At 70.3% G+C, this 57131-nt stretch carries 49 protein-coding genes (1 of these 49 running past the window's edge); 19 read left to right on the top strand and 30 right to left on the bottom strand.

The window, feature by feature from the left end:
- The 5 genes from SSP08S_RS56635 to SSP08S_RS37305 form a co-directional block, all read left to right on the top strand.
- On the top strand, positions 1-1186 hold the 3' portion of the coding sequence (locus SSP08S_RS56635) for an AI-2E family transporter (protein WP_019072756.1). 128 nt of this gene lie to the left of the window's left edge; only the last 1186 of its 1314 coding nucleotides appear in the window; the start codon falls outside the window, past its left edge; it ends in the stop codon at positions 1184-1186.
- A 252-nt stretch (positions 1187-1438) separates the two neighbouring features.
- Positions 1439-2395, top strand: a complete 957-nt coding sequence (locus SSP08S_RS37320) for a LysR substrate-binding domain-containing protein (protein WP_026179162.1) — start codon at positions 1439-1441, stop codon at positions 2393-2395.
- 177 nt (positions 2396-2572) lie between these two features.
- Entirely contained in the window at positions 2573-3478 is a 906-nt protein-coding gene (locus tag SSP08S_RS37315; RefSeq protein WP_019072754.1) for a hypothetical protein, read from the top strand.
- A 69-nt stretch (positions 3479-3547) separates the two neighbouring features.
- Entirely contained in the window at positions 3548-3907 is a 360-nt protein-coding gene (locus SSP08S_RS37310) for a roadblock/LC7 domain-containing protein (RefSeq protein WP_019072753.1), read from the top strand.
- A 4-nt stretch (positions 3908-3911) separates the two neighbouring features.
- The gene (locus SSP08S_RS37305; RefSeq protein ID WP_019072752.1) at positions 3912-4340 is read left to right on the top strand and encodes a hypothetical protein; all 429 of its coding nucleotides are present in this window, start codon (positions 3912-3914) and stop codon (positions 4338-4340) included.
- 27 nt (positions 4341-4367) lie between these two features.
- On the opposite strand, the gene SSP08S_RS37300 is transcribed toward SSP08S_RS37305, so the two are convergent.
- The 5 genes from SSP08S_RS37300 to SSP08S_RS37280 all read right to left on the bottom strand — a co-directional run bounded on the left by SSP08S_RS37300 (position 4368) and on the right by SSP08S_RS37280 (position 9194).
- Positions 4368-6707, bottom strand: a complete 2340-nt coding sequence (locus tag SSP08S_RS37300; RefSeq protein WP_019072751.1) for an ABC transporter permease — start codon at positions 6705-6707, stop codon at positions 4368-4370.
- A complete protein-coding gene (locus SSP08S_RS37295; protein ID WP_019072750.1) occupies positions 6704-7396 on the bottom strand; it encodes an ABC transporter ATP-binding protein in 693 nt (230 codons plus the stop codon). The genes SSP08S_RS37300 and SSP08S_RS37295 overlap by 4 nt, the downstream gene beginning before the upstream one ends.
- Positions 7393-7917 (bottom strand): PadR family transcriptional regulator, encoded by a 525-nt coding sequence (locus tag SSP08S_RS37290; RefSeq protein WP_019072749.1) that lies wholly within the window; start codon positions 7915-7917, stop codon positions 7393-7395. Before SSP08S_RS37290 ends, SSP08S_RS37295 begins: the two co-directional genes overlap by 4 nt.
- 105 nt (positions 7918-8022) lie before the next feature.
- Positions 8023-8265, bottom strand: coding sequence for a type II toxin-antitoxin system antitoxin (locus SSP08S_RS37285; protein WP_019072748.1), 243 nt, complete (start codon positions 8263-8265; stop codon positions 8023-8025).
- Complete coding sequence (locus tag SSP08S_RS37280) at positions 8262-9194, bottom strand: SPFH domain-containing protein (protein WP_019072747.1); 933 nt, start codon at positions 9192-9194, stop codon at positions 8262-8264. The genes SSP08S_RS37285 and SSP08S_RS37280 overlap by 4 nt, the downstream gene beginning before the upstream one ends.
- A 210-nt stretch (positions 9195-9404) precedes the next feature.
- Here SSP08S_RS37280 and SSP08S_RS37275 point away from each other — a divergent pair, with 210 nt between their 5' ends.
- Positions 9405-11768 carry a transglycosylase domain-containing protein gene (locus tag SSP08S_RS37275; RefSeq protein WP_019072746.1) on the top strand — a complete coding sequence of 788 codons (2364 nt, stop codon included), beginning with the start codon at positions 9405-9407 and terminating at the stop codon, positions 11766-11768.
- Between the two features lie 60 nt (positions 11769-11828).
- On the opposite strand, the gene SSP08S_RS37270 is transcribed toward SSP08S_RS37275, so the two are convergent.
- From SSP08S_RS37270 to SSP08S_RS37240, 7 genes are all read right to left on the bottom strand, one after another.
- On the bottom strand, positions 11829-13286 hold the full coding sequence (locus tag SSP08S_RS37270) for a catalase (RefSeq protein ID WP_019072745.1): 1458 nt from the start codon (positions 13284-13286) through the stop codon (positions 11829-11831).
- 97 nt (positions 13287-13383) lie between these two features.
- Positions 13384-15480, bottom strand: coding sequence for a SpoIIE family protein phosphatase (locus tag SSP08S_RS37265; RefSeq protein WP_026179160.1), 2097 nt, complete (start codon positions 15478-15480; stop codon positions 13384-13386).
- Between the two features lie 302 nt (positions 15481-15782).
- Positions 15783-16475, bottom strand: coding sequence for a cytidylyl-2-hydroxypropylphosphonate hydrolase (gene fomD, locus SSP08S_RS37260; RefSeq protein ID WP_235029430.1), 693 nt, complete (start codon positions 16473-16475; stop codon positions 15783-15785).
- A 72-nt stretch (positions 16476-16547) separates the two neighbouring features.
- Complete coding sequence (locus tag SSP08S_RS37255) at positions 16548-17933, bottom strand: class II fumarate hydratase (RefSeq protein WP_019072742.1); 1386 nt, start codon at positions 17931-17933, stop codon at positions 16548-16550.
- A 37-nt stretch (positions 17934-17970) separates the two neighbouring features.
- The gene (locus SSP08S_RS62040) at positions 17971-18690 is read right to left on the bottom strand and encodes a helix-turn-helix domain-containing protein (RefSeq protein WP_019072741.1); all 720 of its coding nucleotides are present in this window, start codon (positions 18688-18690) and stop codon (positions 17971-17973) included.
- A 143-nt stretch (positions 18691-18833) separates the two neighbouring features.
- Entirely contained in the window at positions 18834-19196 is a 363-nt protein-coding gene (locus SSP08S_RS37245; protein WP_043259973.1) for an SH3 domain-containing protein, read from the bottom strand.
- A gap of 264 nt (positions 19197-19460) precedes the next feature.
- Complete coding sequence (locus tag SSP08S_RS37240) at positions 19461-21128, bottom strand: fumarate hydratase (protein WP_019072739.1); 1668 nt, start codon at positions 21126-21128, stop codon at positions 19461-19463.
- Positions 21129-21295: 167 nt separating this feature from the next.
- Between SSP08S_RS37240 and SSP08S_RS37235 the strand changes: the two genes are divergently transcribed.
- Positions 21296-22012 carry a DUF1707 SHOCT-like domain-containing protein gene (locus tag SSP08S_RS37235; RefSeq protein WP_019072738.1) on the top strand — a complete coding sequence of 239 codons (717 nt, stop codon included), beginning with the start codon at positions 21296-21298 and terminating at the stop codon, positions 22010-22012.
- Positions 22013-22185: 173 nt separating this feature from the next.
- Entirely contained in the window at positions 22186-22560 is a 375-nt protein-coding gene (locus tag SSP08S_RS56625) for a WhiB family transcriptional regulator (protein ID WP_026150672.1), read from the top strand.
- 84 nt (positions 22561-22644) lie between these two features.
- Here SSP08S_RS56625 and glpX read toward each other — a convergent pair whose 3' ends face one another.
- Entirely contained in the window at positions 22645-23679 is a 1035-nt protein-coding gene (glpX, locus tag SSP08S_RS37225; RefSeq protein ID WP_019072737.1) for a class II fructose-bisphosphatase, read from the bottom strand.
- A gap of 126 nt (positions 23680-23805) precedes the next feature.
- Here glpX and SSP08S_RS37220 point away from each other — a divergent pair, with 126 nt between their 5' ends.
- Positions 23806-24327, top strand: a complete 522-nt coding sequence (locus tag SSP08S_RS37220; RefSeq protein ID WP_019072736.1) for a DUF4245 domain-containing protein — start codon at positions 23806-23808, stop codon at positions 24325-24327.
- Between the two features lie 19 nt (positions 24328-24346).
- On the opposite strand, the gene SSP08S_RS37215 is transcribed toward SSP08S_RS37220, so the two are convergent.
- From SSP08S_RS37215 to SSP08S_RS37195, 5 genes are all read right to left on the bottom strand, one after another.
- Complete coding sequence (locus tag SSP08S_RS37215) at positions 24347-24742, bottom strand: VOC family protein (RefSeq protein WP_019072735.1); 396 nt, start codon at positions 24740-24742, stop codon at positions 24347-24349.
- A 265-nt stretch (positions 24743-25007) separates the two neighbouring features.
- Positions 25008-25598, bottom strand: coding sequence for a malonic semialdehyde reductase (locus SSP08S_RS37210; protein ID WP_019072734.1), 591 nt, complete (start codon positions 25596-25598; stop codon positions 25008-25010).
- Between the two features lie 184 nt (positions 25599-25782).
- Positions 25783-26028, bottom strand: a complete 246-nt coding sequence (locus SSP08S_RS37205) for an exodeoxyribonuclease VII small subunit (RefSeq protein ID WP_019072733.1) — start codon at positions 26026-26028, stop codon at positions 25783-25785.
- Positions 26029-26037: 9 nt separating this feature from the next.
- Positions 26038-27255, bottom strand: a complete 1218-nt coding sequence (gene xseA, locus SSP08S_RS37200) for an exodeoxyribonuclease VII large subunit (RefSeq protein ID WP_019072732.1) — start codon at positions 27253-27255, stop codon at positions 26038-26040.
- Positions 27256-27313: 58 nt separating this feature from the next.
- The gene (locus SSP08S_RS37195) at positions 27314-28696 is read right to left on the bottom strand and encodes an APC family permease (RefSeq protein ID WP_019072731.1); all 1383 of its coding nucleotides are present in this window, start codon (positions 28694-28696) and stop codon (positions 27314-27316) included.
- Between the two features lie 98 nt (positions 28697-28794).
- On the opposite strand from SSP08S_RS37195, the gene SSP08S_RS37190 reads away from it, so the two are divergent.
- Together SSP08S_RS37190 and ppgK are read left to right on the top strand one after the other, a co-directional pair.
- Positions 28795-29820 carry a 4-hydroxy-3-methylbut-2-enyl diphosphate reductase gene (locus SSP08S_RS37190; protein ID WP_019072730.1) on the top strand — a complete coding sequence of 342 codons (1026 nt, stop codon included), beginning with the start codon at positions 28795-28797 and terminating at the stop codon, positions 29818-29820.
- A 29-nt stretch (positions 29821-29849) separates the two neighbouring features.
- The gene (gene ppgK / locus SSP08S_RS37185) at positions 29850-30596 is read left to right on the top strand and encodes a polyphosphate--glucose phosphotransferase (RefSeq protein ID WP_019072729.1); all 747 of its coding nucleotides are present in this window, start codon (positions 29850-29852) and stop codon (positions 30594-30596) included.
- Positions 30597-30631: 35 nt separating this feature from the next.
- On the opposite strand, the gene SSP08S_RS37180 is transcribed toward ppgK, so the two are convergent.
- Entirely contained in the window at positions 30632-31207 is a 576-nt protein-coding gene (locus SSP08S_RS37180) for a DUF6542 domain-containing protein (protein WP_078532639.1), read from the bottom strand.
- A 189-nt stretch (positions 31208-31396) separates the two neighbouring features.
- Here SSP08S_RS37180 and ychF point away from each other — a divergent pair, with 189 nt between their 5' ends.
- Complete coding sequence (gene ychF / locus SSP08S_RS37175; RefSeq protein ID WP_019072727.1) at positions 31397-32485, top strand: redox-regulated ATPase YchF; 1089 nt, start codon at positions 31397-31399, stop codon at positions 32483-32485.
- Positions 32486-32604: 119 nt separating this feature from the next.
- Positions 32605-34023: an ATP-binding protein gene (locus SSP08S_RS37170; RefSeq protein WP_019072726.1), complete on the top strand. Its 1419-nt coding sequence runs from the start codon at positions 32605-32607 to the stop codon at positions 34021-34023.
- A gap of 81 nt (positions 34024-34104) precedes the next feature.
- Here SSP08S_RS37170 and SSP08S_RS37165 read toward each other — a convergent pair whose 3' ends face one another.
- Both SSP08S_RS37165 and SSP08S_RS37160 read right to left on the bottom strand, forming a co-directional pair.
- Positions 34105-34860 carry an SDR family oxidoreductase gene (locus SSP08S_RS37165; RefSeq protein ID WP_019072725.1) on the bottom strand — a complete coding sequence of 252 codons (756 nt, stop codon included), beginning with the start codon at positions 34858-34860 and terminating at the stop codon, positions 34105-34107.
- Positions 34845-36362: an FAD-dependent monooxygenase gene (locus SSP08S_RS37160; RefSeq protein ID WP_019072724.1), complete on the bottom strand. Its 1518-nt coding sequence runs from the start codon at positions 36360-36362 to the stop codon at positions 34845-34847. Before SSP08S_RS37160 ends, SSP08S_RS37165 begins: the two co-directional genes overlap by 16 nt.
- Positions 36363-36419: 57 nt before the next feature.
- Between SSP08S_RS37160 and SSP08S_RS37155 the strand changes: the two genes are divergently transcribed.
- Complete coding sequence (locus tag SSP08S_RS37155; RefSeq protein ID WP_026179158.1) at positions 36420-37031, top strand: TetR/AcrR family transcriptional regulator C-terminal domain-containing protein; 612 nt, start codon at positions 36420-36422, stop codon at positions 37029-37031.
- A gap of 27 nt (positions 37032-37058) precedes the next feature.
- Here SSP08S_RS37155 and SSP08S_RS37150 read toward each other — a convergent pair whose 3' ends face one another.
- Positions 37059-38348, bottom strand: a complete 1290-nt coding sequence (locus SSP08S_RS37150) for a M14 family zinc carboxypeptidase (protein WP_026179157.1) — start codon at positions 38346-38348, stop codon at positions 37059-37061.
- A 312-nt stretch (positions 38349-38660) separates the two neighbouring features.
- Here SSP08S_RS37150 and xynA point away from each other — a divergent pair, with 312 nt between their 5' ends.
- Both xynA and SSP08S_RS37140 read left to right on the top strand, forming a co-directional pair.
- Complete coding sequence (gene xynA, locus SSP08S_RS37145) at positions 38661-39347, top strand: endo-1,4-beta-xylanase XynA (RefSeq protein WP_019072721.1); 687 nt, start codon at positions 38661-38663, stop codon at positions 39345-39347.
- A 23-nt stretch (positions 39348-39370) separates the two neighbouring features.
- A complete protein-coding gene (locus tag SSP08S_RS37140; protein WP_019072720.1) occupies positions 39371-40075 on the top strand; it encodes a polysaccharide deacetylase family protein in 705 nt (234 codons plus the stop codon).
- Between the two features lie 106 nt (positions 40076-40181).
- Here SSP08S_RS37140 and SSP08S_RS37135 read toward each other — a convergent pair whose 3' ends face one another.
- The 5 genes from SSP08S_RS37135 to SSP08S_RS37115 form a co-directional block, all read right to left on the bottom strand.
- Positions 40182-42062 carry a DUF2075 domain-containing protein gene (locus SSP08S_RS37135; RefSeq protein WP_019072719.1) on the bottom strand — a complete coding sequence of 627 codons (1881 nt, stop codon included), beginning with the start codon at positions 42060-42062 and terminating at the stop codon, positions 40182-40184.
- Positions 42063-42172: 110 nt separating this feature from the next.
- Complete coding sequence (locus tag SSP08S_RS37130) at positions 42173-44227, bottom strand: DUF2075 domain-containing protein (protein ID WP_019072718.1); 2055 nt, start codon at positions 44225-44227, stop codon at positions 42173-42175.
- 162 nt (positions 44228-44389) lie between these two features.
- On the bottom strand, positions 44390-44518 hold the full coding sequence (locus SSP08S_RS63790) for a DUF6408 family protein (protein ID WP_019072717.1): 129 nt from the start codon (positions 44516-44518) through the stop codon (positions 44390-44392).
- A 259-nt stretch (positions 44519-44777) separates the two neighbouring features.
- Positions 44778-46223 (bottom strand): NAD(P)/FAD-dependent oxidoreductase, encoded by a 1446-nt coding sequence (locus tag SSP08S_RS37120; RefSeq protein WP_051106059.1) that lies wholly within the window; start codon positions 46221-46223, stop codon positions 44778-44780.
- 69 nt (positions 46224-46292) lie between these two features.
- A complete protein-coding gene (locus SSP08S_RS37115) occupies positions 46293-46709 on the bottom strand; it encodes an SsgA family sporulation/cell division regulator (RefSeq protein WP_019072715.1) in 417 nt (138 codons plus the stop codon).
- A 208-nt stretch (positions 46710-46917) separates the two neighbouring features.
- On the opposite strand from SSP08S_RS37115, the gene SSP08S_RS37110 reads away from it, so the two are divergent.
- The gene (locus tag SSP08S_RS37110; RefSeq protein WP_019072714.1) at positions 46918-48405 is read left to right on the top strand and encodes a sigma-70 family RNA polymerase sigma factor; all 1488 of its coding nucleotides are present in this window, start codon (positions 46918-46920) and stop codon (positions 48403-48405) included.
- Here the strand turns inward: SSP08S_RS37110 and SSP08S_RS37105 are convergent.
- Positions 48390-49979, bottom strand: coding sequence for a hypothetical protein (locus SSP08S_RS37105; RefSeq protein ID WP_158697267.1), 1590 nt, complete (start codon positions 49977-49979; stop codon positions 48390-48392). The genes SSP08S_RS37110 and SSP08S_RS37105 overlap by 16 nt on opposite strands.
- A gap of 54 nt (positions 49980-50033) precedes the next feature.
- Entirely contained in the window at positions 50034-50945 is a 912-nt protein-coding gene (locus SSP08S_RS37100) for a LysR family transcriptional regulator (RefSeq protein ID WP_078532638.1), read from the bottom strand.
- 88 nt (positions 50946-51033) lie between these two features.
- Here SSP08S_RS37100 and SSP08S_RS37095 point away from each other — a divergent pair, with 88 nt between their 5' ends.
- The gene (locus tag SSP08S_RS37095; RefSeq protein ID WP_019072711.1) at positions 51034-51864 is read left to right on the top strand and encodes an oxidoreductase; all 831 of its coding nucleotides are present in this window, start codon (positions 51034-51036) and stop codon (positions 51862-51864) included.
- A gap of 146 nt (positions 51865-52010) precedes the next feature.
- Positions 52011-54230 carry a DEAD/DEAH box helicase gene (locus SSP08S_RS37090; RefSeq protein WP_019072710.1) on the top strand — a complete coding sequence of 740 codons (2220 nt, stop codon included), beginning with the start codon at positions 52011-52013 and terminating at the stop codon, positions 54228-54230.
- Between the two features lie 42 nt (positions 54231-54272).
- Here the strand turns inward: SSP08S_RS37090 and SSP08S_RS37085 are convergent, their stop codons facing one another.
- Complete coding sequence (locus SSP08S_RS37085; RefSeq protein ID WP_019072709.1) at positions 54273-56876, bottom strand: discoidin domain-containing protein; 2604 nt, start codon at positions 56874-56876, stop codon at positions 54273-54275.
- Between the last annotated feature and the right edge of the window lie 255 nt (positions 56877-57131).

Genomic DNA, 57131 nt, shown 5'->3' with positions numbered 1-57131 from the left:
CGACCCCGAACCCCCGGAGCGCGTACCGGTACCCGTCCCGATCGACCGTGACCGCCCCGAGCCGGCGCTCGCCGTGCCGTGGGGTGTGCGGGTGGCCGCCGAGGCGGGCTGGCGGCTGCTGATCCTGGCCGGCACGGTCTGGGTGCTGATGCGCGTCATCAGCGCCGTCCAACTGGTGGTCCTGGCCTTCGCCGCGGCCCTCCTCATCACGGCACTGCTCCAGCCGACGGTGGCCGCCCTGATCCGCTACGGCTTTCCGCGCGGGGTCGCCACGGCCCTCACCGCGATCCTCGGCTTCGTCGTGATGGGCCTGATCGGCTGGTTCGTGACCTGGCAGGTCATGGCCAACATCGACAACCTCTCCGACCAGGTCCAGAACGGCGTCGACGATCTGCGCAACTGGCTGCTCAAGGGCCCGTTCCACGTCACCGAGAAGCAGATCAACCAGATCGCCAAGAACCTCCGCGAGGCCATCGGCGCCAACACCGACCAGATCACCTCGGCCGGCCTGGAGGGCGTCCAGGTCATCGTGGAAGCCCTGACCGGCATCCTGCTGACGGTCTTCTCGACCCTCTTCCTTCTCTACGACGGCCCGCGGATCTGGCAGTGGACCCTGAAGCTGGTGCCCGCGGCGGCCCGGCCGGCGATGGCGGGCGCGGGCCCTCGCGCCTGGCGCACCCTCACCGCCTACGTCCGGGGCACGGTGATAGTCGCCCTGATCGACGCCATCTGCATCGGCATCGGCATCTACTTCCTCGGCGTGCCGATGGCCGTGCCGCTCGCCGTCTTCATCTTCCTGTTCTCGTTCATCCCGCTGGTCGGCGCGGTCGCCTCCGGCGCGCTGGCGGTCGTCGTCGCACTGGTCACCCAGGGCGTCGTCGTGGCCCTCTTCACCCTGGGCGTCGTTCTCGCCGTCCAGCAGATCGAGGGCCACATCCTCCAGCCCTTCATCCTGGGCCGCGCGGTCCGGGTCCACCCCCTCGCGGTGGTCCTCTCGGTCGCCGCGGGCGGCATGATCGCGGGCATCGGCGGAGCGGTGGTGGCAGTCCCACTGGTCGCGGTCACCAACACGGTGGTGAGCTACCTGAAGGCCTACGCCCAGGGCACGGAGCCGGCCCCTCGGCTTTCGCCCAAGCCGAGGGGGGCTACGGCGGTCGAACACCCACCGTCGGACCAGGCCCCGTAAACGACATTTCCCACCCACCCACCGGTTCACCGTCAGTCGAGAGGTTCCAGTAACCCCTCCACCACCGCCGCGATCTTGAACGCCTCGGCGACGAGAACCTGTCACCGACGGTGAGCACATGCACTCCTCGCAGCGGAAAAAACCCAAGCGGAATGAGTGCTTCTCGTGGGCTGGTCGGCCCCGATCCCGTCCCAACGTGCATTGATTGTGGGAATAGCTACACTGGGGTGCGTTGATCGGAGGCGGCTATCAGTGACTGTTGGTAATACAAGTAAGAGACGCCAGCCCAGCCTGGCCCAGTTGCGCGCCTTCTCCGCGGTCGCCGAACACCTCCACTTCCGGGACGCGGCCGCCGCGATCGGCATGAGCCAGCCCGCCCTCTCCGGTGCCGTCGCCGCCCTTGAGGACACCCTCGGCGTGACCCTCCTGGAGCGCACCACCCGCAAGGTGCTGCTCTCGCCCGCCGGCGAGCGGCTCGCCGTACGGGCGAAGGCGGTGCTGGAGGAGGTCGGGGCGCTGCTGGCGGAGGCGGAGGCCGTGCGGGCGCCGTTCACCGGGGCGCTGCGCCTCGGGGTCATCCCGACCGTCGCGCCGTATCTGCTGCCGACCGTGCTGCGGCTGGTGCACGACCGGTACCCGGACCTCGACCTCCAGGTGCACGAGGAGCAGACCGCGAACCTGTTGGAAGGGCTGACCACCGGACGCCTCGACCTGCTGCTGCTCGCCGTGCCCCTCGGGATGCCCGGAGTGGTCGAACTCCCGCTGTTCGACGAGGACTTCGTGCTCGTCACACCGCTCGGCCATCCGCTCGGCGGGCGCAGCGGCATCCCGCGCGAGGCGCTGCGGGAGCTGAACCTGCTGCTCCTGGACGAGGGGCACTGCCTGCGCGACCAGGCCCTCGACATCTGCCGCGAGGCGGGCCGCGTGGACGCCCCGGTCACCACGACGGCCGCCGGACTCTCCACGCTCGTGCAGCTCGTCGCCGGCGGGCTCGGGGTCACGCTGCTGCCGCGTACCGCCGTACGGGTCGAGACCACCCGCAGCGACCAACTCCTCACCGGCTACTTCACCGAGCCCGCCCCGACCCGCCGGATCGCCCTCGCGATGCGCACCGGAGCCGCCCGCCGCGCCGAGTACCAGGAGCTGGCCGCCGCCCTCCGCGAGGCCCTGCGACCGCTGCCCGTACGGGTGTTGGGCACCGGCAACTGAGCCGTCCTCGTTCGGTCAAATGAGCGTCGGACAAAGGAAATCGAACGGCGGGAATTCTCAACTTCCGTCACCCGCAGGCAGGTAGGAAGAACCCCGCCGGAATATGCGCTCGGACTGATACACCTTCACCCCTCAGCGCTACACGTCAGGTGCGTGTACGAAAAGCCTAGGGGAGTGATGTCGGGCATTCGGGATTCCCTCGGCCGGGTCGGTCACGACCTGCTCGCGGCGGCTCTTTCGGCCTGTGGGCGCGAGGAGTTCACCGGGGGACTGCGGGTGTCCGGCAGACCCGGCGGGATCTTCCATCTGCGCGGCGGGCTCGTCATCGCGGTGGAGAGCCCCGGCGCGCCCGGCCCCGAGGCACTGCTGCTGCGCTCCGGCCGGGTCACCGGCGAGCAATGGGCCGAGCTGGTAAGGGAGTCGGGCGGTTCGCGCTGGCCGGTGGCCGGACTGATCGCCCACGGGTACGCGGGCGCCGCCCAGTTGCGGATCGTGTGTGTGCTGGCCCTGCACGACGCGGCCTTCGCGGTCGTCGCCGGAGACGTCGACCACTGCGAACGCGCCCCGGACGTACGGCCGTTGGCCCCCGTCGGCATCGGCGAACCCCCGATCCGGCTGCTCCAGGACGGGGCCCGCAGACTCGCCGCGATCGCCGCGCTGCCGTATCCGGTACGGCCCGACCGGGAACGCCCCCGGGCCCCGGCCGGCGGTCTCGACGAGGCCGGACTCGGCATGCTGCAACGGGAGTTGCTCAGTCACGTCGACGGCCGCCGTACCGCCCGCGATCTCGCCTTCCGCACCGGGCGCGGGGTCTACCCGGTCACCGCCGAGGTCGCGCGGATGCTCGCCGAGGGGCTGCTGGAGTGCTCCGACACCCCGGTGTCGATCCCGGTCCGGGTGCCGCCCGAGGGGCCCGTCGTACGCCGTCGTGAACCGGCGCCCGCGCCGCCGCAGTTCACCGCGCCCACCGCGTTGCCCCGCCGGAATCCGGGGGCCAGCGGCATCACCGAATCTCTCGTCCCCGAAAAGAGCGGGGCGGGCTGGAAAGGGTTCTTCCGCCTGCGGAACGGAACCTCGAAATGACCCTGACGACCACATGCGATCAGTTTTAGGGGAGTTGAGTAAGTGGATCACAAAGCCCTGACATTGGAAATGCGCACACTGCGGGAACAGGTGACCGGAATCACCGACACCGCGGTCACGGCGGCCGACGGACTGCTCATCGCGGCCGACACCGCCGACTCGATCGACCCGGAGGTCCTCGCCGCGCTCGCCGCGGCCGGCCTCGGCCTCGCCCGGCGCACCGCCGCGGCCACCGACCGCGGCACGCTGCGCCAGACGGTGACGTACGGCAGTCACGGCTGCGCCGCGACCTACGCCGTCGGCGACACCGCGCTGATGGTGGTGCTCGGCGACGAGGGGATGGACGTGGACCGGCTGCATCTGGCGGCCCGGCCGACGCTCGACCGGATCGAGTCGATCCTCACCGAGAAGGCATCAGAAGGAGTGTGAAGGGATGGCGACGAAGCGTATGACCCCAGGATTCTCCGACCAGGTGATGGGCCTGGTCAAAACCCTCCGGACCGATGCCCCCGACTGTGTGGCCTCGGGCGTGGTCGACATGTCCACCGGCATGCTGCTGTCGTACGAGACCATCGACAACCACCCGCCAGAGGTCCTCGACCTGCTGGCGGGTGCGACCCTCGACCTGTTCCAGGGCCGGACGGTCGTGATGATCGAGGACGTCTTCAAGGAGCGTCGCGGGATCACCAGTGACCATCACTTCTTCCAGGAGATCCTCGTCAACAGCGAGAACCTCACCCATCTGTTCGTGCGGATGACCGAGCAACAGGACGTCGTCGCCGTGGTGGTCTGCCGCAAGTCGGTGAACGTGGGCATGCTCTTCGCCCAAGTCCGGCGCGTGGTGCGGGAGTACGGACTCTGAGGGAAGCGGGCGGGCGGCTGCGGGCGGCTACTCCGTGCGCAGGCCGTCCGGCCGCATCATCCGCAGCAGCGGCGGCAGGCTGAGCAGCGTCACCGCCAGGACGACCGCGCCACCGATGCCGGTCATCATCAGCACGCTCGCCCAGTCGATGGCCACCGGCGTGGCCGTCATCTTCAGCAGTACCGCGCCCAGGGTCAGCCCCACGGTCGAGGCCAGCGCCAGGCCCAGGCCGATCGGGATCGCCGTCTGCCACAGCACCGACAGGCTCAGCGTGCGCCGCCGGGTGCCGAAGGCGACCAGCGCCGACAGCAGCTTCCTGCGCTCGCGCAACTGCTCCAGCTGCGACACCAGCAGGCTGGCCCCGATCAGGACGAGCACACAGGTCGCGCCGACCAGCAGTCCGGTGCGGATGGACGTGAACTGCGCCGACTGCCGGGTGGCCGCCAGGGTGAACACGTCCGCCAGCGGGTCGAGCTTCGCGGCGGTGTTGCGCACGTAGTCGGTCGCGTCCGGCACCGAGGTGTCGAGCGTGACGAACACATGCTGGTCCAGGCTCTGCGCCGCGTTCGCGGGCAGCGCTCCCGAGGTGATCAGCAGTCCGTCGCGGGCGTAACCGGTCGGGTCCTCGCGGTGGGTCGCCTTCTTCAGACCCGCGGGCACCTTCCAGGCCACGGTGTGGCCCGGTGACGAGTCGTACGACGGGTCGAAGTACACCGTCCTGCCCGCCTTGGCCGTCTGAGCCGTCTGCTGGTCGAGGTCGGCGCCGCCGCCGGTGATCCGATAGATGTCACCGTCGCGGCAGCCCGTCAGCCGGGCCACCTCCTGCAGTTCGGCGCAGCTGCCGACGGCGACCTCCACCGAGCCGTCCGGGTTCTTGGCCCGGTCGGCGACCGAGGTGAGCGAGATGGGCGACGTGTGCCGCACGCCCTTGGTCCGGGCGAGCTGCCCGTTCGCCTGGGCCAGCGAGCTGCCGCCGTCGACGGAGACCTCGATCTGGGCCCGGTTCACGTCGTTGCCGGTCTCCTTGGTGTAGTCGCCCTCGACGCCGGCGAACAGCATCTGCAGCGCGATCGCACCGGCCACCGCGACCGCGATGCCGTTGACCATCCGGGCCGCCGTACCGCTGCTCAACTGGAGCCTGCGGACGGCGAGTTGCCAGGACACCGAGCCGGAGTTCAGCCGGGCCACGGTGGCCTCGACGATCCACGGCAGCAGGGCGGTGATGCCGACGAGCAGCAGGACCGTGCCGCCGATGACCAGCCACTGGTTGAAGTTCCCGTTGGTGTTGCCCTGGCCGATCATGGGGTAGAGCATCGCGAGGCCGACCAGCGGCATCAGCAGCCGCCACCACAGCCGCCGCCGCGGCGGCTTCGCCTTGCGGACCACACCGAGCGGTTCGATGACGACCCCGCGCAGCGCGAACAGCGTCACCAGCACGGCCGCGGCCGGTACGGCGACGGCGACGGCCAGGGCGAGCAGCGGCGAGGGGTTGAGGTCGCTGGGGAACATGCTGATGTCCCGCACCTCGATCAGCGACGCCAACTGCCGCCCCGCCAGGAAGAATCCGGTGCCGAGGACGAGCCCGAGGAGCGCCCCCGCGAGCGCCTCGCCGCCCGCGATCCGGCGCGCCATCCGCCCGTCCGCGCCGACCAGGCGCAGCGCCGCGAGCCGCTGGTCCCGGCGGTCGCCGCCGAAGCGTACGGCCGCCGCGATGAACACGCCGACCGGCAGCAGCAGGACGACGAAGACGATCAGGATCAGCAGCAGCAGGATCGGGTCGAGATTGTCCGGCGTGCTGTTGGGGGAGGGCCCGAAGTAGTTGATGCGCTCGACATTGCCGCCGGACCGGTGCTGCAAGAGGTCCTTGCCGCCCGCGTAGTAGGCGAGTTCGGCGGGTCCGATGAGCCCGGTCTGCGCGATGGTGCCGGTGATCTTGTACGGCAGCCGCTCGCGCAGCAGCTTCCCGGAGCCGGACTTGAGGAGCTTGTCCAGCGCGGGGGAGACGACCATCTCGCCCGTCGCCGGGAACTTCGTGAGGCCCGGCGGCAGCGGTGCCTTGGCGCCGTCCGGCTCCAGCATCCTGCCGCGTACGTCCTTGCTGCGGAACGTGGTGTCGGAGTTGGCGACGACGAGGGTGTTGTCCGCCTTCGGCAGCTGCTTGCCGCTGTAGGTGAAGTCCTGCCGCGCGTTGCCGCGGTCGTCGCGCTGGGAGAGCGCGTTCGGCAGCGCGGTGGTGAGCAGCAGCAGCGCCACCCCGAGCCCGACGCCGACCGCCGTCAGTACGGCCCGCACCCAGCCCTCACGCCCGCCGGCGAAGGCGAACCGCACCCCCATGGCCAGATCGGCCGCCCACTGACGCACGTTCATACGATGCGCTCCATGTCCTTCGACTTGCCGTCCCGTACGACGATCTCCCGGTCCGAGTACGCGGCCACCCGGGCCTCGTGCGTGACCAGCACGACGGCCGCGTTGGTGGACCGGGCGGCCTCGGTCAGCAGCTCCATCACGCGCTCGCCGTTGAGCGAGTCCAGCGCGCCGGTCGGCTCGTCGGCGAACAGCACGCGCGGGTTGGTGACCAGCGAGCGGGCGACGGCGACGCGCTGCCCCTGACCGCCCGAGACCTCACCGGGCCGCTTCTTCGCGAGGTCGTCGACCTCGAGGCGCTCCATCCAGTGGAGCGCGGCCCGCTCGGCCTCCTTGCGGTGCGTGCCGTTCAGCCGCAGCGGCAGCGCCACGTTCTCGACACAGGTCAGCTCGGGCACCAACTGGCCGAACTGGAACACGAACCCGAACTCCGAGCGGCGCAGCGCGCTGCGCTGGGCGTCGCTCATCGTCGCCATCTCCTGCCCGTTGTACGTGATCGAGCCCGAGTCGGGCGGCACGATCCCGGCGAGACAGTGCAGCAGCGTCGACTTCCCGGACCCGGAGGGCCCCATCACGGCGACCACCTCACCGGGATGGATGGAGAACTCGGCGCCGTCGAGCGCGGTCGTCGGCCCGTAGGCCTTGCGCAGCTCCTCGGCCGCGAGCAGGGAACCGGCGGGATGTGTCGTCACTTGGCCACCACCTCGGCGAGCTTTTCGAGACGCGCCGCGGTGAGCTCCAGCCACCGCAGGTCGGCCTCCAGATGGAAGAGGGCGTGGTCGCAGATCAGCTGGTCCGCGAGATCGCCCTTGCGCTTGCGGTCGGTCAGGATCCGCATGCCGCGCAGATGTTCGGAGCGCTGCACATCGAGGATCTCCGCCGCGTCGCGGTGCGTGAGCAGCGCGAGAACGACCTTGGTGTAGAGGGTCGACTGCAGATACGGCTCGGGCTTCTCGGGCGTCGCGAGCCATTTCTGTACGTCGGTGATCCCGGCGTCGGTGATCGCGTACCGCTTGCGCTCGGGACCGCCGCCCGCCTCGATGCCGTCGACCTCGACGAGGCCGTTCTTCAGCAGGCGGGACATCGTCGAATAGACCTGGCCGTAGTGCAGAGGCCGGTCGTGACCGAACTTCTCGTCGAAGGCCCGCTTCAGGTCGTAACCATGGCGCGGGCCGGACTCAAGGAGCCCCAGAAGGGTGTGACCGATGGACATGCGGAGCACTCTACACACGGCGTATACCCGGTGTGTATACGCACGGTGTGTAGATCATGGCGGGGGGTACGGCCCCGCAGGTGGGGGCCGATTGTCACGGTTCTGTCACTGGGGCGGCCGGGGCGGCCGACCGCGACGCGGCAGCGGGCCGGCCTCCCCGGGAAGCCGCCCCGCCTCCGCCAGAGCGCGGCGCAGCAGGAACTCGATCTGCGCGTTGGCGGACCGCAGTTCGTCCCCGGCCCACCGGGCGATCGCCTCGTACACCGCGGGGTCCAGCCGCAGCAGCACCTGCTTGCGCTCCTGCTGCGGCCGGCGCTTCGCCCCGGAGGGCTCGGAAGGGTCCGTCACTGGTACAGGGTCCCCGTGTTCAGTACGGGCTGCGGCGACCGGTCCCCGCAGAGCACCACCAGCAGGTTGGACACCATCGCCGCCTTGCGCTCGGAGTCCAGCTCCACGATGTCCCGCTCGGTGATCCGGGCCAGCGCGGCCTCGACCATGCCCACCGCGCCGTCCACGATCTGCCGCCGGGCCGCGACGACCGCCCCGGCCTGCTGCCGCTGGAGCATCGCCGAGGCGATCTCGGGTGCGTAGGCGAGATGCGTGAAGCGGGACTCGATGATCTGGACGCCGGCCGCCTCGACGCGCGCGCTCAGTTCGAGGACGAGCTTCTCGGTGATCTCCTCGGCGTTGCCGCGCAGCGAGAGCCCGCCTTCGTCGTGGGAGTCGTAGGGGTACTCGATGGCGATGTGCCGTACGGCCGCCTCGGTCTGGATGGCGACGAAGTCGCTGTAGTCGTCCACCTCGAAGGTGGCCTGCGCGGTGTCGCGGACCTTCCACACCATGACCGCGGCCAGCTCGATCGGGTTGCCGTAGGCGTCGTTGACCTTGAGGACCGCGGTCTCGTGGTTGCGCACGCGGGTCGAGATCTTCGTGCGCGAGGTGAAGGGGTTCACCCAGCGCAGCCCGTCCTGCCGGATGGTCCCCCGGTAGCGCCCGAAGAGCTGCACGACCCGCGCCTCGCCCGGCGCCACCGTGTTCAGTCCGCGCATCGCGATGACCGCGGCCAGGAAGACGAGGAGGCCGCCGACGATCAGCGCGGCCTTGCCGCCGGGCGCGCTGACCGCGGTGGCGGTGGCGAGCAGTCCGGCGGCGAGCAGCAGCCCGGCCAGTCCGAGGACCAGCGCCAGCGCGCCGCCGATGCTGTGCGCGGCGAACTCGCGCACACGCGGGGCGGGCATCTCGGGTACGTCCGCCGTGGGTGAGTCCGTGGCCATCATGTCCCCCATATCTCGGTTGAAGCAAAGTGATATCACTTTACCCCCGCGCGGCAACCCTCAACCCCGTTCGTACGTCGGTTCCGTTGGAACAGGTGCTGATTCTCACGTCCGTAAAAGACAGGATCGGCAGACCTTTGTCACAACTGGCGGTGTTAGCTTTCTGAGCTGACTTGCAGGCACGGACGAGACGGAAGCGGAGCAGACGGACTCATGGGACGAGCGGAAGAGAGACGAGCGCGCCAACGCGGTGGCCACCGCGCTGCGCCCAAGACCCGCCGCTCGTCGGGGGCCACAGCAACGGCCACCGCCACAGCCACCGCGCCGGCCGGCAGCGCCTCGGCCGGTACGGACGCCAAGAGTGGCAAGGGCGCCAAGGGCGGTAAGAGTTTCATACGCAGACTCTTCACCTGGAAGAAGATCCTCGGCACGTTCCTCGGCCTCTGCCTGCTCGGCATCGGCGCGTTCATCGTGCTCTACATGATGATCAGCATCCCCGCGGGCAACGCGACCGCGAAGCTCCAGAGCAACGTCTACAAGTACAGCGACGGCTCGATCCTGACCCGCAGGGGCCAGGTCAACCGGGAGAACGTGGACCTCTCGCAGGTCCCGAAGGCCGTCCAGGAGACCTTCGTCGCCGCCGAGAACAAGACCTTCTACAAGGACGCCGGCGTCGACCTCAAGGGCACCGCGCGCGGTCTGCTCAACACGCTGTCCGGCAAGGGCGCGCAGGGCGGTTCGACGATCACCCAGCAGTACGTCAAGAACTACTACCTGACGCAGGACCAGACCGTCACGCGCAAGCTGAAGGAACTGGTCATCTCGCTGAAGCTGGACCGCGAGAAGTCCAAGGACTACATCCTCGCCGGATACATCAACACCAGTTACTACGGCCGCGGCGCCTACGGCATCCAGGCCGCCGCGCAGGCCTACTACCAGGTCGACGCGAGGAAGCTCTCGGTCGAGCAGGGCGCCTATCTCGCCGCGCTGCTCCAGGCTCCGAACCAGTACGACTGGGCGATAGCCACCGACACCGGCAAGCGGCTGGTGAAGGCGCGCTGGAACTACGTACTGGACAACATGGTCGAGCAGAACTGGCTGAGCTCCGCCGATCGCCAGAAGATGACGTTCCCGACCCCCAAGGCGCCCAAGGCCGAGGCCGGCATGGAGGGGCAGAACGGCTACCTGGTGACCGAGGCCAACGCGGCGCTGGAGAAGCAGCTGATCTCCAGTGGCCAGGCCGCCAACACCAAGGAGGCCGAGGCGCTGGTCGACGCGGGCGGCTGGACGATCACTCTCAACATCGACAAGAAGAAGCAGGCCCAGCTGGAGAAGTCCGTCAAGTCCCAGCTGACCAGCAAGCTCGACGCCAAGAAGCGCAAGGTCGACGGGAACGTCCAGCCGGGCGCGGTGTCCGTGGACCCGAAGACGGGCGGGGTCGTGGCGATGTACGGCGGCGTGGGCTACACGGAGCACTTCACGAACAACGCCACCCGCACCGACTACCAGCCCGCCTCCACCTTCAAGCCGGTGATCCTCGCCGCGGCCCTGGCCGACCAGGCCAAGACGCAGTCCGGCAAGACGATCACCACCGACACGCTCTACGACGGCACCAGCAAGCGTCCGGTCGTGGGCAGCGCCATCGCCTTCGCGCCGGAGAACGAGGACGACCAGAACTACGGCAAGGTCACCGTCCAGACGGCGATGAACAAGTCGATCAACTCGGTCTTCGCGCAGCTCGGTGTCGACGTCGGCATGGACAAGGTGATGAAGACCGCCGAGCAGCTGGGCATGGACCCCGGCGACCTGAAGGCCGTACCGGCGCAGACCCTGGGCACCATGGGCGCGAGTCCGATGGAGATGGCCGGCGTCTACGCCACCTTCGACAACCACGGCCGGAAGGTCACCCCGGCGATCATCAAGTCGGTCGCGCACAACACGCGCACGGTCACCATGCCGAACCCGATCGGTGCCCAGGTCATCCCGCGTGAGGCCGCCGACACGGTGTCCTCGGTGCTGACCGGTGTGGTCGACGACGGTACGGCGAAGGTGTCGGTGGCCGAGAACAGCAAGCGCGACGGACAGCAGGTCGCGGGCAAGACGGGTACGTCCGACAACAACAAGTCGGCCTGGTTCACCGGCTACACGCCCGACCTGGTCACCTCGGTGGGCCTGTTCGGCGAGAAGAAGGGCAGCGGCGCCCAGGTCCCGCTGACCGGTGCGACCGGTCTGATCACCACGGGCGGCGGCCGTATCAACGGTGGTGGCTACCCGGCGCAGATCTGGGCGACGTACATGTTCGGAGTGACCAAGGCGAACAGCAAGTTCGACCTGGAGACCGACCAGGGCGCGGCCGTCGAGCCGGACTTCACGCCCACCCCGAGCGCGACCGTGTCGGCGACGCCGTCCGCCACGCCGACGACGAAGAGTCCCTCGCCGACCCTGACGACGGAGTCGCCCACGCCTACGCCGACCCCCACGCCGACTCCGACACCCACCCCGACGCCGACGACCAGTCCGCCGACGACACCGAGCGACGACAACACGGACAATCCGTTCGGCCAGCTCGACCAGTAGCCGGGGCTGACGGACGCAAAGGGCGCCCGGCACATCGCCGGGCGCCCTTTGCGCGTACCGCTACTCGAAGTTCGCGGCGATCCGGTCGCCGAGTGCCTTGTCCACGTGTCGCCAGTAGAGCAGGGCACGGTCGAGGACCGAGCGGGACACGTCGGCCTTGAGGTGGCCGGTGACGTTCGACACCAGCCGGTCGCGGGCCGCGTCGTCCAGGACCTCGCGGACCATCGTGCCGGCCTGGCCGAAGTCGTCGTCCTCGCGGTGCAACTTCGTTGTCTCGCGGACCAGTTCACCGGCGGTCTGCCAGCTCGCCGGGTCGCCGAACCGCGCGTAGTCCGCGGCCGGTCCGCCGTAGGAGTTCGGGGCGTACGGCCGGGCCGCGTTGGACGCCTCGTACCGCATCGGGCCGTCCTTGGCATAGGAGTTGACCTGCGAGTGCGGTCGATTCGGCGGCAGCTGGGCGTAGTTGGGGCCGATCCGGTACCGGTGGGTGTCCGGGTAGGAGAACAGCCGGCCCAGCAGCATCTTGTCCGGGGAGGGGCCGATGCCCGGGACCAGGTTCGAGGGCTCGAAGGCGGCCTGCTCGATGTGGACGAAGTAGTCGTCCGGGTTGCGGTTCAGGGTCATGCGGCCGACGTCGATCAGCGGATAGTCCCCGTGCGGCCAGACCTTGGTGAGGTCGAAGGGGTTGAAGCGGTAGTCCGCCGCGTCCTCGAACGGCATGATCTGGACCTTCAGGCTCCAGCTCGGCGCGTTCCCGGACTCGATCGACTCGTAGAGGTCCCGGCGGTGCTTGTCGCCGTCGGACCCGGCCAGTTCGTCGGCCTCGGCCTGGGTGAGGTACTCGATGCCCTGGTCGGTCTTGAAGTGGTACTTCACCCAGAACCGCTCACCGGCGCCGTTGATCCACATGTAGGTGTGGGAGCTGTAGCCGTTCATGTGGCGGTACGTCTTCGGGATGCCCCGGTCGCCCATCAGCCAGGTCACCTGGTGCGCCGACTCGGGGGAGAGGGTCCAGAAGTCCCACTGCATGTCGTTGCTGCGCAGCCCGGTCGCCGGGTGGCGTTTCTGCGAGCGGATGAAGTCCTGGAACTTGATGGTGTCCCGGACGAAGAAGACCGGTGTGTTGTTGCCCACCATGTCGTAATTGCCGTGTTCCGTATAGAACTTGAGGGCGAAGCCGCGCGGGTCGCGCCAGGTGTCGGGCGAGCCCTGCTCACCGGCCACGGTGGAGAACCGCGCCAGCATCTCGGTGCGTTTGCCGGGCTGGAAGAGATCCGCCTTGGTGAACTGGCTGACGTCGTTGGTGACTTCGAAGAAGCCGTACGCGCCGCTGCCCTTGGCGTGGACCACCCGCTCGGGGACCCGCTCCCGGTTGAACTGGGCCATCTTCTCGATGAGGTAGTGGTCCTGGAGCAGGATCGGGCCGTCGGGTCCGACGGTGAGCGAGTGTTCGTCGCTCTCCACCGGGATGCCGACGTTGTTCGTGGTGTACGGAGTGTGCTGGGGTGCCTGCGTCACGAGCGTCCTCCTGTTCGGAAGAAAGTAGGTCGCTTTCGCTTCGCGTACCCCAGCAGTCAACTCCCACGCTGGTACCTCGGCAACTTTTGGACGAGGTCTAATTCCGGTTCAGTTCGAACCAGACCACCTTTCCGGTGCTGAGCCGGGTCGCTCCCCACCGACGGGCCAGTTTGTTGACCAGGTAGAGCCCTCGTCCGCCCTCGTCCGTGGCCCGCGCCTGCCGCAGCCTGGGCAGCTGGGGCACGTCGTCGCCGACCTCGCAGCGCAGCACGTCGGTCCGCAGCAGCCGGAGCGTGACCGGCCGCGAGGCGTACCGCACGGCGTTCGTCACCACCTCGCTGACCAGCAGCTCCACCGAGTCGCTCATGTCCTCCATGCCCCAGCGGGCCAGCGCCCGCCGGGCCAGCCGACGGGCCTGGCCGGGCGCCGAGTCCTCCGGATCGAGGAACCAGTACGCCACGTCGCTCGGCGCGATCCCGTCGAAGCGGGCGGCGAGCAGCGCGATGTCGTCGTCCCGGTCGCCCGGGCCGAGCATGTCGAGCACCTCGTCGCACAGGGCTTCCAGGGGCGGCGGATGGTCCGGCCCGGTGAGCTGCGCGACCGCGGCCAGCTTCTCGCGCAGCTGCTCTATCCCGGTCCAGACGTCCCTGAGACGCGACTCGACCAGCCCGTCCGTGTACAGGAGCAGCGTCGCCCCGGCGGGCGCGTCCAGCTCCACGGCCTCGAAGTCGACGCCGCCGACCCCGATCGGGGCGCCGGGCGGCACCCGCAGTACCTCGGCCCGGCCGCCGAGGTGCAGCAGCACCGGCGGCGGATGGCCCGCGTTGGCGATGGTGATGCGGTGCGAGACCGGGTCGTAGACCGCGTAGAGGCAGGTCGCCATGCGGTCGGTGCCCAGCCGCTGGGCCTGTTCGTCGAGGTGGTGCAGGACCTCCTGCGGGGGCAGGTCCAGGCCCGCCAACGTCTGTGCGGTGGTGCGGAGTTGGCCCATGATCGCGGCCGATGTCATGGAATGCCCCATGACGTCGCCGACGACCAGGGCGACCCGGCTGCCGGGCAGCGGGATCGCGTCGTACCAGTCGCCGCCCACCCGGGCCGTCTCGGCGGCCGGAAGGTAGCGCGAGGCCAGCCGCACGCCGGTGGGGCGCGGCAGGGTCTCGGGGAGCATGGTGCGCTGCAGCTCGTCGGCGATGTACGCCTCACGGCCGTAGAGCACCGCCTTGTCGATGCCCAGGGCGCTGTGCGTGGCGAGCTGGGCGGCGACCAGGAGGTCGTCGGCCTCGAACGCCATGCGCTCGGGGCGGCGCAGGAAGAGCGCCGCGCCGATCACCCGGCGCCGGCCGCGCAGCGGTGCGAGGATCGCGCGCTGTCCGGCCGGGACGATCAACTCGCCGCCCTCGCCGAGCAGTTCGGGCAGCGCGGCGCGGGCGGCCGGGGAGTCGGCGAAGACGGGACGTACGCCCCGCAGCACCTCGTTCAGCGCGCCGCCGGGCCTGACCTCGCACAACTCGGCGGTGACCGCCGAGAGTTCGGACGGCTGCTCGGGCTGGAGCGCGGGCATGAAGCCGTTCTCCGTGTCCCGCTCCTCCGGGATCCGGTCGGTGCGGCGCAACCGCAGCACGACGGGACCCGTGGGCCGCTCGTCGCCGACGGGCAGCGGGTCGCGCAGATAGACCAGGATCGCGTCCGAGAAGGTCGGCACGGTCGCCCGGCACAGCCCCATCACGATCTCGTCCAGGTCGATGCCGCGCGCGATCCGCCGGGTCGCGGCGCCCACGAAGCGCAGCCGGTCCCCGTCCCGCCGCATCGGCATGGGACCGCCCGGAGGCAGCCCCTGGCCCGTACGGCGCTCCTTGGCGGCGGCGTCGGGGACCTCGCCGACCCCCGGCTGGGCCGGGATGGACTCGGGCGCGGGACGCGGGCGGTGGGCGTCGGGTTCGGCGGCCGAGGGCTGGGAGTGCTCGGAGCCACCTGCGGTGTCGGGCTTCACAGGGGTACCTGCCGGGTCCTTCCCCTTGGCGCGGGACGTGCTCGTACCCGGCGCCGAGGACGGCTCACCGGTGCGTGCCTGAGCCGGTAAGGCCGGGGCACCGGACGGCCTGGGCGGCGGCGTCGAGGTACGCAGAAGCGCCCCACGGGGGTCCGTGGGGTCGGCGCCCTGTGGGCGCTCGAAGGAGGTGGGGTGCTCCGTCACGCGTGTCGAATCCGTCCGTCCGGGACCGCACGCTGTACGTACGGTTCGTCCCGCCGAAATGCCGATACCCGGAATACGTGCCCCAGGAACGGAATTCCCGCGTGGTCAGAGGCTGTTCCTGTGCCACCGGTGGACCGGCGGCCCTCAGGACCGGTGTCGCCGGTGTTGCCCTCGTACCCCTCGCTCACGTCCTGCCGCCCCTCGGTGACATCTGGTCAGTCCCGGTGCATGCGCCGGGAGTTGTCGCGGTGCCCTTGCGGAGGACGATCCTACGGTTGCGCACCGGGGGCGCATCAAGGGTCTCATGTGGACATGTGCGCGGGGGTGCGGTCCCAGTCCTCCGGAAGTGAAGGTACAGCCCAGGACGGATCCGGGCGCCAGTGCTGCCAGCCGTCCGCGAACGGGGAGCCCCAGGCGCGGATCACTTCCACCGCCGACCAGCCCGCTTTCCGTACCCGCTCGGCGAGTTGGGGATCCATCAGTCCGTCCCGCTGGGCCTGCGCGAACTCGTCCTCGTCACGCCATTCCCAACTCCGGTCCGGATCCACGGTGATGTCCAGGAAGTGGTCCTCGGAGTCGACCCCGCCGGCCCAACGGGCCAGCGGTTCCTCAAGGTTCACGTACCAGTTCTTGAACCGCCATCCCGGCTCCCAGAACAGCCACACCGACCACGGCTCACCGGGCCGCGCCAGCTTCAGCACGCCCGTCCCGAACCAGCGGTCCAACTGAACCGTGCGCGGCTTGGTGTACCGGGTCTCCAGCGGTTCCCCGTGCACGGACGTCCCATCCGCGAGCACCGGCTTCACGCACTCGGTGCCGGGCGCCATCCAGACGGCGAGCAGCTCCTCGTCGTCGCGCACGACCGTGACGGGGCGGGCGATGTGGAAGCGCGGTCCGGCGTTCTCCCGATAACGCCACAGGATCTGACTCCCGGGCGCCCAGAAGGCCGTAGACGTACCCGCTTCCACCGCTCTCACCGCTCCACCGTCTGCCATGAACAGATATTAGGTGCCCCGGGCATACGACGCTGCGGCGCGCGTCACGGTTCACGCCATGGCGACAATTGGTTACGGACGCGTCATCCGCAGGACATCGAGGGCTTCGTCGAGCTGGACGACGGTCAGATCGCCCCGCTCCACATAGCCGTTCTCCAGCACGACTTGGCGGATCGTCTTCCGTTCCGCCAGTGCCTTCTTGGCCACCTTGGCGGCCTCCTCGTACCCGATGTACTTGTTCAGCGGGGTGACGACGGACGGCGACGACTCCGCGTACTCACGCGCGCGCTCCCGGTGCGCGACGATCCCGTCCACGGTCCGGTCGGCGAGCAGCCGCGAGACATTGGCGAGCAGCCGGATGGACTCGAGCACGTTCTTGGCGATCACCGGCAGCATGACGTTCAGCTCGAAGTTGCCGGCGGCCCCGGCGGTGGCGACGGTCGCGTCATTGCCCACGACCTGCGCGGCGACCATCAGCACGGCTTCCGGAATCACCGGGTTGACCTTGCCGGGCATGATCGACGACCCCGGCTGGAGATCCGGCAGCGAGATCTCGGACAGCCCGGTGCGCGGCCCGGACGCCATCCACCGCAGATCGTTGGCGATCTTCGTCAGTCCTACGGCGATGGTCCGCAGCTGCCCGCTGGTCTCGACGATCCCGTCCCGGGCGCCCTGCGCCTCGAAGTGATCACGTGCCTCGGTCAGCGGCAGCCCGGTGACCAGGGCGACCTCCGCGATCACGGCGGCGGAGAAACCGGGCGGGGTGTTGATCCCGGTGCCCACCGCGGTCCCGCCGAGCGGCAGTTCGGCCAGCCGGGGCAGCGAGGCCTGCAACCGCTCGACGCCGTACCGCACTTGGGCCGCGTACCCGCCGAACTCCTGCCCCAGCGTGACCGGCGTCGCGTCCATCAGGTGCGTCCGCCCGGACTTCACCACGTCGGCGAACTCCACGGACTTGCGCGACAGCGCGCCCGAGAGGTGCTCCAGGGCGGGGATGAGGTCGTGGATGACGGCACCGGTGGCCGCGATGTGGATGCTGGACGGGAAGACGTCGTTGGACGACTGAGAGGCGTTGACGTGGTCGTTCGGATGCACCTCGCGCCCGAGCCGCTCGGTCGCGAGGGTCGCGATCACCTCGTTGGTGTTCATGTTCGACGAGGTGCCGGACCCGGTCTGGAACACGTCGATCGGGAAGTGCTCGTCCCACGCCCCGCCGGCCACCTCACGGGCCGCCTCCTGGATCGCCTCCGCGATGTCCTTGTCCAGCACGCCCAGCTCGGCGTTCACCTTGGCGGCGGCCCCCTTGATCCGGGCCAGGGCCTCGATGTGGGCACGCTCGATGCGCTGGCCGGAAATGGGGAAGTTCTCGACGGCACGCTGCGTCTGCGCCCGCCACTTGGCGTCCGCCGGGACCTGTACCTCGCCCATGGAGTCGTGCTCGATGCGGTAGTCGCTCATACCTGTATATCGACCGGGAGGGCGGGGATGTTCCGGGTCAGCGGGCCGGGACCGTGCAGACGGGCTTTCCGGCCACCTCCGCGCACGCCTGTGCCCCGCGCGGGTCGGCGGCGGCCAGCATCGGGCTGCTGTAGCCGTCCGAGCGGTCGCCCGAGTACTCGGCGGACAGCTCGTCCCGCCCCGACCTGACCGAGATCTCCCGCGCCCCGCCGACCCGGGTGCGCACCTCGGACCAGACGGTCGCGCAGGACGGCGAGTACCGGAGCCGTACGACCTGGGCGGCCCGCGCGACGACACTCTCCGTACGGGCGTCCCGGGCGCACGTCCCGGTGGACGGCAGCTCCCCCTGACAGCTACCGGCACGGCAGGAGAAGGCCGCCTGGTCCGTGTCGCGGTCGAGGACGTCGGCGGCACCGGCGGTGACCGCCACGGTGGCGGCCATCGCGGCGAGGGCGACGAGGGCGCGGGCGGGGGCGCGCAGCCGACGGGGGCGTACGGGCGGTACGGGAGGTTGGATGGGCCTGGACTGCTCCCGGGTGGCCGTGTCCCACAGGGCGAGCAGCGTGCCGGGGTCGGTTCCCGCGAGCCGGGTGAGCGCCTCGACTGCGGCGCGTGGCGGGAACTGGTCGCCGTTCAGATAACGGTGCCAGGTCGACTTGCTGTACGGCGTGACGGAGGCCAGCGCGGCCAGGCTCAGCCCGGTCCGCCGCTTGAGGAGGTGGAGTTCCGCCAGGAGCCGCTGTCTCTCGACCGTCACATGGCCTTCCCTTCCCGGGGGCGGTGCGGGGCCACACCCGGATCGCCCCGAATATGCCGGATTATGAAGGGGTGTTGACCTGGCGCCACCCGACGGGACGTACGGGACCGTCCCGTCGGGTGGCGCAGTCGGTCAGCCGAGCGTCAGCACCAGTGGACGGCGCTGTGGTTGCGGACGTAGTGCGCGGAGACGTAGCCCTCGTGGTGCGGGAGCTTGTACCAGCGGTGGTTGCCGAAGACACCGGAACCGCGCGTCTTGCAGACGATGGGCAGCACCCGCCCGACCGGACGCGTCCCGACGATCCGGTAGCCGGTGCCGGGGCCCGAGCGCACGTTCAGACGGGTGTAGTGGCGGGTCGTGACACTGCCCCAGGCGTGGGCGGCGACGTGGTGCCGGGTGGGGTGCGGCGCCGAGTGGCCGGCCGGGGCGGCGACGGCTGCCGCGGGGAAGAGAGCGACGGCTGCGAGCGCGGCCACAAGACCGTTGCGCAGAGTGCGTCGGATCATGGGGGGTTCCTCCGAGTCGAGCGGGATCACGGGGTGTGATCCTGTCGGTACGGAGCGTTTCCGGCGAAAGGGGTGAAGATGCCGTCCCGTTCATCCCTGGGACAAAGCGGGACGACATCCTGTGCAGCGGGACAAAATCAGCCCGTCCGGCGTTTGAGGACGAGGCCGTCCAGGCCGACCGGGGGTCCGGGGGCGGAGCCCCTGGAGGACGGGACGGGTAGGGGCGGCGGGGGCGAAAAACCACCCCCTGCCACCCCGCACGCACTACGCCAGCCCAGGCCCCCGCACCGGAATGTGCGTGAACGTCGGCTCAGGCGCCGGGTTCTGGAAGAAGTCGTTGCCCTTGTCGTCGACGACGACGAACGCCGGGAAGTCCTCGACCTCGATCTTCCAGACCGCCTCCATGCCGAGCTCCTCGTACTCGACGACCTCGACCTTCTTGATGCAGTCCTGCGCGAGCCGGGCCGCGGGCCCACCGATCGACCCGAGGTAGAACCCGCCGTGCGCGTCACACGCGTCGGTGACCTGTTTGCTGCGGTTCCCCTTGGCGAGCATCACCTTGGACCCGCCCGCCGCCTGGAACTGCTCCACGTAGGAGTCCATGCGCCCGGCCGTCGTAGGACCGAAGGAGCCGGACGCGTAGCCCTCGGGGGTCTTCGCCGGCCCGGCGTAGTACACCGGGTGGTCCTTCAGGTACTGCGGCATCTCCTCGCCCGCGTCCAGCCGCTCCTTGATCTTGGCGTGCGCGATGTCACGCGCCACGACGAGCGGCCCGGAGAGCGAGAGCCGGGTCTTGACCGGGTACTTGGTCAGCTCGGCGAGGATGTCGTCCATGGGCTGGTTGAGGTCGATGCGGACCACATCGGAGGCCTCGTCGAGATGCTCGTCGGTCGTCTCCGGCAGGAACCGTGCCGGGTCGGTCTCCAACTGCTCCAGGAACACGCCCTCGGCGGTGATCTTCGCGACGGCCTGCCGGTCGGCCGAGCAGGAGACGGCGATGGCGACGGGGCACGAGGCACCGTGCCGGGGAAGCCGGACGACCCGCACGTCGTGGCAGAAGTACTTGCCGCCGAACTGCGCCCCGATCCCGATCTTCTGCGTCAGCTCGAAGACCTTCTGCTCCAGGTCCTTGTCCCGGAAGCCGTGGCCCAGCTCCGAACCCTCGGCCGGGATCTCGTCCAGGTAGTGCGCGGAGGCGTACTTCGCGGTCTTCAGCGCGTACTCGGCGCTCGTACCGCCGACGACGATCGCCAGGTGGTAGGGCGGGCAGGCCGCCGTACCCAGCGAACGGATCTTCTCCTCCAGGAACTTCATCATGGAGCCCTCGTTGAGGACCGCCTTCGTCTCCTGGTAGAGGAACGACTTGTTGGCCGAGCCGCCGCCCTTCGCCATGAACAGGAACTTGTAGGCGCCGCCGTCGGTCGCGTACAGCTCGATCTGCGCGGGCAGGTTCGACCCGGTGTTCTTCTCGTCCCACATGGTCAGCGGGGCCATCTGCGAGTACCGCAGGTTGAGGTTCAGATAGGCGTCGTAGATGCCGCGGCTCAGCGCGGCCTCGTCACCGCCCTCCGTGAGGACGTTCTGCCCGCGCTTGCCCATGACGATGGCCGTGCCGGTGTCCTGGCACATGGGCAGCACACCGGCCGCCGCGATGTTCGCGTTCTTCAGGAGGTCCAGCGCCACGAACTTGTCGTTGTTCGACGCCTCGGGGTCGTCGATGATCCGGCGCAGCTGCGCCAGGTGGGCCGGCCGCAGATAGTGCTGGATGTCGTGGATCGCCTCGGCCGCGAGCTTGCGCAGCGCCTCGGGCTCGACCTTGAGGAACGTCCGCCCGTCGGCCTCGAAGGTGGAGACACCCTCGGAGGTCACCAGCCGGTACGGGGTGGTGTCCTCTCCCATGGGGAGCAGATCGGTGTACGCGAACTCAGGCATCGCAGCCCATTCCTCACTCGACAGACGGCCGCCCGCCGACACTGGCGGGCGCTCACCAGCGTAGAACCTGCCGCTGACAGCGAGCTTGTGAGGTAAGGCTCAGTTCGCCACGCCGACGTTGTCCACACCCCTAGTCGCGATCTATCGCGTTTCGGTACTCTGCTGTCGTGGACCTTCAGAAGCAGCCCGCATCCGCGCCCACGGCCCCGCAGCCCGCGCCCGCCGCCTCCGCGCTGCGCGCCTCGGACGCCGACCGTGACCGCATCGCCGACATCCTGCGCGACGCCCTGGCCGAGGGGCGGCTGAGCGCCGACGAGCACGCCGAGCGGGTCGAGGGGGTGCTGAGCGCCAAGACGGTCGGTGAGCTGGAGGTCTTCATCCAGGATCTGCCGGCCGCCCATGGGCACCGGGCGACGGCCGCGTCGTACAGCCCCGCGCCGAACCGTCCGACGGAGGGCGCGATCCCGGCCGAGGCCGACGAGAACGTGGTGGCGGTGTTCAGCTCCGCCATGCGCAAGGGCCGCTGGCGCGCCGGCCGCCGCATGCACGCGTACGCCGTGTTCGGCAGTGTCGAGATCGACCTCAGCGAGGCGATCTTCGAGTACCAGCAGGTCGTCATCAAGGCGGTCTCGGTGTTCGGCAACGTGGAGATCCGCGTCCCGGAGAACGTGTCGCTGCGCGGCACCGGCGGTGGTGTCCTGGGCAACTTCGAGGTGGACACGCTGGACTCGCTGGAGCCGGACGCGCCCGTGATCTACGTCGACGGGTGGGCCGTACTAGGAAACATCGAGGCAAAACCCAAGCGCGGCAAGCTCGTCGCGGACATTCTCGATCGGGTCCAGCGCAAGGTCGACAAGGGTTTGCGCAAACACCTGGACCGTTGACGGTTGTGAATCGGGACACATGTGGAGCTGATCGGTCCGTGCCGGTCCGCCCCTGACATCGCGCACAAGCACACGGAAACCAGCGGTTCGGAACTCAGTGCATAGGCGCGCGCACAGCGGGTAGGCCTTGCTGCATCGTCTCTCGCTCGCGAAGCCGTCGTCAGGAGTAGACCGTGCTGCAACCGCCGCATTCGTCCCTGCAGGTAGCTGCTGTTCCGGCCCAGCGGGTGCCTGCGCGAGACAGGGACCAAGACGCTCCATGGCACACCGAAGCGGTGTGCCGGCGCGACGAGGCCGGCCTGTTCTTCGCACCCTCCAAGGAACCCACCGCCGCCCGACTCTCCCGCGAGGACGCCGCCAAGCGCGTCTGCGCGCGCTGTCCGGTCATGGTCGAGTGCCGCGAACACGCCCTCCTCCAACCCGAGCCCTACGGCGTCTGGGGCGGCCTCACCGCCGCCGAACGCCGAGTGGTCCTGGCCAGGCGCCGCCGCCGCGACCTGGAACTCCAGAAGGCGAGGGCGGCGGGCCGCATAGCAGCGGCAGGCTGACCGACGTAGAAGAGGCGCCCCCACCGCACCGGGGGCGCCTCTTTCACGTACGACCGTGTGGTCGTGGTTCTGGCTGTGGCGTGGCTACTTGGCCCGGTCGAAGTCGATCGCGCTGTAGGCCCGCAGCTTGCTCAGCCGGTGCTCCGAGTCGATCCGCCGCACCGTGCCCGACTTGGACCGCATCACGATGGAGTCGGTGGTCGCGGTCTCCGACCGGTAGCGCACGCCCCGCAGCAGCTCCCCGTCCGTGATCCCGGTCGCGACGAAGAACACGTTCTCGCCCGACACCAGGTCGTTGGTGGTGAGTACCCGGTCCAGATCGTGCCCGGCGTCCAGCGCCCGCTGCCGCTCCGCGTCGTCCTTGGGCCACAACTTGCCCTGGATCACGCCCCCGAGGCACTTCACGGCACAGGCCGAGATGATGCCCTCGGGCGTGCCGCCGACACCGAGCAGCAGATCGACGCCGGTGCCCTCGCGCAGCGCCAGGATCGACCCGGCGACATCCCCGTCGGAGATCAGCTTGATCCGCGCACCGGTCTCCCGGATCTCCTTGATGATCCCGTCGTGCCGCGGCCGGTCCAGGACGACGACAGTGACGTCCTCGGGCGTGACCCGCTTGGCCTTGGCGACCCGGCGGACGTTGACCGAGATCGGCGCCTCGATGTCGACGAACTCGGCGGCCTCGGGCCCGGTGACCAGCTTGTCCATGTAGAACACGGCGGAGGGGTCGAACATCGACCCCCGGTCCGCGGCGGCCAGCACGGCGATCGCGTTCGGCATGCCCTTGGCGTTGAGGGTGGTCCCGTCGATCGGGTCGACGGCGATGTCGCACTCGGGCCCGGTCCCGTCACCGACGCGCTCGCCGTTGAAGAGCATCGGCGCCTCGTCCTTCTCGCCCTCACCGATGACGACGACGCCGTTCATCGAGACGGTGGAGACGAGGGTCCGCATGGCACGCACGGCGGCACCGTCGGCGCCGTTCTTGTCACCGCGCCCGACCCAGCGGCCCGCGGCCATCGCGGCGGCTTCGGTCACCCGGACGAGTTCCAGGGCGAGGTTGCGGTCGGGGGCCTCGGAGGGGACTTCGAGTTCGGACGGCAGATGATGATGCTCGGTCATCGGAGCGCACCTTTCTGATACGACGACGGCCGGATGAGGGTATGGCCACGACTCTATCGCCAGGCAGACAAAATGAGCAGGGGGCCCCACGGATGAGCGGACCAGGGCACCTGCGACGATAGGGACGTGGCAGGTTCGAACGGCAAGCAGAAGACGGTCCGGGACATGATTCTCTCCCTGGGCCTGATCGGGATCGCGGCGGCGATCGTCTACATCTTCATCCCGCACAGCGACCACGCTCCGGACGTCAAGCGGGTCGACTACCGCGTGGAGCTGCTCACCGCACGCCGCGCGGCGCCGTACCCGGTGGCGGCGCCGGAGGGCCTGCCCAAGACCTGGAAGGCGACCTCGGTCCGCTACGACGGCGCCGCTTTCAACGCCTGGCACCTCGGGTTCAGTGCCCCCGGTGGTCAGTACGTGCAGATAGAGCAGTCGACTCAGAAGCCGGCCGACTTCATCGACACCGCGAGCCAGGGCGGCGCCGCCACGAAGACCACCCAGACCATCGGCGGCCACACCTGGACCCGCTACACCGGCGGCCGCTACGACGCCCTCGTGCTCGCGGACAAGGGCTCGACGACGGTCGTGGCGGGCACGGGCTCCTTCGCCCAACTGACCGAGATGGCACAGGCGTTGAAGACGAAGTAGCCCGCCGGGTGTTCCCGCGCTACGGCCGGACGTACGGCGTGGTCATGATCTCCATGTTGTGGCCGCCCGGGTCCTCGAAGTAGGCGCCGCGACCGCCGAAGAGCTCGTTCGTGCGGCCGGGATCCTGGTGGTACGGGTCGGAGTAGTAGGTGACCCCGACCGCCTCCAGGCGACCGATCATCGTGTCGAACCGCTCCTCGGGCACGAGGAACGCGTAGTGCTGCGGTTGGATCGGCTCGTCGCGCTTCTCGTAGTAGTCGAGCGTCACGCCGTTGCCCAGGTCGACCGGGACGAACGGCCCGAAGGGCGCGCCGACCTCCAGACCCAGGATCGCGGCAAGGAACTCGGCCGACAGTTGGCGGTCCACGGCGTAGACCGCGGTGTGGTTCAGCTGGACGGTGGTCGGCAGTGACATGTGTGGGCGGGTCTCCGAGTCTTGGGTCCGATGAGAGCGCCACGTGCGGGCGCTCGGAGGGAAGACAAGGAGGAACGGCGGGGCTCTTGCCCGCCTCGTGCTCACGCCGAGGCCGGGTGCCTCACTCGTGAATGGCCCATGGCCGACCCGGCAGTCACCTGACGGACCCTAGTGCCCCACTGAGCGTCACGGCAACGCCGAACGCAGAAGGCCCCGGCGCGGACAACGTCCTGTCCGCGCCGGGGCCTTGTGCGCGTCACACGTCTCAGACGGTGGTGACGACCTCGTCGTACGCCAGGCGCGGGGAGCGCGGGAACCAGGCGTCCTCGCCCGGCTTGCCGATGTTGATGACGACGAACGGGGTGTGGTCGTCGTCCAGGAACTCCTTCTGGACGCCCGCGAAGTCGAGGCCGGTCATCGGGCCCGCGGCGAGGCCGGCGGCGCGGATGCCGATGATGAAGTACGCGGCCTGGAGGGCGGCGTTCAGCGCGGCGTTGCCCTCGCGGACCGAACGCTCGCCGAAGACGGCGTCCTTGGCCTGCGGGAAGTGCGGGAACAGGGTGGGCAGTTCCTCGTGGAACTCGTTGTCCGCGGAGAGGATCGCGACCAGCGGGGCGGCGGCGGTCTTCTTCTGGTTGCCCTCGGCGAGGTGCTGCACAAGGCGCTCACGGGCCTCGGGGGAGCGGACCAGGGTGATGCGCAGCGGCGACTGGTTCATCGAGGTCGGACCGTACTTGACCAGGTCGTAGATCGCCTGGACCTGCTCGTCGGTCACGGGCTCGTCGGTGAAGGTGTTGGCGGTGCGGGCCTCGCGGAACAGCAGGTCCTGGGCGGCGGAGTCAAGTACGAGAGACATGCGAGAACTTCCTCGGGGGGCCGGAAGCGGATTACCGGACCGCGGTCCGGTTAAGCTGACGAGACCGACCGTACGCGACGGGAGGTTCAATGTTCAACCAAAACCGGAGCATGGTGATCCGCCTCACAGCGAACCACTGTTGCCGCTACCGATCGCCGCTACGCGGCGCCTTTGCGGGCCGCCGCTACTCGGCGTCGCCCTCCGCGGCCTCTTCCTCCGCCAGCGCCGCGTCCAGCCGCGCCCGGGCCCCGTCCAGCCAGCGCCGGCACACCTTGGCCAGCTCCTCGCCCCGCTCCCAGAGCGCGAGCGACTCCTCCAGCGTCGTACCGCCCGCCTCCAGCCGCCGTACGACCTCGATCAGCTCGTCCCGCGCCTGCTCGTACCCGAGCGCCTCTGCCGTCCCGGCACCTTCGTCAACCTTGCTGGTCATCCGCCCACCCTATGCATGTGCCGTATCGACTCGAACCGTGAACTCACCCTCGGCGACCCGCGCCCGCAGCACCTCGTCCGCCGTCACCTCTTCCGGGTCCCGGACCGCGTGCCCGTCGGCCTTCTGCAGCACCGCGTACCCCCGCTTCAGGGTCGCCGCGGGGGAGAGGGCCACCACGCGCGCGTGCGTGTGGGTCAGCTCCGAGTCGGCGCGGTCCAGGAGGTGGCCGAGGGTGCGCCGGCCGCGGTCGAGGAGCGCGGCGACATGGTCCGCCCGCTCGTCGATCATCCGGTGCGGATCCTCTATCGACGGCCGGGCCAGCGCCTGCGCCAGCCCGCGCTCCTCCCGGTCCACGAACGCCACCACACACCGCCGCGCCCGGTCCCGCAGCTGCCGTACCCGCTCGTACTCCTCGCCCACGTCCGGTACGACCTTCTTCGCCGCGTCGGTGGGGGTGGAGGCGCGCAGGTCGGCCACGTAGTCCAGGAGCGGGTTGTCGGGCTCGTGCCCGATCGCGGACACCACGGGCGTACGGCACTCCGACACGGCGCGCACCAACTGCTCGTCGGAGAACGAAAGCAGGTCCTCCACGCTGCCGCCGCCCCGCGCCACGATGATCACGTCCACGCCCTCGAGCGCGTCCAGCTCCTTCACGGCCTGCACGACCTGCGGCACGGCGTGCACGCCCTGCACGGGCACGTTGCGCACCTCGAAGCGGACGGCGGGCCAGCGGTGCCGCGCGTTCTCCAGCACATCCCGCTCGGCCGCCGAGGCCCGCCCGCAGACCAGCCCGATCAGCTGCGGGAGGAACGGCAACGGCTTCTTCCGGTCGGCCGCGAACAGCCCCTCCGCGGCCAGCGACTTCTTCAACTGCTCAAGGCGCGCGAGGAGTTCACCCACCCCCACCGGCCTTATCTCCGTGGCCCGCAACGACAACTGCCCACGCGGGGCGTACCACTCGGGCTTCGCGAGGACGACCACCCGTGCGCCCTCGCTGACGACATCGGCGATCTCGTCGAACACCTGCCGGAAGCAGGTCACGCTCACCGAGATGTCGTACGACGGGTCGCGCAGGGTCAGGAACACGACACCGGCACCCGGGCGCCGCGACAGCTGGGTGATCTGCCCCTCGACCCACACCGCGCCGAGCCGGTCGATCCACCCGCCGATCAGCCGGGAGACCTCACCGACGGGGAGCGGGGCGTCCGGAGCCGTGTTGAGAGCCATGCGACCGAGAGTAACGGCCGCCTCCGACAACGCGGTCGAGGTGAGGAGCGGGTGACCGTCAACCGGTCTCCGTGTCGGCCTTGTTCCGCTTGCCCTGCACCACGAGCACCGCCAGTCCCACCGCCAGCCAGATCGCACCCACCACCTGTGCCGTACCGGAGGCCTCCACGATCACCGCGACCGTGATCGCCGCCCCCAGCACCGGCACCAGCACGTGCCGCCACCACACCACCGGACCGCCCCGGCGCCGTACCGCGAACCAGCCCACCACGCTCGCGTGCAGCAGTGTGAAGGCGGTCAGCGCGCCGATGTCGACGACGGACACCAGATGGTCGAGACCGTCGTCCCGGCGGGCCGCCCAGACCGCCGCGATCAGGGTGATGAGGGCCGCCGACAGGAGTGCGACCCGGGGTACGCCGTCGTCGGTCTGCGACAGGGCGCGGGGCAGTCGTCGGTCGCGGGCCATCGCGAACACCAGGCGTCCGGCCGCGGCCTGCCCGACGAGCGCAGCGAAGGCCGCGCCGATCGCCTTGCTGACGGCCACCAGGTTGTGCAGCCAGTTGCCCACCGACACGTCGACCGCGTCGTAGAACGCCGATCCCTGCTTTCCGGCGTCGGCGGCGAGCTGTGCGGAGGTCGTCGGCTCCAGGAGGGCGACCAGGTACGTCTGGGCGATGAAGAGGACACCGGCCAGGGCGAGGCAGAACAGCAGCGCCCTGGCGACCTTCTCGGAGCCGCCGGTGACCTCCTCCGCGAAGGTGGCGACCGCGTCGAAGCCCAGGTAGGAGAGCACGGCGACGGAGACCGCGCCGATCACCGCCGACAGCGCGAACGCGCCCTGGGTGCCGTCCCCGGAGAGCGGGGACAGCCAGCCCCGTTCGGCGCCGTCGCGTACCAGGACGACGATCGCCGACACGACGAAGACGGCGAGTACGACGATCTCCATCGCGAGGACGAGGAAGCCCACGCGCGCGGCGGCCCGCACGCCCCAGAGGTTGAGGCAGGTCGTGAGGACGACCGCCAGCGCGGTCCACACCCACCGGGAGACCTCCGGGACCAGCGCGTTCATGGCGATCCCGGAGAAGAGATAGGCGACGGCGGGGATCAGGACGTAGTCCAGCATGGCCATCCAGCCGGCGATGAACCCGGCCTCCCTGCCGAGCCCCACGCGCGCGTAGGCGAACACCGAGCCCGCCTGGGGGACGACCCGCACCATCTGCGCGTAGCTGAAAGCGGTGAACGCCATCGCGACGGTCGCGACGACGTAGACCAGCGCGACCGCCCCGTGCGACTTGGCGTCCAGGGTGCCGAACACGCCGACCGGAGCCATCGGGGCGATGAACAGCAGCCCGTAGACGACGAGATCGCGGAAGCCGAGGCTGCGGCGCAGTTGGGGCCCCTCGCCGGCCGTGGTCGTCGTATCCGTGTCCGTGTCGGCCATCTCGCGTCTCCCGTACGTAGTGTCCGGCCCCACCCCTTCCCCTCCACGGCCAGTCTCTCCAAGGACGCGATCTTTGACCCGTCGGGCGCGGCCTTACGATGGGACGCATGACTGCTTCGTCTGGCCGCCGTGTCCTGCTCGCCGCCCCCCGGGGCTACTGCGCGGGTGTGGACCGCGCCGTGATCGCCGTCGAGAAAGCCCTTGAGCAGTACGGGGCTCCGATCTACGTCCGGCACGAGATCGTGCACAACAAGTACGTCGTGCAGACCCTGGAGAAGAAGGGCGCGATCTTCGTCGAACGGACCGAGGAGGTCCCCGAGGGGAACATCGTGATGTTCTCCGCGCACGGTGTCGCGCCCGTCGTCCACGACGAGGCCAAGCGGGGCAATCTCGCCACCATCGACGCGACCTGCCCCCTGGTGACCAAGGTCCACAAGGAAGCCGTCCGGTTCGCCAACGACGACTTCGACATCCTCCTCATCGGGCACGAGGGCCACGAGGAGGTCATCGGCACCTCCGGAGAGGCCCCCGACCACATCACCCTGGTCGACGGTCCCGGCGACGTCGCCAAGGTCGAGGTGCGCGACCCGTCCCGGGTGGTCTGGCTCTCGCAGACGACCCTCTCCGTGGACGAGACCATGGAGACGGTCGACGCCCTGAAGGAGAAGTTCCCGCAGCTCATCTCCCCGCCCAGCGACGACATCTGCTACGCCACGCAGAACCGCCAGCTCGCGGTGAAGCAGATGGGCGAGGACGCCGACCTGGTGATCGTGGTCGGCTCGAGGAACTCCTCCAACTCGATCCGGCTCGTCGAGGTCGCCAAGCTGGCCGGCGCCGACGCCGCGTACCTCGTGGACTTCGCCGACGAGATCGACGAGGCCTGGCTGGAGGGCGTGACCACGGTCGGCGTCACTTCCGGGGCCTCCGTACCCGAGATCCTGGTCGAGCAGGTCCTGGAGTGGCTGTCCGCGCGCGGCTACGAGGACGTGGAGCTGGTGAAGGCCGCCGAGGAGTCCATCACCTTCTCGCTGCCCAAGGAACTCCGCCGTGACCTGCGCGAAGAGGCGGCGGCACTGGTCGCCGAGCGCACGGGTGCGGACCGTTCGACCCCCTCCGGGCAGTGACTGTCAGTCGTTCGTCGTAGCGTGGATCCATGCAGATCTTCGGCGTGGACATCGGTGGATCCGGGATCAAGGGCGCTCCTGTTGACCTGGACAAGGGCGATTTGACCCAAGAGCGGTGCAAAGTGCTGACCCCGCACCCGGCGACGCCGGACGGGGTGGCCGACGGCGTGAAGGAAGTCGTCGAGCACTTCGGCTGGACGGGACCGGTCGGGCTCACGTTTCCGGGTGTGGTGACCGGCGGCGCCACGATCCGTACGGCGGCGAACGTCGACAAGAGCTGGATCGACAAGGACGCGGGCGCGCTGTTCGCCGAGAGACTCGGCGGCCTCCCGGTGACCGTCGTCAACGACGCGGACGCGGCCGGCGTCGCCGAGATGCACTTCGGCGCCGGCCAGGGCCGCAAGGGCACGGTGATCCTGCTGACCTTCGGCACGGGCATCGGCAGCGCCCTCTTTGTCAACGGCATCCTCGTCCCCAACACGGAGCTGGGCCACCTCGAGCTGAACGGCCACGACGCCGAGAAGAAGGCGTCCAGCAAGGCCAAGGAGGACGGCGAGCTGACCTGGGAGCACTGGGCCCACCGGGTCCAGAAGTACCTCGCCCATGTCGAGATGCTGTTCTCGCCCGAACTGTTCATCATCGGCGGGGGAGTCAGCCGCAAGGCGGACAAGTTCCTGCACTTCATCGAGGACATCAAGGCGGAGATCGTCCCGGCGCAGCTGCAGAACAACGCGGGGATCGTGGGGGCGGCGATGCACGCGGCGGGGGACGACTAGCCCTCCGTCCAGCCCCCCCGTCGGGTCGCCCCGGGTCACCCGCGTCGGCGTCGGTTCACCAGCTGGATTCTGCGGACCGTCGCGATGAGGCCCGCGACGAGCGTGCCGCCGTAGAGCCAGCCGGCCTGGGTGGCGAGGGCGGTGACCAGGCCCATCAGGCGGTTGCCGAGGCCGCCGCTGCCGTCGGCCACCGGGAGCAGGCCGACGGCGAAGGCGATCGGCACGACGACCGGCGCGGTCAGCAGGTCGCCGCGCCGGATCCAGACCGCCGTCAGCACGCACACCGGCAGGAACAGCACGCCGTACACGGTCAGCGACGCCCCGAACAGCAGCTGGTCGAGGAACCCGAGCACGATCATCACGGCCGCGCAGAACAGGCCGCCGCCGAGCCCGGTGAGCCGGGGGTTCGGCAGCGGCCGTACGGACTGGGGTGTCGCCGGGCCGGGGCGTCGTACGGCCGCCGGACGGCGCTGCGCGGTGCCACGCGGCTGGGGTCCCGGTCGGGTCGTACGGGCCGGGCCGCCGTTCGGGCCCCGGCCCGCCTGCGGGGGCAGCGGCGGGGCTCCGCGTCTCGCGCCGGGCTGTGGGGGTCGTGTCCTGTGTTGCTCCACTGGACCAACTTAGGTCGGTTTATGTGCCGAATAGGCCCTGGGACACGCCGATGAGCAGACCTTGGCCAGGTGTTCGAGGCGGAGCCGGGAGGGCGCGGCCCACGCCGTAGACTGGTGGATCGGCCCCGGGCCGCAGCCCCGCGAGCCCCCTCATCGCTCTCACGCCTCTCACGTACGGGAAGTCGCAACGTGTCGCTCACGATCGGAATCGTCGGTCTGCCGAATGTCGGCAAGTCGACCCTGTTCAACGCCCTGACCAAGAACGACGTGCTGGCGGCCAACTACCCGTTCGCCACGATCGAGCCGAACGTCGGCGTGGTCGGCGTCCCGGACGCGCGCCTCACCAAGCTCGCCGAGATCTTCTCCTCCCAGAAGATCCTCCCGGCGACCGTCGACTTCGTCGACATCGCGGGCATCGTGAAGGGCGCCTCCGAGGGCGAGGGCCTGGGCAACAAGTTCCTCGCGAACATCCGTGAGTCGGACGCGATCTGCCAGGTCATCCGTGCCTTCAAGGACGAGAACGTCGTGCACGTCGACGGCAAGGTCTCGCCCAAGGACGACATCGAGACGATCAACACCGAGCTGATCCTCGCCGACCTCCAGACCATCGAGAAGGTCCTGCCGCGCCTCCAGAAGGACTCGCGCATCAAGAAGGACGTCGTCCCGAAGGTCGCGGCGGTCGAGGCGGCGAAGGAGATCCTGGAGAAGGGCGACACCCTCTTCTCCCAGGGCATCGTCCAGGGCTCGGGCAAGGAGGAACTCCTCCACGACCTGCACCTGTTGACGACCAAGCCCTTCCTCTACGTCTTCAACGTCGACGAGGACGAACTGGTCGACGAGGACTTCAAGACCGCCCAGCGCGCCCTGGTCGCCCCCGCGGAGGCGATCTTCCTCAACGCCAAGCTCGAGGCGGACCTCGCCGAGCTGGACGAGGAGGACGCGATGGAACTCCTGGAGTCCGTCGGCGCGGAGGAACCCGGCCTCGCCACCCTCGCCCGCGTCGGCTTCGACACCCTCGGCCTCCAGACCTACCTCACCGCCGGCCCCAAGGAATCCCGCGCCTGGACCATCAAGAAGGGCGCCACCGCCCCCGAGGCCGCCGGAGTCATCCACACCGACTTCCAGAAGGGCTTCATCAAGGCGGAGGTCATCTCCTTCTCCGACCTGGTGGAAATGGGCTCGGTCGCGGAGGCCCGCGCGAAGGGGAAGGCGCGGATGGAGGGCAAGGAGTATGTGATGCAGGACGGGGATGTGGTGGAGTTCCGCTTCAACGTCTGAGCGAGTGACGTAGCCGCTTCGCAACCCCGGCTTCCTCTGCGCGGTCGATCACCCCTCCTCCCCGCTAACGTCTATGTTAGTAACATCGTCGTTAGTTTCATGGGTGGAGGTCGGCGAACATGGTGGACTTCGTAGGCCGTCGCCAGGAGCTGGCGACGTTGGAGCGGGAGCTGCAGAAGGTGGCGGCCGGGATTGGCGGGGAGCGGCCCGGTCGGTGCCTGATGTTGCGCGGGCGGCGCCGGGTGGGCAAGTCGCGGCTGGTCGAGCGGTTTGCGGAGCGCTCCGGAGCGCCGTTCCTGTTCTATGCGGCGACCGGTGCGTCCCCCGGGGATGACCTGGCACGGCTGGCCCGCGACGCCCGGGCGTCGACGCTGCCGTTGGCGGGGCTGGTGGCCGCCGCACGGCCGGAGAGCTGGGACGCCGCGTTCGACGTGCTGGCCGCCGCGCTGCCCGCCGACCGGACGAGCGTGCTGGTCATCGACGAGGTGCCGTACCTGATGGATGCCGACGGCGCCTTTGAGGGGATGCTCCAGCGGGCCTGGGACCGGGTGCTGGAGACCAGGCCGGTGCTGCTGGTCCTCATCGGCTCCGATCTGTCGATGATGGAGGCCCTGAACAGCTACGGGCGCCCCTTCCACCAGCGCGGCCGGGAGATGGTGCTGGGAGCACTGAACCCCGCCGAGGTGGGACAGATGCTCGGGCTGGATCCGGCGGAAGCCTTCGACGCCGCCCTGATCACCGGCGGACTGCCGCTGATCTGCGCCGAGTGGCCGCGCGGCGCAGGGCTGTGGGACTTCCTCGGCGAGGCGTTGAGCGATCCGGTTTCGGCCCTGCTCGTGTCCGCCGAGCGCTCGCTGGCTGCCGAATTCCCCCCGCAGGCTCAGGCCCGTACGGTGCTGGCGGCCATCGGCAGCGGCGAGCGGACCTTTACCAACATCGCCCGGGCAGCCGGCGGAATCGGGGCCACGCCCCTGCAGCGGGCCCTGGAGCTGCTCACGAACAAGCGGATCGTCGCCGCGGAGCTGCCCGTATCGCTGCGCCCGTCGAAGGATCGTCGTTATCGGGTGACAGATCCCTACCTGCGGTTCTGGCTGCACCTGCTCGGCCCCTCCATGGAGGAGATCGAGCGGGGGCGGGGCGATCTGACCTTGGCGCGGATCCGGGAGAACTGGACCAGCTGGCGCGGCCGGGCCGTCGAGCCCCTTGTCCGTGAGGCCCTGGCGCGGATACTGCCTGACGATCGGCTTCCCGCGGCCCCCGCGGTGGGCGGCTACTGGACCCGTACCAACGACGTCGAGATCGATCTCGTCGGGGCGGATCGCGCCCCCATTGCCAAGGAGCTGCTCTTCGTCGGCTCCATCAAGTGGCTGGAGCAGTCGCCCTTCGACCGGCACGACCTGGCCGCTCTCCACCGACACCGGGCCGCCCTCACCGACGAACCTGTGCCAGTCGTGGCGGTCTCGCGCGGTGGAGTCGACTGTCCGGGGCTTGAGGCCGCCTACGGTCCCGGCGATCTGCTGACCGCCTGGCCGCTGTGAGCGGCGGACGGCAGGCCGGGCACGGGAGTTGGGGGCGTCGGGATCCCGCAATCCCCTCCCCGCGCCCACTGGCCTACCGCCTCAGAACCCCCGCCGCACGCCACCATCGACCGACACCATCACCCCGGTGATGTACGAAGCCGCCGGTGACAGCATGAACGCGCCCGCGCGGCCGAATTCCTCCGGGGTTCCGTAGCGGCGGAGCGGGATGGCCGACTCGTTGGCGGCGCGCCGTGCGGTGGGGTCGGGGGAGAGGCCGTCCAGTTCGCGCATGCGATCCGTGCCGATCCGGCCCGGCAGCAGGCCGAAGGCGCGGATTCCGCGGGGGCCCAGTTCGTCTGCCAGGGACTTGGTGAAGCCGGCGAGGCCGGGGCGGAGGCCGTTGGAGATGGTCATGCCGGGGGTCGGTTCGTGTGCGGTGATGGAGAGGACGAGGCCGATCGCGCCGCCCGCACCGAGTTCCGCGGCGGCCGCTCGGGCCAGGCGTACCGCGCCCAGGAACACCGACTCGAAGGCCTCCTGCCACTGCTCGTCGGTGTTGTCCGCGACATTGCCCGCAGGCGGGCCGCCGACGCTGACGAGGATGCCGTCGAACCCGCCGAACAACTCCCGCGCGGTGGCGATCAGTTGCTGTGGTGCGTGCGGGGCGGAGTTGTCCATGGCGACTCCGGCCGCGTTCGGGCCCAGTTCCGCCGCCGCCTCCGCCGCGCGGTTCTTGTCGCGGCCGGTGACCACCACCTTGGCGCCGTCGGCGGCCAGTTCGCGGGCGACCGCGTAGCCGAGGCCGCGCGTGCCGCCGGTGACGACGTAGACCCTGTCCTTCAGTCCGAGATCCATGAGGCCGGTTCCTTTCCGTGCGACCAGCGGCCGAGGGTCGTGGCGACGACCGTGTCCACCTGTGCCGCCAGCTTGATGTCGTCCTGTTCCGTCCAGGCCCACGCGACATGTCCGTCGGGGCGGATCAGCGCGGCGCGTACGTCCGCCCAGGCAGGCCGCGTCCGGTCGGGGGCCCCGCCGTGCACCGCCACCCGCTGCCGGGCCCGATCGGCCAGCGTGCCCTCCGCCGTCAGGTCGAGCAGGACGTACGAGTCCGCCCGCAGCGCGCCGAACAGGGTGCTGTCCGTGCCGGGGAGCGCGAGGTCGGGGGCGCGGGTGCCGGTCACCGGGTGGGCCGTGGGGTCGGGGCTCGGGTAGGCGACGTCGAGCGCGGTGAGGCGGCCGGCCAGTACGTCGCTGAACTCCCTTGATTCCGGAACCATTCGGCTCAGCAGATCGCGCAGGGCGAGGCCCTCGGGCGTGAACGCGTGGAACAGGTAGGTCTGCGCGCGGCTGTGCTCCATCAATTGCTCGCCGACCGGGTGGCGGTCGGTGTGGTAGCTGTCCAGCAGCCCCTCCGAGGCCCAGCCGTCGATCGTCGCGGCCAGCTTCCAGCCGAGGTTGAAGGCGTCCTGGAAGCCGACGTTCATGCCGACACCGCCGGTGGGGTAGTGCTGGTGCGCGGCGTCGCCCGCGAGCACGACGCGGCCACGCCGGTAGTGGGTGGCCAGGCGCGTGGCGTTGCCGTAGCGGGAGAGCCAGGACGGGTCACGCATGCCGAAGTCCTCGCCCGCGATGTCGACGACCTTCCGCCGCAGTTCCTCCAGTGTGAAGTCGCCGGGCCACTCGGTGGTCGCGCTGTCGGGACTCGTACCGGCGATGCGCCACCGGTTGTCGGGCAGCGGCACGACCATCAGGCCGCCGCGCTCGGTGAAGCGGTTGAAACCGGGCGCCGGCGGGTTGTCGAAGAGCACGTCACCGAGCCAGCCGAGGTAGCGGGAGTCCGTACCGGGGAAGCCGATCCCGGCCGCCTCGCGCACGGTGCTCCGGGTGCCGTCGCAGCCCGCGAGGTACTCGGTCCTGATCTCGTACGGCCCCTGCGGCCCCTCCACTTGGACGGTCACCGAGTCCGGGTGCTCGGTGAGGCCCGTGACGCGGTGGCCGCGCCGGATGTTCGCGCCGAGCCCGAGGGCGTACTCCTCGAAGAGCGCCTCGGTGCGGGCCTGCGGGATGAAGAGGGTGTACGGGAACGGGGTGTCGAGGAGGGAGAAGTCGAGCCGGTTGGCGAGGTTGGCGAAGTGGCCGGTGGAGATCTTCAGGCTCTCGTCGAGGAAGCGCCGGTGGATCCCGCGCGAGGCCAGTACCTCGATGCCGCGCGGGTGCACGGTGAGCGCCTTGGAGCGCTGGTCGATGTCGGTGCGCGTTTCCAGGACGGTGACGGAGATGTTGTTCAGCCGCAGCTCGGCGGCGAGCCAGAGCCCGACGGGTCCGCCTCCGGCGATGACGACCTGCTGTGTTTCCACGGAACCACCCACTTCTTGGTCGCTGACCAATGTCTGTGGGTGCAGTAAACTAGGTCGGTGACCAATAGGCAACAGAGCGACCGACTGGATCCGGCCACGGTGATTCGCGCGGGACTGGATCTCCTGGACGAGAAGGGCCTCGACGCGGTGTCCACCCGGGCCGTCGCCGACCGGCTCGGCGTACGCATCAACACCGTGCAGTGGCATGTGAAGACCAAGGCCCGGATGCTGGATCTGATGGCGGACGCCGTACTCGGCGAGATCCCGCTCACCGACCTCCCGGCCGAACCCGCCGAGCGGGCCCGCGAGTTGGCCCGCCGTTTCCGCCGCGGCCTGCTGTCCCACCGTGACGGCGCGGCCCTGGTGGTCGGCACCTACCCCGCCGAGCCGGGCACCCTCGCCTTCGCGGAGGCCCTGGTGGAGGCGCTGCTCGCGTGCGGCCTCGGTGACCGTGAGGCCGCCTGGACCTCGTGGGCCGTCATCTACTTCGCCCTGGGCCTCACCCAGGAGGAGCAGGCCGTCGACCACCGTCCGCTGGGCGACATCCTGGCCCGCGCGATCTCCGCGACGACCCACCCCGCGCTGCACCGCGTGGCCGGACATCTCGCGCCGGGGTCCTTCGACGAGCGGTTCGAGTTCGGGGTGGAGGCGATTCTCGCGGGGCGGTGACGGGAGTCGAACGACGGAGAGGGACTGTCAGCGGAGGGTCTTCAGTGCGCTCTCGGCCGCGGCCAGCACCGTGCGGGTCTGGTGTTCCACCTGGTCGCGCACCGGCACCCAGCGCACCCCGAGGGCCCGCTCGAAGTCCGTGCACCATGTGGTGCAGAGCTCGTCCAGCTCGCGGTGCAGCCCCGGGGCGGCCGGGTCCTTGGCCGCCTCCAGGAGGCGTAGCAGAAGGCCCGCCGCGCGGATGGGCTGGCGGCGGGCCACGATGTTCAGGGCCGAGACCTGGGCGGTCGTCAGGTGGCGCGGATCGTCGGGGTGGGTCGCGGCGGCGGCCTGGCGGGCGAGTGGTTTCCAGGAGTCGGCGACCATGTCGTAGAGGCCGTCGGCCATCCACTCCAGTACGCGTCTGAGCGGGTCGTCCTGGGCCGGCGGCAGGAATCCGCGTGCCTTGTGGAGTACGGCGGTCACCTGGCGGCCGCCGTCCAGCACCAGTTCGGCCAGCTCGCGCAGGGCGTGGTCGGCCGCCGGGTACGGGGTCGTGTCGGCGGCCAAGTCCGTTGCCCACATGGGGACTTCGACGATCGCGGTGACACCGCCGTAGCGCAGGGGCGCGCACCAGGTGGACAGCCCGATGTTCTCCGACCCGGCCGCCAGCCGGCCCGTGCTGTCCGGCGGGGGCAGGACGTAGACGGCGGGGCTCGGGTTCTCCCAGTACAGGGCGTCGTACGTGCCGTACTGGAGCGGGATGCCGAGTTCGTCGGCGGACGCCCGGAAGGGTTCGGCCAGTTCGGGCAGGTCGCGGGTCAACTGGACCCAGCTGCCGCCCACATCGGTGCTGTGCAGCGAGCACTGGAGGAACGGCCGCAGCACGTCGATGAGTTGGAACAGCGCGCGGCTCTCCGGGAGCGGGTGCTTGACGATCGGGGCCCACTCGGGCTGCTCCGCGGCGACCGGGCGGAAGGCGGTGCGGTAGTAACTCTTCAAGGTGGAACCGGAGTTGCTGCTCAGCGCCGCGCCGTCCGGGTCGAGGCACAGCACGATGTCCCAGGTGACGAGGGCGGGGTCGGTCGCCGCCGACAGCCGGTCGCCGCGGGCGATCCGCTCCGCCAGCGTGAGCGCGGTCGCGCCGCCCACCGGCTCGTCGGGGTGCGGTCCGGCGACCACCAGGACATGGCGCGGCCCGCGCCCCACGGACAGCATCAGGATCGGCCGGCCCGCGCGGGACGCCCCGATCCGGCGCAGTCGTACGGTGCCCGGAAACCGGGAGACCAGCAGCCGGGCCGACTCGGTGACCTCCGCGACCGTGGGGTAGCGGTCCATCGGGCGCGGCGGGCCGGCCGCCGCCTCCCACGCTGTCGCCGCCATGTCGTGTCCCTCCGGTGGACGCTGTGGCACTCACGGTTTTGGCGTGCTCCTGCCAGCTTTTGTGTACGGGGTGACCGTTGTCAACGACCACTCTCGCCGATTCTTCGAAACATTCGCTCGAAACATTCGGACATTCGAGAAGAAGATTCACTCTGTGAGTGATACACGTCTTTTCGCTGATCTCACCTGCCAATATGTCGGCGAATATTTCGAATCCACTACCGAAACTATTGACAGTTGACAGGGACGTACCAACACTGACGCGGCATGGACCACACACCCGCACGCACGACACATCGCTTACGGCTGTCAATCAGCGGCGCCTGCGCCCTGTTGCTGGCCCTCCTCGCGGCGATGACCCTGCCCGGCACCGCGAGTGCCGCGACGGTGATCACCACGAACCAGACCGGCACCAACAACGGCTACTACTACTCGTTCTGGACCGACTCCCAGGGCACGGTCTCCATGACCCTCAACTCCGGGGGCAACTACGGCACCACGTGGCGCAACACCGGCAACTTCGTGGCAGGCAAGGGCTGGAGCAACGGCGCCCGCCGGACCGTGACGTACTCGGGCAGCTTCAACCCGTCCGGCAACGGCTACCTGTCGCTCTACGGATGGACGTCGAACCCGCTCGTCGAGTACTACATCGTCGACAACTGGGGCACCTACCGGCCCACGGGCACGTACAAGGGCACCGTCACCAGTGACGGCGGCACCTACGACATCTACAAGACCACGCGGTACAACGCCCCCTCGGTGGAAGGCACGAAGACCTTCGACCAGTACTGGAGCGTCCGGCAGACGAAGCGCACCGGCGGCACCATCACCACCGGCAACCACTTCGACGCCTGGGCCCGCGCCGGAATGCCGCTGGGCAGCTTCAGCTACTACATGATCCTCGCGACCGAGGGCTACCAGAGCAGCGGGAACTCCAACATCACGGTGGGCTGAACCAGTTCGGGAGGACACCTCACATGAAGTCCGCACCGCACTTCTCGTTACGACCCCGGTCGGCCACGCCGACCACCGTGCTCGCCGTCGCCGCGCTGATCGCCGCGGGCACCCTCGCCGTAGGCCTCAACACCCCCGCACGGGCCGCCACTTGCAACGGTTACGTCGGCCTCACCTTCGACGACGGTCCGTCCGGCAACACCCCCGCCCTCCTCAACGCGCTGAAGCAGAACGGCCTTCGGGCCACGACGTTCAACGAGGGCCAGTACGCGGCCACTTACCCGGCACAGGTCAGGGCCGAGGTCGCCGCCGGCATGTGGGTCGGCAACCACAGCTACACCCACCCGCACCTCACCCAGCAGACCCAGGCGACGATCGACTCGGAGATCTCCCGGACCCAGCAGGCCGTCGCGGCCGCGGGCGGCGGCACACCCAGACTCTTCCGCCCGCCCTACGGCGAGACCAACGCGACGGTGAAGGCCGTAGAGGCCAAGTACGGTCTGAAGGAGATCATCTGGGACGTCGACTCCCAGGACTGGAACGGCGCGACCACCGACGCGATCGTCGCAGCGGCCGCTCGCCTCACCACCGGCCAGATCATCCTGATGCACGACTGGCCGGCCAACACGGTCGCGGCGATCCCGCGCATCGCGCAGGGGTTGGCGGCTCGGGGGCTGTGCGCCGGGATGATCTCGCCGCAGACCGGGCGCGCGGTTGCCCCTGGATAGCGGCAGCGACGGGCGCGGCGGGTCCCGTCAGGGACACCGTCGCCTCGGGCGCGGCGGCCTTCGCTGCCGCGCCCCGAGGCCGTCGTGACTCAATGGGGCGAGCGGGTCACACAGCCGCGAAGCTCGAGGCCGTGCCGGTCAGCTCCCGCAGCCTTGCGCGTGTCTCCGCGTCGGTCGAGTACACCACCGTGCCGATCATGCCCCGTGTCAGCAGCACCTTGTACGTGTTGCGGATCAGCCGGTCCACGTCCGCGTCCGGTGTCGACTTCTTGAAGACCGGGTCCTTGGACGCCGTACGGTCGGTGACCCAGCGGTCGCCGCGCCACACCAGGTCGGGGCCGATGACGACGCCACTCCAGTCGTACTCGAAGCCCTGTGCCGTGTACACGCAGCCCACCTGCCCGAAACCGGCCGGATCGGTCGCCCACAGGGCGGCCGGAGGCGCGCCCCCGACGGCTCGGTCGCCGAAGACGTTCCAGGGGCGCTCCCAGTCGCCGATGACCACGTCCGCGGGCAGTGCCTGCCCGGGTGGCACCTTCTTCGTCCACTTCCAGCAGTAGCCGGCGGACATGCGCGCGCTGTACTTCTGGGAACGGCGTTCGTCGAGGAACGCCTCCATTGCCTCCGGGCTGTCCGCGAGCATGAGCTGCATCCTGCCGTCGGGCTCCCAGGTCAGCGGGCCGCCCGCTTCGAGCCCCAACAGCCGTACCACCCACCGCAGATACGCGTCGCTGCCACCGCACCGGAACTGGCTTTCCAGCGACACCACATGACAGTCGAGTCCCATCTTCGCGGCCGCAGCCTCGATCTCCGAGACCGTCCCCATCTCGCCGGGCCGGACGACCTGATGTTCGTCCAGCAGGAACACCGGGACGTACGCGGCGTCGATGAGTTCCTCGATCTGCGCCTTGCCGGTGCGGTTGGCCGCCGCCGTGTAGCGGTTGGCCGAGGTCTCCCGCATGCGGTGGGCCTCGTCGCAGATCAGGACGTCGAGACTGTTGGGCTCGGCAGTCATGAAGCTGTTGAAGTACTTGAAGAGATCCTTCACCTCACTCTTCCGAGCGCCCGCGACCTTTCTCATCGTCGTCGTGAACGAGCTGGAGCCCGTCGCGTGCAGCGCGGTGATGCCCTGCCGGTACAGCTCACCGAGAAGCGACAGGGCGATGACGCTCTTGCCGGTGCCGGGCCCGCCGGTGACGACCACGATCTCCTTGCGGTTGGACTGCTTGGCACGGCGGACGGCATTGAGAACCTTGCGATACGCAACCTGTTGGTCGTCCAGCAGGACGAACTGCTCGCGCTCACGTACCTCTTGGGCGGCCACCGCCATGAGCTGTTTGGACGGGCCGATCTTCCCGTTGACGAGTTCGTCCGCGGCCGAAGCACCGGACCCGGCCCCCAGCCTCGTCCGCAGGAAGTCGATGAACTCCCCGCGCCGCGCGCCGATGAAGAGCTGACCGTACTGGTCCTGCTCGGCTTCGAAGAGGCCGCCGACTCCGAACTGGGTGGCATTGTGCAGATACGCGGCGCCGCTGACGCGTTCCGGGTTCGCGGCCAGCGTTCCGTTGAAGGAGATGAGGTACTCGCAGTAGCCGCGCACCTGGTCGACGGGGTTCAGCACTGCCCGGGGGTACTCGGGGATGCGGCACAGCGACGGATCGTCGTCATCCGGTTCGGCGCTGCTCCACTGCTTCAACTCCACGACGACGTACGACGGCAGTCCGGTCTTGGGGTGCACGCCGGCCAGCACCGCGTCGGCCCGCTTGCTGTTCAGCGGCAGTCCGTACTCCAGGAGCATCTCCACCCGGCCGAGTCCCGCGTCGTTGAGCGCGCTCGCGAGTGCGGGGATGCTCCGCTCCCACGAGCGGACCTCGGACGGACTGGGCCGGTGGCCGTGCACGTGGGTGAACTGTTCCGTCAGGCGGAAGAAGAGAGCACCGGACAGACACTCTGCGGCGACCGCGGCGGCGGAGTCGCGGAACAACAAGGCAGGCCCCCAGGCAGCACGAAGGAACTCGTGCGGGTGGGGGCATGTCCTCGGTGACTCCGCCAGGCGGAGCGGAAGCCCGGCGGGCCGCAGTCATGAGGGGATCAAGGCTACCTGTCACGCCTGTTGTAGGCAGGTGGCAGCTGGGATCCCTCAGCGGTGAGCTTCGGCTGGGTGCCGTCGAAGTGCTGCATGCCGATGGTGCCCGGGATGAGCCTGCGCAGTGCGTTGTGGGTCTCGGGGTCGACCGCGTAGACCACGGTGCCGACGACACCGCGGGTGAGGAGCACGTGGTAGGCGTTGCGGATGCACCGCTCGACGATCTCGTCGTCGATCGGGCCGCGGAAGGCGGGATCGTGGGAAGCACTGCGGTCCACCGTGAACTTCCCGTTTCGGAAGAGCAGGTCGGGGCCGATGACGACACCGTTCCAGTCGTACTCGAAGGTCTGGGCCGTGTAGACGCAGCCGATCTGGTCGATGCCGCGACGGTCGGTCGACCACAGGTCCGACTTCGGCGCGTACGGAACGGTGTGTTGCGGCTTCACGTTCCACGGCCGCCGCCAGTCCCCGATGACCACGTCGTCGACGAGCCGGTCCCCGTCCGGGTTGCTCCAGGGCCAGCAGAATCCCGCGGTGATGCGTGCCGTGGCTCCCTCGAGGCCGCGTTCCCGGATGAACAGCTCCATCTGCTCGGGGCTGTCGGCGACCGCGAGCATCATCCGGCCGTCCGGTTGCCAGGTCACCGGGTCGGAGGTGTCCAGGCCCAGCAACCGCTGAACCCAGCGCTGGTACAGCTTGCTGCCGCCCGCGCGGAACGTGCCCTCCAGATCGGTCACTTCGACCAGACAGCCGTGGGCCTCGGCGAGATCCTTCAGATACTCGGCGGTGCCCACCTCGTCCGGGCGGATCGACTGATGGTCGTCGAGCAGGAAGATCGGAACCTTGGCGGCGCTGATCAGTTCGGTGGCCTGCGGCCGGTCGTCGTCACGGAGTTCCTTCGGTGTCCAGCGGTCCGTCGAGTTGCGGCGCATGCGGTGCGCCTCGTCGCAGATCAGGACGTCGAGGCTGTCCGGCGGGGTGTCGGTGAAGCTGTTGAAGTACTGGTACAGCTTGAGGGCCGAGTGGCGCTTGTCCGAAACCTGGCCCCGACGGGCCGTACCGATCATGATGTCCCGCAGGGTTTCCGTGTACGCGTGGGATCCGCTGGCCAGCACGGTCTCACGGCCCTTGAGCCCCAGCGCACGCTGCAACTCCAGGGCTACGGCGCTCTTCCCGCTGCCGGGGCCACCCCGCAGGATGTAGACGCGCTTGGGGCCCGTGACAGGGGCGGGACTGTGGGCGCTGTCGGGGTCGTAGAACAGCCCGACGTCGAAACCGGTGTGAGGCGCGGTCTTCTCCAGGTGCCGGGTGATCCGGTCGAACGCGAGGTACTGCTCGTCGAGGAGCGTGAGGCCACCGTTGACGACGGACCGTTGCCGGGCCACATCGGTGACCTTGAGCAAAGATTCCCTGCGTGCGTGCTCCAGTGCCTGTGCGGCTCGCTTTCCGGACGCGGTGGTGAACTTCGCGGTGAGGGCGCGCCGGAACCGGTCCAGGTCGTCCAGCGTGTAGAGGAAACCGTGGTCGTTCTCGGGCAGGTCGAACAGTGCCTCCACGTCCGCGTCCCGCGCGTTGTGGAGCAGCGCCACCCCCGTCAGCTGATCGGGGCTCTCCCGGAGATGGGGAAGGTAGCGCACCATGTACTCGCAGTAGCGCTGGACCTGTCGTACGGGATGCAGTTTGTTCTTCCCGTCGCCGAACCCGAGATCGACGGCGATCGGGCACCGGGGATCCACCGTGGCGTGCCGTACCTGTTTCAGCTCGACCGCGAGGTACGAGTCACTTCCCGTGCCGTGCTGCCGGCCGCACAGGACCAGGTCGACCGCGGAGTTGGTGTGCGGCAGGTCGACCTCGACCTGCACCTCCACCTCGCCGAGACCACAGTCCAGCAGCGCCTTGACCACTACGGGGATGCTGTTGTTCCAGGAGGCGACATCGCCGGCAGTCGCTGTCCGTCCCTTGTCCTCGGCACACTTGATCAGTCGCTCGGTGAGCGGAAGACGCACCGAACCGGTCTGGGCAACGACGAGTTGACCCAGTTCGGCCGCGGAGAGTTGCAGAAGCACGAAGGGTCCCCAGGCACGAGATGACTCGTGCGGGTGGGGGCATGTCCTTCGTGGCTCCACCGAGGCGGAGCGGAAGCCCGTCGGGCCGCAATGACAGTCCGTAGATTAACCCGGGTCACAGCGGAGTGAGGGCGGGCCCCCGGAGGCCCGCCCCGCCCCGGCTCAGCCGAGGTGGTGCACCACAGCCTGCGCCAGCGCCCACATCAGGTTCGAGCCGAGGCTCGCCGTGATGCCCACCAGGACATCGCGGACCCAAATGCGGTGCTTGGGCGTGTACTCGACGGCAGCCATTGGAATGCGTCCCCTTCGGTTGTGACCGGTGACGGATGCCGGATGGCTCCCGCCGGGAGCGCACCAAGGGCCTTCGTCACCGAAACCGAAGAGGCCTACGTCTCCGCAGGTCACCTCGCGTACATCCTCCGGGAGGAGACGCGGTGCGGGACAACGCTAGCTCATGGCCGGGTGCTCGGAGCAAGGAGTTAAAGCGGAGGGGACGCAGTCAGGCCGACAGCGCGGGACGGGACGCACCCTCGGCGCCTGGGGCAGCGTGTTACTCGTCGGCGCGTGACAACGAGATACCAACCTCGGCCAGCAGCCGCCGCTCCCCATCCGTGAACGTAGGCCCGCCCAGTTGAGGTCGCAGCGGCCCCAGCAGCGCCGCCATCAGCACGCCCGGCCGAAGCAGCGCCGTCCCCGGCGACTTGAGTGTCAGGACCTCCGTCATCGCCGTGGCCACGTGGTAGGAGCCGGTGGCGGTGTGGGAGAGGCGGCTGACGTAGCGCTGGAGGAGGCGGTCGGCCGGGCCGGCGTTCTTGCCTGTTGTGGTCGTGTAGTGGATGTCCTGGCCGACGGCGAGGCTCCAGGCGAGTTCGACGGGGGCGGCGATGGCCCGTTGGGCCGCGCGGGACAGGCCGCGGCCGAGGCCCAGGGCGGAGAGTCGGGTGCGCAGGGCCACGGCGCCCAGGGCCGCGACCGACATGCCGTGGCCGTAGACCGGGTTGAACGCGGCCACCGAGTCGCCGAGGGCGACCAGGCCCTCGGGCCAGGACTTGAGGCGCTCGTAGTAGTGGCGGCGGTTGACCGTGCTGTGGGTCATGACGACGTCGGTGAGCGGTTCGGCGTGGGCCAGGAGGTCGGCGACGAGGGGGTGGCGGAGGGTGCGGGCGTAGGTCTCGAACTCGGCCGCGTCGCGCGGGGGTTGGCCGCCCGGGGTGCCCATCAGGCTGACGTGCCAGCGGCCGTCCTCGATCGGGACGATGCCGCCCGCGCGGCCGGGTTCGCCGCTGAGGGGGTCGGCCTGGACGCTGATCAGGGGCCAGTTGAGGGTGGGGACGGGGGCGCGGTAGATGCGGCTGGCGTAGGCCATGCCGGAGTCGATGCGGGCCTCGGCGGGGGCGGGGACGCCCAGTTCGGCCAGCCAGCGCGGAGTGCGTGTCGCCTTTCCGGAGGCGTCGACGACCAGGTCCGCGGTCAGCTCGCTCTCGGTGCCGTCGGCCGCGCTCAGCCGTACCCCGGTGACCCGGCGCGAACTCCCCAGCAGGGCAGTGACCTTGGTGCGGGGGCGTACGCGGATGCGCGGGTCCTTGAGCACCTGCCTGCGTACGACGGAGTCGGTGAGGTCCCGGCTCGCGGCTATCAGGTAGTGGCTGTCCCGCTTCCAGCGGCGGTACCAGCCCTCGGGGGAGTACAGGACCATGTTGGTCGTCATGGGGACGCGGTTGGCGCCCGCGGCCAGCAGGTCGGCGATCGTGCCGGGCAGTAGGGCGTCGATCGCGTCCGCCCCTCCCGACAACAGGACGTGGAAATGCGCCGCTTGGGGTACCCCCGGGCGTGACTCGGGGCCCTCGGGCAGGTCGTGCGCCTCGATGATCTCGACCGTGTCGACGTGGTCCCGGACCGCGGCTGCCGCGAGCATGCCGGCGAGACTTCCTCCGACGACCACGGCACGGGTTGACGTCCGGGACACCTGGGGAAGCCGTTGCGGCGATTCACTCATGGGGCGACGATAACAAGCGCAATTCGCCTGCCACAGGCGGCAGTTGGGGCTCTGTCCGGCCCCCTCGTGTCACGCGCCGTCGAGGAGTGAGGCGAGGCCTCGGTCGAGGGACGGGCCCAGGGCCTCCCGGCCCGGTTCGGTCACCCGGTAGGTGCGGCGCAGGAAGTGGTGCAGGGCGACCGAGTCGAAGCGGATCATCGCCATGCCCTCCGCCGAGTGGAACTCGACCGCCGTATGGGCGGGGCCGTACGGCCTGATGTGTACGTTGCCCATCCCGGCGGGGGTGTCGAGACCCTCCTCCAGAAGCGCCCGCGCGAAGGTCCAGGTCACCTTCTTGCCGTCGAGCGATATCCAGGCGGGGAACAGGAGTTGGACGGCGAAGGGGTCGCCGGAGGAGTAGCGGAGCGTGACCGTCACGGCCAACTCCTGGTCGTCGTCGGCGATCAGGCGGGCGCCGGTGGGCTGTTCCAGGGTGACGGGGCTCATGGGCGGTCTCCGATTCGGACGGGGGCGACGGCCGTTGTGCCGACGCACCCTCCTTGATCACGCGGAGAGGGCTTTGATTACGCCATCACGCCAAGCATTTATGTGACCTGTGTCACCTTGGGGAACGGCTGCAACTTTAATTGAAAGTTTTGCCATCTAGGGTACAAACCCTTGTCCCCGCCCCACTGGCAACTGGAGCGTTGCTGCCATGAACGACGGCCCCACCGCGGCGTACGCCCGGATCTACGAGGAGCAGCAGCCGCGCCTCGTCGCCTACGCCCGCTCGCTCACCCGTAACACCTGGGTCGCCGAAGACCTCGTCGCCGAGGCGCACTTCAGGGTGTGGCGCAGGCTGTCCGCCGGGCACGAGATCGACAACGTACCGGCGTACCTCATGACCACGGTGAAGCATCTCGCGACCGCGGCGGGGAGCGCGGCACGTGAGACGCCGCTCGATCCCGAGGTCGGCGAGCGGGTCGGCGCGCAACGGGCGCACGAGCAGGTCCACGGGGGCGATCCGGCCGAGCAGGTGTCCTCGACGGACCTGCTGGTGAGGGTGCTTGAGCAGTTGCCGGAGCGCTGGGTGAAGGCGCTGTGGCTGGCCGAGGCGGAGGGGCTGCCGCTGGCGGCGATAGGACCGCAACTCGGCACCAAGCAGGGGGCCACGGCCGTACTGCTGCACCGGGCGCGGGAGGGCATGCGGCAGGCGTTCCTGCGCGCGCAGACCGGCGCTCCGGACGATCCCGCGTGCCAGGTGCACTGGGCCCGGATGCCCGCGTATGTGCGCGGCGGCGCCACCGAGCGGCAGTCCGAACGGCTCCTCGGCCATGTCGACGCGTGCGACGACTGCCGGGCCCGGCTCGCGGCCCTGATGCGCGCCAACGACCGGCTGCCCGCGCTCGTGGCACCGGCCCTGCTGGTGTTCGTGCTCGGCGGCGCCGGCAAGTTCCTGCTGGCCTTCGGCGCGGGATCCGCGGGCGCGGCCACCGCCGCGGCGGGCGGCCACGGCGGCGGGTTGCTGCACGGCGTACGGCACGCGGCGGCCGGCGCCTCCAAGACACAGGTGGGGGCGGCGGTCGGCGCGGCCGTCACAGGCGCCGTCGCGGTGATCGTCGTCCTCGGCGGCGGCGACTCCGCCGAGGTCCCGGTGGCGAAGGGTCCAGTGGCCGAAGTCCCGGTGTCCCAGGCGCCGGTGGCATCGCAGCCGGGGGCGGAGAAGCCCACCAAGACGCCGGGCGGCGGCGGTTCGACCGTGTCGGCACCGGACCGGTCCGCAACCGCCGTCCCTCCGGCCGTACTTGGGGACGGCGGACCCGGGACGGTCGTCATACCGGTGGGAGACGGCAGCCCAACGCCTGTTCCTACGGCCCCGGTCGAGACGCCGACTCCTACGCCGACTCCTACGCCCGTGCCCACGCCGCCGGTTGCTCCGGAGCCGACTCCGACGCCACCGGTTTCCACGGATCCCGAGCCGACTCCCACGGAGCCGACGCCCACCTACCCGGCTCCGAGCGACCCCGTGAAGGAGCCCCCGAAGCCCACGAAACCGGAGCCCACGACCCCGCCCGTACCGTCACCGGAACCCTCCGTGGACGACCCGACTTCCCCCGCCCCCACGCCTGTTGAGACACCGGGCGGCGGTGACCGCCCCTGTGACCGGGCGGCCACGGCCGATGCGGATCAGCCGATCGCGTAGGCGCGGTAGACCGTCTCCGTCGACGTGCCGCCGGCGGAGTCGGTCACCTGGGAGCGCAGGGCGACCGCGCCCGACGCCGGGTTGTGCACGGCGGCCTTCCAGGAGGTACCGGAGCGGGTGACGGACACGGCCTTCCAGGTCGTGCCGCCGTCCGAAGAGGCCCAGACCTTCAGGGACTTGACCGTCGACTTGGTGAACTTGACGTCGGGGCCCTGGGATCCGCGGCCCGCGCTGACGGTGACCGACGTGACGCTGTTCGCCTGCGCCCGGTTGCGGCTGTCGAGGCCCGCCGGCAGGAAGCGGGTCATGAAGACGGGGGCGACCACCGACTTGGCCGGGTCGGCCTTGAACCGCCAGTCGAGCGTCACGCGCGACGACAGCATGCCGGACGGGAAGGTGATGCCCGGGCGGTAGCGGTGGGCGTCCACGGTCAGCCGGTAGGTGCCTGCCGAGTTGATGCGGGCGGCGAACGAGGCGTCGGAGGAACCCCAGTTGGTCAGCGTCCGCTTCTTGACGGTGGTGCTCCCCTTGTACAGGACCACCGTCTCCTTCGTCGGATCGGCACCGCTCGTGCCCACGTCGGGGTCGCCGATCAGCGCGTCCGGGATGAAGTTCACGGACTTCTGCCAGACGGTGGGCAGGTAGTGCAGAGGGCTCCACACGGCCCGCCCGAACGACTGGGTGAAGCTCTGCCCCGCCTTCAGTGTCCGCACCGCCGGGAAACCGCCTGACACGTCGTCCCCGTTGCTCGCGAAGATGTCGTCGCGCGGCTGCCAACTCCCGGGCGTCACATGGGCGGTGGCGCTGTAGGGCGCGCTGCCGCCGTTGACGTTGGCGTACATGTCGGTCGTGCAGTTGTCGACCTTGGGCGCGGCCTGGAGCGCGACGTCGTGCTCGTTCGCCATCTGCGTCCCGCTGCGCACCGAGAAACGCATCGTCGCCAGCTGGGACCGCTTGAACGACCCGCCGGGCGCGGCCGGGACACCGGTCGTGTTCTTCACCGCGATGTAGCTGTCGTTGCCGGACCACTGCGCCATGAACCCGAACTGCAGCAGCCTGGAGGAGTTGGGGATGGCGTAGAGGGACCCCGCGTAGTTCCCGCCGCTCACGGCGACGGCGGAGGGCATACTGGCGTCGGCGGCGCACACCTGCGCGCCGATCATGGCGGGCTCGGTCACATCGGCCGGGGTGTCGAGCGACACCTTCACGGCCTTGCCCTTACGGGCGTCCAGAGTCACGGACTTGGCCCCCGACACCGACACGACCTGCGCGCCGAGAGTGTCGGTGCCCCGGCCGTCCGCGGTGCTCTCGGAGATGTCGGCCATCACGAGGTACTTGCCCGCGGGCAGGCTGAGCTTCTTGCCGGACTTGACGCTGTACGTCTCGTCGGACGGCACGGCGACAACGGTCACCGTCGTCGCCACCTTCGCGCCGTGCCGCCCCAGCGTGGTCACGGTCAGCGAGCCCGACGCCGCCTGCGCGGACGCGGCGGGAACGACCAGCGGCGCGAACAGGGCCACGCCGACGAGAGCGAACGGTATGCGTCTTGTACGTCCGGAACGACCTGTGCTCATGACTACCCCCCAAGATCCAGACTCCCCAAAGGTGACTCATAGTAGCCACGCGCCTCACCCCCCGCCCCTGACCCCCCGGCAAGCCTCCGCGTACGCCCTCACCAGCGGCCGGCCGCCGTTCTCCCGCCGCCACGCGAGGGCGTACCGGCTCGGCGGAACGCCGTGCACCGGACGGGTGGTGACCCCGCCGAGCGTGATCAGATGCGCGTTGCCCGCGGCCACCAGGCAGATGCCCAGACCGGCGACCAGCGCCTCGTACGTCTCCTCCGTGCTCGCGATCTCCGCCCCGATATGCGGCGGTCGGCCACCGCGTTCGGCGAGGGCGAGCCAGTGGTCGCGCAGCGGGCCCGCGTCGGGCGGCAGGGCGAGGAACGGCTCGTCGAGGAGGTCCGCGAAGTCGACCTCGGCGCGGGCGGCCAGCGCATGGGCGTCCGGGAGGGCGACCAGGCGGGGCTCCTCGGCGACCACCGTCCAGTCGTAGCGCTCCGCGTCGGGCAGCGGCAGCCAGACGAAGGCGACGTCCGCGCCGCCGTCCGCGAGCCCCGCCGTCGGATCGTCCCAGCTCACCTGCCGCAGCCGTACGACCGCCTCCGGACGCGCGGCCGTGAACCGGGAGCGGATCGCGGGCAGCAGACCGCCCCGGCCGGGGCTGGTGCTCATGCCGACCACCAGGGTGCTGCGTTCGGCCGCACTGACCTCCGCCAGCGCGGACGAGCCCTCCGCCCAGAGGGCCAACATCCGCTCGGCGTACGGCAGCAGGGCCGTGCCGACCGGGGTGAGTGTCACGGCCTGCCGGTCGCGGCGGAACAGTTCGGCGCCCAACTGCCGCTCCAGCGCCCGGATCTGCTTGCTCAGCGCGGGCTGCGACACGTACAGCCTCTCGGCCGCGCGCGTGAAGTGCAGTTCCTCGGCGACCGCGACGAAGTAGCGCAGGTCCCGCACATGGACGTCTCTCGTCATAGCCATCGGTTATGAGCTTAGGTCTTGGACGCGTCACCGGGGGCGGGAGCAGGCTGTTCAGCAGAGGGAAACAGGGATCTCAAAGGGAGACGTCATGAACAAGGTGTGGCTCGTGACCGGCGCCAGCAGCGGGTTCGGGCGGGCGATCGTGGAGGCCGCGCTCGCCGCCGGTGACGTGGTGGTCGGCGCCGCCCGGCGCACCGAGGCGCTGGACGACCTGGTGGCCGCCCACCCCGACCAGTTGGAGGCGCTGCGACTGGACGTCACCGACACGGGGGCGGCGGAGGCGGCCGTACGGGACGTGGTGGCGCGGCACGGGCGGATCGACGTCCTCGTCAACAACGCGGGCCGTACGCACGTCGGGGCCTTCGAGGAGACCACCGAGCAGGAGCTGCGGGACCTGTTCGACCTGCATGTCTTCGGGCCGGCCGCGCTCACGCGCGCGGTGCTGCCGTTCATGCGGGAGCGGCGCTCCGGGGCGATCGTGCAGATGAGCAGCATGGGCGGGCAGATGTCCTTCGCGGGCTTCTCGGCGTACAGCGGAACGAAGTTCGCGCTGGAGGGGCTGTCCGAGGCGCTCGCGGACGAGGTCGCCGAGTTCGGCATCAAGGTGCTGATCGTCGAGCCGGGCGCCTTCCGGACCGCCCTCTTCGACACCAGCCGGGCCGGGGTCAGCGCCGACAGCGGTGCCTACGCCAAGGTGACCGAGACCCGCGGCTTCGTCTCCGGCGGCGACGGCGGCCAGGCCGGCGACCCCGCGAAGGCGGCGGCCCTCATCCTCGCCGCCCTCGACGCCGAGGAGACCCCGCTGCACCTGCCCCTGGGCGACGACGCCGTCGACGCCGTACTCGGCCACCTCGACCAGGTGCGCGGCGACATCGCGGCCTGGGAGAAGCGGACCCGGGCGACGGGCTTCGACGCCTGACGGAGGGCCGGTTCGACGCGTGACGGACGACCGGTTCGACGCCCGACGGACGGCCGGGAACCCCTGGCCCGCCCGCTTCCGTCCCCGTTGTCAGTGGTGGGTGCCACGATGGACGCACGACGGGACGCATGCGAGCGGGGGGTGACATGGAGGGGGAGTTTCCGCGCGGCGGGCGGCAGATCAGGGAGCTGTGCTCGCGGGGGACGCGGCTGTACGACGTGGCACGCGCCCTGCGCGCCGACCACACCCGCGCCCTCGACACCGTCCGCTCCGCGCTGGAACCGCTGCGGGCCGAACTCGTCGCCCAGGAGCTGGAGTCCATCCCCGTTGGCAGGCTGAAGGATGTCACCGAGGGGCGGCTGCGGCTCGGCGCCGTGGAGGCGGCGGGGCTCACCTCCGTGCGCGCGGTGCACGAGGCGAGCCGGTACGAGCTGCGGCAACTGCCCGGCGTGGGACAGCAGACCGCCGACCGGGCGCTCGCCGCGGCCCGGCAGATCGCGCGGGCCGTCGGGGAGACCGTCTCCGTCCGCATCGACGCCGACGACCCCGACCCCCGCACCACCGCCCTGGTCGTCGCCCTGCAGCGGCTCGTCGAGGCAGGCCCCGAGCTGCGCCGCGCACTGGACGCGGCCACCCGGCTCGACGAACGGCTCGGCGCGCTGCTTCCGGTGGCCCGGCCCGCCACCAGCAGGCTGCTGATGGCGCTCGCGGGACGTCGCCGCAGGGCCGGCGCGCTCGCGGCGGTCGCCGAACTCCACGAACTCGTCGCCGACGCCACCGCCCGGGGCGTACCGCTGCTGATCGCCCAGGCCTCCACCGACCTGCTGCGCCCGCCGGTCTCCGACATCGAGGCCCTGGTCGACTTCGAGCTGCGGTCGGCCGAGTACTACAGCCAGCTCGCCGAGGTCGACGGCGTGCTGCCGGACCACGCGGCGAGCGAGGGCTTCCTGCCCTCGGAGCTGGCCGAGCGCGTGCACGCCCAGCAGCTGGACGACACCCACCGGAGGGTCTCGCTGCGCGGCTACCAGTCGTTCGGCGCCCGGTTCGCGCTCGCCCAGCGCCGGGTCGTCCTCGGGGACGAGATGGGACTCGGCAAGACCATCCAGGCCATCGCCGTACTGGCCCATCTCGCGGCCGAGGGGCACAGCCACTTCCTTGTGGTCTGCCCGGCCGGCGTGCTCATCAACTGGACCCGGGAGATCGGCGCCCGCAGCACCCTGCGCGCCCTGCCCGTGCACGGCCCGGACCGGCAGGAGGCCTACGGGGAGTGGCGCGAGCGCGGGGGAGTCGCGGTCACGACCTTCGACACGCTGCACACCCTGCCCGCGCCCGAGAGCAGGAAGCCAAAGCTCCGGAAGCCCAGGGGCGAGGCCCCGCCCGGCCCCACCCCGGGCATGCTCGTCGTCGACGAGGCCCACTACGTGAAGAACCCGGACACCCGCCGCACCAAGTCGGTCGCCCTGTGGACCGAGCGCTGCGACCGCGTGCTCTTCCTGACGGGTACGCCCATGGAGAACCACGTCGACGAGTTCCGCACCCTCGTCCGCCACCTCCGCCCCGAACTGCTGCCGACGGTCCGCAACGGCACGGCGGCGGCCGGACCCCAGGCCTTCCGCAAGTCCGTCGCCCCCGCCTATCTGCGCCGCAACCAGGTGGACGTCCTCACCGAACTGCCCGCCCTGGTCCAGGTCGACGAGTGGGTGGAGCTCGGCGCCGCCGACCGCGAGGCCTACGACCGCGCGGTCGGCGCCGGGAACTTCATGGCGATGCGCCGGGCCGCCTACGCCGACGCCGAGAAGTCGGCCAAGCTCCAGCGCCTGCGGGAACTGGTCGCCGAGGCCGCGGAGAACGGCGTGAAGGTGGTGGTCTTCTCGTACTTCCGCGATGTGCTGACCACCGTCCGGCGCGCACTGGACGAGCCCGGAATGCGGGTGACCGGGACGATCTCCGGGAGCGTCCCGGCCCTCCGTCGGCAGCAACTGGTCGACGACTTCACCCAGGCCCCCGGCCACGCCGTGCTGCTCGCCCAGATCAGCGCGGGCGGGGTCGGCCTCAACCTCCAGGCCGCCTCCCTGGTCATCCTCTGCGAACCCCAGGTCAAGCCGACGGTGGAGCACCAGGCCGTGGCCCGCGTCCACCGCATGGGCCAGATACGCACGGTCCAGGTGCACCGCATGCTCGCCACCGACAGCGTGGACGACCGGCTCCTGACCATCCTCAAGAACAAGGACCGCCTCTTCGACCGGTTCGCCCGGCGCAGTGACCTCGCGGACGCCACGCCGGACGCGGTCGACATATCGGACGCCACGCTGGCCCGCCGCATCGTCGAGGAGGAACAGCAGCGGCTGGCGGCCGAGGCCAACTGACCTTGCTGGTAAGGGTGGTTGGGCGTCACCGATACCTGGATGTCACGAGCGTACGTCGAGTTCGGCGAGAGCCGCACCCGTACCGCCGCGCACGGTGACACGGACGTACCGGGCGGGCGTCCCGTTCGGGGCGTGCCACGCGCGGCCGTCCGCCGAGACCTCGACCGTGTACGACCCCGGCCGCTTCGTCCACGTGGGCCGGACCGTCCCGACCCGCACCGGGCGGCCCAGGTCCACGGTGAGCGAGGCGTGGTCGGCGCCCGGGGACCAGGCGGTCGCGGGGCTGCCGTCCACGGCCGCCTCCGGGTAGCGGCCGGACTCCGAGGAACTCGCCGTCGCGGGACGGCAGCGGGCCAGGTCGGTGGTGGGGGTGAGGTCGGGCCGCCGGGTCTTCAGGGTGACCGTGCCGGAGAGGGTGCGGCGGCCCTCGGGGGTGTCCAGTACGAAGGGCGCCCCGGAGCGCAGCCGTACGGTCGTCGTCTTCGCGCCGATCGCGATGTCGTACGTACGACCGCGCCAGCGCAGGCCCGACAGGCGTACCCCGTCCGGGAGTTGGGGCGGCAGGCTCGGGTCCAGGTGGAGGGTGTCGGGGCGCAGTCGGAGGCCCGTCAGGCCGTGGGTGAAGACCTGGAGGTAGCCGCCCTTGCCGGTGAGGAAGTCCTGCGCGGGGGAGCCGGCGAGGGGGTCGGAGGCGCCCGCCTTGTCGCCGCGCGACTCGGAGAAGAGGGCGAACGGGCCGCGCGCGAACGGCTGGTAGGCCCGCCGGAGGTAGGTGTACGCGGCACAGCCGGGTTCGCCGACGGCCGCCGCGTCGATCGCGTGGACGGCGTCGGTCATGGCGGGGCCGTCCGGGTCGGTGCGCTGGGCGTAGTAGTCGAGGGTGGCGGCTCCGGCGCCGGCGGGCATCGGCCACTCCAGCGGGTAGATCAGCAGCACGGTGTCGGCCTGCTTGATCCCCGAGCCGTTGTAGCCGTCGTACTGGAGGAAGATCTTGCGTTTCGGGTCGTAGGGGATGCGGAGGTGGTCGGCGATGGTGAGCCAGTCGGCGGGGGCGGGCCGGCCCAGGGTGCGGGCCGCTTCGGTGGCGGCGCGGAGGGCGGTGGCGGCGACGGCGTTGGTGTAGACGGCGTCGTTCACGCCGTTGCTGTACTCGTCGGGGCCGGCGACCTCCTTGATGGAGTAGGAGCCGTCGGGGTTCTTCGTTACCCGCGAAGTCCAGTACTGGGCAAGGCCGTTGAGGAGGGGCCAGCCTTCCGCGCGGAGCCAGGTGCGGTCGCCGGTGGCGAGGTAGTACTGGCGGGCGGCGAGGGCGATGTCGCCCTGGAGGTGGTTCTGGGTGAGGCAGTGCGGTGGCTGCCAGCTCTGGCACTCGTTCCACAGCAGACCGTGGCTCGCGCTGGTCCACGGGAAGAACAGGCCCTTCACCGCCGTCTTCGCGGCGTTCTCGGCGGCGGCCGCGCGGGTGCGGTAGCGGTAGTCGAGGACCGGGCGGGCGAGGTCGGGGTGGGTGGTGAGCAGGGAGGGGAACATCCAGGTCTCGGCGTCCCAGAAGATCATGCCCGCGTAGTTGTCGCTGGTCAGCCCGGCGGGCGCGATGCTGTTCCGGGCGCCGGGGCGCAGCGCGGTCAGCAGCCCGTACTGGGCGGAACGGGCCCAGAGTTGCAGATCCGGATGGCCGGGCACCTCGATGTCGGACGACCACAGCGCCCGCCACGCGGCACTGTGCGCGGCGAGCAGCGCGTCCCACCCGCGCCGCGCGGCCCGCCCGGCGGCGTCCTGGGCGGCGGCCCGGGGATCGCGCGAGGTGAGGGTGGTGTCGACGCCGACGTACTTGGTGGCGGTGTAGGTACGACCGGAGCGGACGGGCAGGACCGCCGTCTGACTGGCGCTCAACTTCCTGCTGCGGACGGCACGTTGGGGACTGCCGGGCGCGTCCAGTACGGAGGCCAGCGCGCCGTCGACACCGGTCCCGTCCGTGCGGAACGCGACGCCGATGGTGTGCGCGCCGACCGGGCCGCCGGCCGTCGGCGTGACGCGGCGGGCACCGCGGCCGTCGAGGCGGTCGGTGAGGGTGAGTTCGCCGTCCCAGTGCGGGGTCACGCGCAGGTGCACGGCGCCGGTGTGTTCACTGTCGCGGGAGGTGAGGACGTCGTAGACCAGGTCGGTGCGGCGGCCGTCCTTCGTCGTCCAGGTGAGGGACGTACGGACGTAGCCGCAGCGCAGGTCGAGGGTCTGGCGGTACCGCGTGATCCGGCTGCCGCTGCCGTACGTCTCGGAGCCCGCCGTCACGTCGAGGCCGGTCCAGGTCGGGAGCGCGGCGAGGGCCTCGCGACCAGCGGTGTTCGCGGGGCCCCGGGCATAGAGGCCGGAGACGAACGCGCCGTCGTAGCGCGGGGTGTAGAGCGGCCAGCCGGTCTTCTCGCCGGACGCCGCGTAGCCCGCGCCGACGGGCGGGACCCGGGTGCCGAGATAGCCGTTGCCGACGTACGGGTGGTACGTGTCGGCCGGGTCGATCCGGGTGGCCGACGGCGCCCAGCCGGTCGCCCCGCAGTCGTCGCGAGGGCCGGGCGCGGCCGACGCCGAGGGCAGGGGGAGGAGCAGGGCGGCGGCGAGGAGCGGGAGGAGCAGACGGGGTGGCTTGGTCACCGTTCGACGATGGGGTGCGCGGCGGGACGGCGGCGGGAAGCGCGCGGGCGGTTACCACGTACGGAGCGCACCGGGCCTGCCCTACCGCTGGTGCGGCTTCGGCGCCGGCTGCGCAGCTCGCAGTCGTCGCGGGGTGCGGCCGACGGCGGGGTCAGGGGGAGCCGCGGACGGGGTGGCTTGGTCACCGTCCGACGATGAGGTGCGCGGCGGCACGCAGGCGGGAAACGCACGGAGGATTACCACGTACGGAGCGCA

Source organism: Streptomyces hokutonensis, assembly GCF_000376565.1.
Lineage (GTDB): Bacteria > Actinomycetota > Actinomycetes > Streptomycetales > Streptomycetaceae > Streptomyces > Streptomyces hokutonensis.
This window is presented reverse-complemented; position numbering and strand designations above follow the sequence as displayed.

Excerpts from the sequence above, each read along its gene's own strand:
- SSP08S_RS37315 (WP_019072754.1), top strand. The coding sequence starts at position 2,573 with ATGTCGGGCATTCGGGATTCCCTCGGCCGGGTCGGTCACGACCTGCTC.
- SSP08S_RS37310 (WP_019072753.1), top strand. The coding sequence starts at position 3,548 with ATGCGCACACTGCGGGAACAGGTGACCGGAATCACCGACACCGCGGTC.
- SSP08S_RS37305 (WP_019072752.1), top strand. The coding sequence starts at position 3,912 with ATGGCGACGAAGCGTATGACCCCAGGATTCTCCGACCAGGTGATGGGC.
- SSP08S_RS37300 (WP_019072751.1), bottom strand. The coding sequence starts at position 6,707 with ATGAACGTGCGTCAGTGGGCGGCCGATCTGGCCATGGGGGTGCGGTTC.
- SSP08S_RS37290 (WP_019072749.1), bottom strand. The coding sequence starts at position 7,917 with ATGTCCATCGGTCACACCCTTCTGGGGCTCCTTGAGTCCGGCCCGCGC.
- SSP08S_RS37280 (WP_019072747.1), bottom strand. The coding sequence starts at position 9,194 with ATGATGGCCACGGACTCACCCACGGCGGACGTACCCGAGATGCCCGCC.
- SSP08S_RS37275 (WP_019072746.1), top strand. The coding sequence starts at position 9,405 with ATGGGACGAGCGGAAGAGAGACGAGCGCGCCAACGCGGTGGCCACCGC.
- fomD (WP_235029430.1), bottom strand. The coding sequence starts at position 16,475 with ATGGCAGACGGTGGAGCGGTGAGAGCGGTGGAAGCGGGTACGTCTACG.
- SSP08S_RS37255 (WP_019072742.1), bottom strand. The coding sequence starts at position 17,933 with ATGAGCGACTACCGCATCGAGCACGACTCCATGGGCGAGGTACAGGTC.
- SSP08S_RS37245 (WP_043259973.1), bottom strand. The coding sequence starts at position 19,196 with ATGATCCGACGCACTCTGCGCAACGGTCTTGTGGCCGCGCTCGCAGCC.
- SSP08S_RS37240 (WP_019072739.1), bottom strand. The coding sequence starts at position 21,128 with ATGCCTGAGTTCGCGTACACCGATCTGCTCCCCATGGGAGAGGACACC.
- glpX (WP_019072737.1), bottom strand. The coding sequence starts at position 23,679 with ATGACCGAGCATCATCATCTGCCGTCCGAACTCGAAGTCCCCTCCGAG.
- SSP08S_RS37215 (WP_019072735.1), bottom strand. The coding sequence starts at position 24,742 with ATGTCACTGCCGACCACCGTCCAGCTGAACCACACCGCGGTCTACGCC.
- SSP08S_RS37210 (WP_019072734.1), bottom strand. The coding sequence starts at position 25,598 with ATGTCTCTCGTACTTGACTCCGCCGCCCAGGACCTGCTGTTCCGCGAG.
- SSP08S_RS37205 (WP_019072733.1), bottom strand. The coding sequence starts at position 26,028 with ATGACCAGCAAGGTTGACGAAGGTGCCGGGACGGCAGAGGCGCTCGGG.
- xseA (WP_019072732.1), bottom strand. The coding sequence starts at position 27,255 with ATGGCTCTCAACACGGCTCCGGACGCCCCGCTCCCCGTCGGTGAGGTC.
- SSP08S_RS37195 (WP_019072731.1), bottom strand. The coding sequence starts at position 28,696 with ATGGCCGACACGGACACGGATACGACGACCACGGCCGGCGAGGGGCCC.
- SSP08S_RS37190 (WP_019072730.1), top strand. The coding sequence starts at position 28,795 with ATGGGACGCATGACTGCTTCGTCTGGCCGCCGTGTCCTGCTCGCCGCC.
- ppgK (WP_019072729.1), top strand. The coding sequence starts at position 29,850 with ATGCAGATCTTCGGCGTGGACATCGGTGGATCCGGGATCAAGGGCGCT.
- SSP08S_RS37170 (WP_019072726.1), top strand. The coding sequence starts at position 32,605 with ATGGTGGACTTCGTAGGCCGTCGCCAGGAGCTGGCGACGTTGGAGCGG.
- SSP08S_RS37165 (WP_019072725.1), bottom strand. The coding sequence starts at position 34,860 with ATGGATCTCGGACTGAAGGACAGGGTCTACGTCGTCACCGGCGGCACG.
- SSP08S_RS37150 (WP_026179157.1), bottom strand. The coding sequence starts at position 38,348 with ATGGACCGCTACCCCACGGTCGCGGAGGTCACCGAGTCGGCCCGGCTG.
- xynA (WP_019072721.1), top strand. The coding sequence starts at position 38,661 with ATGGACCACACACCCGCACGCACGACACATCGCTTACGGCTGTCAATC.
- SSP08S_RS37140 (WP_019072720.1), top strand. The coding sequence starts at position 39,371 with ATGAAGTCCGCACCGCACTTCTCGTTACGACCCCGGTCGGCCACGCCG.
- SSP08S_RS63790 (WP_019072717.1), bottom strand. The coding sequence starts at position 44,518 with ATGGCTGCCGTCGAGTACACGCCCAAGCACCGCATTTGGGTCCGCGAT.
- SSP08S_RS37120 (WP_051106059.1), bottom strand. The coding sequence starts at position 46,223 with ATGAGTGAATCGCCGCAACGGCTTCCCCAGGTGTCCCGGACGTCAACC.
- SSP08S_RS37115 (WP_019072715.1), bottom strand. The coding sequence starts at position 46,709 with ATGAGCCCCGTCACCCTGGAACAGCCCACCGGCGCCCGCCTGATCGCC.
- SSP08S_RS37110 (WP_019072714.1), top strand. The coding sequence starts at position 46,918 with ATGAACGACGGCCCCACCGCGGCGTACGCCCGGATCTACGAGGAGCAG.
- SSP08S_RS37105 (WP_158697267.1), bottom strand. The coding sequence starts at position 49,979 with ATGAGCACAGGTCGTTCCGGACGTACAAGACGCATACCGTTCGCTCTC.
- SSP08S_RS37100 (WP_078532638.1), bottom strand. The coding sequence starts at position 50,945 with ATGGCTATGACGAGAGACGTCCATGTGCGGGACCTGCGCTACTTCGTC.
- SSP08S_RS37095 (WP_019072711.1), top strand. The coding sequence starts at position 51,034 with ATGAACAAGGTGTGGCTCGTGACCGGCGCCAGCAGCGGGTTCGGGCGG.
- SSP08S_RS37090 (WP_019072710.1), top strand. The coding sequence starts at position 52,011 with ATGGAGGGGGAGTTTCCGCGCGGCGGGCGGCAGATCAGGGAGCTGTGC.